The sequence below is a fragment of the Nocardia altamirensis NBRC 108246 genome (assembly GCF_001612685.1).
Taxonomy (GTDB): domain Bacteria; phylum Actinomycetota; class Actinomycetes; order Mycobacteriales; family Mycobacteriaceae; genus Nocardia; species Nocardia altamirensis.
In genome coordinates this window covers 57672-115342 of record NZ_BDAY01000036.1, presented here as the reverse complement: position 1 = coordinate 115342, position 57671 = coordinate 57672, and the positions used below count along the sequence as shown (strand labels likewise).

The 57671-nt window shown below is 67.9% G+C and carries 49 protein-coding genes and 1 pseudogene (1 of these 50 only partly in view); 17 read left to right on the top strand and 33 right to left on the bottom strand.

All coding sequences use genetic code 11. The features are described from left to right. Positions 1 to 593: the 5' portion of a nuclear transport factor 2 family protein gene (locus NA11_RS20180; RefSeq protein WP_069163486.1), read on the bottom strand. The gene continues 214 nt to the left of window position 1, outside the view; only the first 593 of its 807 coding nucleotides appear in the window; it begins with the start codon at positions 591 to 593; its stop codon lies beyond the left edge, outside the window. 80 nt (positions 594 to 673) lie between these two features. Further along, the gene (locus NA11_RS20175) at positions 674 to 1642 is read right to left on the bottom strand and encodes an SDR family NAD(P)-dependent oxidoreductase (RefSeq protein WP_069163513.1); all 969 of its coding nucleotides are present in this window, start codon (positions 1640 to 1642) and stop codon (positions 674 to 676) included. Between the two features lie 87 nt (positions 1643 to 1729). Here NA11_RS20175 and NA11_RS20170 point away from each other — a divergent pair, with 87 nt between their 5' ends. Beyond that, positions 1730 to 3112, top strand: a complete 1383-nt coding sequence (locus tag NA11_RS20170; protein WP_069163485.1) for a TIGR01777 family oxidoreductase — start codon at positions 1730 to 1732, stop codon at positions 3110 to 3112. A gap of 2 nt (positions 3113 to 3114) precedes the next feature. Here the strand turns inward: NA11_RS20170 and NA11_RS20165 are convergent, their stop codons facing one another. The 4 genes from NA11_RS20165 to NA11_RS20150 form a co-directional block, all read right to left on the bottom strand. Continuing rightward, positions 3115 to 4383 carry an SAM-dependent methyltransferase gene (locus NA11_RS20165; RefSeq protein ID WP_069163484.1) on the bottom strand — a complete coding sequence of 423 codons (1269 nt, stop codon included), beginning with the start codon at positions 4381 to 4383 and terminating at the stop codon, positions 3115 to 3117. Further along, a complete protein-coding gene (locus NA11_RS20160; protein WP_084654831.1) occupies positions 4380 to 5105 on the bottom strand; it encodes a DUF1365 domain-containing protein in 726 nt (241 codons plus the stop codon). Before NA11_RS20160 ends, NA11_RS20165 begins: the two co-directional genes overlap by 4 nt. Next, positions 5102 to 6424: an NAD(P)/FAD-dependent oxidoreductase gene (locus tag NA11_RS20155; RefSeq protein ID WP_084654838.1), complete on the bottom strand. Its 1323-nt coding sequence runs from the start codon at positions 6422 to 6424 to the stop codon at positions 5102 to 5104. The genes NA11_RS20160 and NA11_RS20155 overlap by 4 nt, the downstream gene beginning before the upstream one ends. Positions 6425 to 6685: 261 nt before the next feature. After that, positions 6686 to 7531, bottom strand: a complete 846-nt coding sequence (locus NA11_RS20150; RefSeq protein WP_069163482.1) for a MerR family transcriptional regulator — start codon at positions 7529 to 7531, stop codon at positions 6686 to 6688. Positions 7532 to 7749: 218 nt separating this feature from the next. On the opposite strand from NA11_RS20150, the gene NA11_RS20145 reads away from it, so the two are divergent. From NA11_RS20145 to NA11_RS20135, 3 genes are all read left to right on the top strand, one after another. Beyond that, positions 7750 to 8313 (top strand): lipocalin family protein, encoded by a 564-nt coding sequence (locus NA11_RS20145; protein WP_069163481.1) that lies wholly within the window; start codon positions 7750 to 7752, stop codon positions 8311 to 8313. Positions 8314 to 8454: 141 nt separating this feature from the next. Then, the gene (locus NA11_RS20140; protein ID WP_069163480.1) at positions 8455 to 9780 is read left to right on the top strand and encodes a cryptochrome/photolyase family protein; all 1326 of its coding nucleotides are present in this window, start codon (positions 8455 to 8457) and stop codon (positions 9778 to 9780) included. 445 nt (positions 9781 to 10225) lie between these two features. Continuing rightward, positions 10226 to 11050: an amidohydrolase family protein gene (locus NA11_RS20135; protein ID WP_069163479.1), complete on the top strand. Its 825-nt coding sequence runs from the start codon at positions 10226 to 10228 to the stop codon at positions 11048 to 11050. Positions 11051 to 11060: 10 nt separating this feature from the next. Here NA11_RS20135 and NA11_RS20130 read toward each other — a convergent pair whose 3' ends face one another. The 3 genes and pseudogenes from NA11_RS20130 to NA11_RS20120 form a co-directional block, all read right to left on the bottom strand. Beyond that, positions 11061 to 11726, bottom strand: coding sequence for a class I SAM-dependent methyltransferase (locus NA11_RS20130; RefSeq protein WP_069163511.1), 666 nt, complete (start codon positions 11724 to 11726; stop codon positions 11061 to 11063). Positions 11727 to 11990: 264 nt separating this feature from the next. Further along, a pseudogene (ctaD, locus tag NA11_RS20125) lies at positions 11991 to 13583 on the bottom strand (aa3-type cytochrome oxidase subunit I); the annotation flags it as partial. Positions 13584 to 13875: 292 nt separating this feature from the next. Next, on the bottom strand, positions 13876 to 14109 hold the full coding sequence (locus NA11_RS20120; protein ID WP_141717717.1) for a hypothetical protein: 234 nt from the start codon (positions 14107 to 14109) through the stop codon (positions 13876 to 13878). 237 nt (positions 14110 to 14346) lie between these two features. On the opposite strand from NA11_RS20120, the gene NA11_RS20115 reads away from it, so the two are divergent. Together NA11_RS20115 and NA11_RS20110 are read left to right on the top strand one after the other, a co-directional pair. Next, the gene (locus NA11_RS20115) at positions 14347 to 15177 is read left to right on the top strand and encodes a mycofactocin-coupled SDR family oxidoreductase (protein WP_069163477.1); all 831 of its coding nucleotides are present in this window, start codon (positions 14347 to 14349) and stop codon (positions 15175 to 15177) included. Between the two features lie 156 nt (positions 15178 to 15333). Further along, a complete protein-coding gene (locus NA11_RS20110) occupies positions 15334 to 17346 on the top strand; it encodes a cytochrome c oxidase assembly protein (protein WP_084654830.1) in 2013 nt (670 codons plus the stop codon). 27 nt (positions 17347 to 17373) lie between these two features. On the opposite strand, the gene NA11_RS20105 is transcribed toward NA11_RS20110, so the two are convergent. Together NA11_RS20105 and NA11_RS20100 are read right to left on the bottom strand one after the other, a co-directional pair. Then, on the bottom strand, positions 17374 to 19647 hold the full coding sequence (locus tag NA11_RS20105) for a heavy metal translocating P-type ATPase (RefSeq protein ID WP_069163476.1): 2274 nt from the start codon (positions 19645 to 19647) through the stop codon (positions 17374 to 17376). A gap of 13 nt (positions 19648 to 19660) precedes the next feature. Further along, positions 19661 to 20407: a zf-HC2 domain-containing protein gene (locus tag NA11_RS20100; RefSeq protein ID WP_069163509.1), complete on the bottom strand. Its 747-nt coding sequence runs from the start codon at positions 20405 to 20407 to the stop codon at positions 19661 to 19663. 66 nt (positions 20408 to 20473) lie between these two features. On the opposite strand from NA11_RS20100, the gene sigC reads away from it, so the two are divergent. After that, complete coding sequence (gene sigC, locus NA11_RS20095; protein ID WP_069163475.1) at positions 20474 to 21040, top strand: RNA polymerase sigma factor SigC; 567 nt, start codon at positions 20474 to 20476, stop codon at positions 21038 to 21040. Positions 21041 to 21045: 5 nt separating this feature from the next. On the opposite strand, the gene NA11_RS20090 is transcribed toward sigC, so the two are convergent. The 8 genes from NA11_RS20090 to scoE are packed head-to-tail and all read right to left on the bottom strand — an operon-like array spanning position 21046 to position 31567. Beyond that, a complete protein-coding gene (locus NA11_RS20090; RefSeq protein ID WP_069163508.1) occupies positions 21046 to 21837 on the bottom strand; it encodes an ABC transporter ATP-binding protein in 792 nt (263 codons plus the stop codon). Next, a complete protein-coding gene (locus tag NA11_RS20085) occupies positions 21834 to 22874 on the bottom strand; it encodes a FecCD family ABC transporter permease (RefSeq protein WP_084654829.1) in 1041 nt (346 codons plus the stop codon). Before NA11_RS20085 ends, NA11_RS20090 begins: the two co-directional genes overlap by 4 nt. After that, positions 22871 to 23917 carry an ABC transporter substrate-binding protein gene (locus NA11_RS20080; protein ID WP_069163474.1) on the bottom strand — a complete coding sequence of 349 codons (1047 nt, stop codon included), beginning with the start codon at positions 23915 to 23917 and terminating at the stop codon, positions 22871 to 22873. Before NA11_RS20080 ends, NA11_RS20085 begins: the two co-directional genes overlap by 4 nt. Beyond that, the gene (locus tag NA11_RS20075) at positions 23914 to 28416 is read right to left on the bottom strand and encodes a non-ribosomal peptide synthetase (RefSeq protein WP_069163473.1); all 4503 of its coding nucleotides are present in this window, start codon (positions 28414 to 28416) and stop codon (positions 23914 to 23916) included. The genes NA11_RS20080 and NA11_RS20075 overlap by 4 nt, the downstream gene beginning before the upstream one ends. Beyond that, positions 28380 to 28616 carry a phosphopantetheine-binding protein gene (locus NA11_RS20070; RefSeq protein WP_069163472.1) on the bottom strand — a complete coding sequence of 79 codons (237 nt, stop codon included), beginning with the start codon at positions 28614 to 28616 and terminating at the stop codon, positions 28380 to 28382. Before NA11_RS20070 ends, NA11_RS20075 begins: the two co-directional genes overlap by 37 nt. A gap of 4 nt (positions 28617 to 28620) precedes the next feature. Further along, on the bottom strand, positions 28621 to 30159 hold the full coding sequence (locus tag NA11_RS20065; protein ID WP_069163471.1) for a long-chain-fatty-acid--CoA ligase: 1539 nt from the start codon (positions 30157 to 30159) through the stop codon (positions 28621 to 28623). Beyond that, entirely contained in the window at positions 30156 to 30695 is a 540-nt protein-coding gene (locus tag NA11_RS20060; protein ID WP_069163470.1) for an FcoT family thioesterase, read from the bottom strand. Before NA11_RS20060 ends, NA11_RS20065 begins: the two co-directional genes overlap by 4 nt. After that, positions 30692 to 31567 (bottom strand): (3R)-3-[(carboxymethyl)amino]fatty acid oxygenase/decarboxylase, encoded by an 876-nt coding sequence (gene scoE / locus NA11_RS20055; protein ID WP_245746000.1) that lies wholly within the window; start codon positions 31565 to 31567, stop codon positions 30692 to 30694. Before scoE ends, NA11_RS20060 begins: the two co-directional genes overlap by 4 nt. Before the next feature lie 298 nt (positions 31568 to 31865). Between scoE and NA11_RS20050 the strand changes: the two genes are divergently transcribed. Continuing rightward, complete coding sequence (locus NA11_RS20050) at positions 31866 to 32540, top strand: DUF8020 domain-containing protein (protein ID WP_069163469.1); 675 nt, start codon at positions 31866 to 31868, stop codon at positions 32538 to 32540. 113 nt (positions 32541 to 32653) lie between these two features. Continuing rightward, complete coding sequence (locus tag NA11_RS20045; protein WP_084654826.1) at positions 32654 to 33103, top strand: STAS domain-containing protein; 450 nt, start codon at positions 32654 to 32656, stop codon at positions 33101 to 33103. 55 nt (positions 33104 to 33158) lie between these two features. Here the strand turns inward: NA11_RS20045 and NA11_RS20040 are convergent, their stop codons facing one another. Next, positions 33159 to 34223, bottom strand: a complete 1065-nt coding sequence (locus tag NA11_RS20040; RefSeq protein WP_069163467.1) for a DoxX family protein — start codon at positions 34221 to 34223, stop codon at positions 33159 to 33161. Between the two features lie 231 nt (positions 34224 to 34454). On the opposite strand from NA11_RS20040, the gene NA11_RS20035 reads away from it, so the two are divergent. Further along, positions 34455 to 34739, top strand: coding sequence for a hypothetical protein (locus NA11_RS20035; RefSeq protein ID WP_069163466.1), 285 nt, complete (start codon positions 34455 to 34457; stop codon positions 34737 to 34739). Positions 34740 to 34763: 24 nt separating this feature from the next. Here the strand turns inward: NA11_RS20035 and NA11_RS20030 are convergent, their stop codons facing one another. The 4 genes from NA11_RS20030 to NA11_RS20015 form a co-directional block, all read right to left on the bottom strand. Then, positions 34764 to 35636 carry an alpha/beta fold hydrolase gene (locus NA11_RS20030; protein ID WP_069163505.1) on the bottom strand — a complete coding sequence of 291 codons (873 nt, stop codon included), beginning with the start codon at positions 35634 to 35636 and terminating at the stop codon, positions 34764 to 34766. Positions 35637 to 35734: 98 nt separating this feature from the next. Next, positions 35735 to 37384: a steroid-24-oyl-CoA synthetase gene (casG, locus tag NA11_RS20025; protein ID WP_069163465.1), complete on the bottom strand. Its 1650-nt coding sequence runs from the start codon at positions 37382 to 37384 to the stop codon at positions 35735 to 35737. Further along, positions 37385 to 38584 (bottom strand): serine hydrolase domain-containing protein, encoded by a 1200-nt coding sequence (locus NA11_RS20020; RefSeq protein ID WP_069163464.1) that lies wholly within the window; start codon positions 38582 to 38584, stop codon positions 37385 to 37387. Further along, positions 38581 to 39951, bottom strand: a complete 1371-nt coding sequence (locus NA11_RS20015) for a flavin-containing monooxygenase (protein ID WP_069163463.1) — start codon at positions 39949 to 39951, stop codon at positions 38581 to 38583. The genes NA11_RS20020 and NA11_RS20015 overlap by 4 nt, the downstream gene beginning before the upstream one ends. A 236-nt stretch (positions 39952 to 40187) precedes the next feature. Here NA11_RS20015 and NA11_RS20010 point away from each other — a divergent pair, with 236 nt between their 5' ends. Together NA11_RS20010 and NA11_RS20005 are read left to right on the top strand one after the other, a co-directional pair. After that, positions 40188 to 40817, top strand: a complete 630-nt coding sequence (locus NA11_RS20010) for a TetR/AcrR family transcriptional regulator (RefSeq protein WP_069163462.1) — start codon at positions 40188 to 40190, stop codon at positions 40815 to 40817. 160 nt (positions 40818 to 40977) lie between these two features. After that, complete coding sequence (locus tag NA11_RS20005; RefSeq protein ID WP_069163504.1) at positions 40978 to 41754, top strand: DUF6319 family protein; 777 nt, start codon at positions 40978 to 40980, stop codon at positions 41752 to 41754. Position 41755: 1 nt separating this feature from the next. Here the strand turns inward: NA11_RS20005 and NA11_RS20000 are convergent, their stop codons facing one another. Beyond that, positions 41756 to 43696: a GGDEF domain-containing protein gene (locus NA11_RS20000; RefSeq protein WP_084654823.1), complete on the bottom strand. Its 1941-nt coding sequence runs from the start codon at positions 43694 to 43696 to the stop codon at positions 41756 to 41758. 445 nt (positions 43697 to 44141) lie between these two features. Here NA11_RS20000 and galK point away from each other — a divergent pair, with 445 nt between their 5' ends. The 3 genes from galK (at position 44142) to NA11_RS19985 (ending at position 47471) form a co-directional block, all read left to right on the top strand. Beyond that, a complete protein-coding gene (galK, locus tag NA11_RS19995; RefSeq protein ID WP_084654836.1) occupies positions 44142 to 45266 on the top strand; it encodes a galactokinase in 1125 nt (374 codons plus the stop codon). A gap of 222 nt (positions 45267 to 45488) precedes the next feature. After that, entirely contained in the window at positions 45489 to 47207 is a 1719-nt protein-coding gene (locus NA11_RS19990) for a sodium:solute symporter family protein (protein ID WP_069163461.1), read from the top strand. 9 nt (positions 47208 to 47216) lie between these two features. Further along, positions 47217 to 47471: a hypothetical protein gene (locus NA11_RS19985; protein WP_069163460.1), complete on the top strand. Its 255-nt coding sequence runs from the start codon at positions 47217 to 47219 to the stop codon at positions 47469 to 47471. A gap of 84 nt (positions 47472 to 47555) precedes the next feature. Here the strand turns inward: NA11_RS19985 and NA11_RS19980 are convergent, their stop codons facing one another. Next, positions 47556 to 48017 (bottom strand): SRPBCC family protein, encoded by a 462-nt coding sequence (locus NA11_RS19980; protein ID WP_069163459.1) that lies wholly within the window; start codon positions 48015 to 48017, stop codon positions 47556 to 47558. Positions 48018 to 48292: 275 nt separating this feature from the next. On the opposite strand from NA11_RS19980, the gene NA11_RS19975 reads away from it, so the two are divergent. Continuing rightward, a complete protein-coding gene (locus NA11_RS19975; RefSeq protein WP_069163502.1) occupies positions 48293 to 48781 on the top strand; it encodes an FBP domain-containing protein in 489 nt (162 codons plus the stop codon). A 234-nt stretch (positions 48782 to 49015) separates the two neighbouring features. On the opposite strand, the gene NA11_RS19970 is transcribed toward NA11_RS19975, so the two are convergent. From NA11_RS19970 to NA11_RS19955, 5 genes are all read right to left on the bottom strand, one after another. Further along, on the bottom strand, positions 49016 to 50491 hold the full coding sequence (locus tag NA11_RS19970) for a PepSY-associated TM helix domain-containing protein (protein WP_069163501.1): 1476 nt from the start codon (positions 50489 to 50491) through the stop codon (positions 49016 to 49018). A gap of 254 nt (positions 50492 to 50745) precedes the next feature. After that, on the bottom strand, positions 50746 to 51309 hold the full coding sequence (locus tag NA11_RS19965; RefSeq protein WP_084654820.1) for a hypothetical protein: 564 nt from the start codon (positions 51307 to 51309) through the stop codon (positions 50746 to 50748). Between the two features lie 173 nt (positions 51310 to 51482). Then, complete coding sequence (locus tag NA11_RS19960; protein WP_069163458.1) at positions 51483 to 53141, bottom strand: acyl-CoA synthetase; 1659 nt, start codon at positions 53139 to 53141, stop codon at positions 51483 to 51485. Between the two features lie 164 nt (positions 53142 to 53305). Beyond that, positions 53306 to 53473, bottom strand: coding sequence for a hypothetical protein (locus NA11_RS45720; RefSeq protein ID WP_167837685.1), 168 nt, complete (start codon positions 53471 to 53473; stop codon positions 53306 to 53308). Between the two features lie 138 nt (positions 53474 to 53611). Next, entirely contained in the window at positions 53612 to 55237 is a 1626-nt protein-coding gene (locus tag NA11_RS19955; RefSeq protein WP_069163499.1) for an acyl-CoA synthetase, read from the bottom strand. Between the two features lie 154 nt (positions 55238 to 55391). On the opposite strand from NA11_RS19955, the gene NA11_RS19950 reads away from it, so the two are divergent. Beyond that, positions 55392 to 55949 (top strand): carboxymuconolactone decarboxylase family protein, encoded by a 558-nt coding sequence (locus NA11_RS19950; protein ID WP_069163457.1) that lies wholly within the window; start codon positions 55392 to 55394, stop codon positions 55947 to 55949. A 246-nt stretch (positions 55950 to 56195) separates the two neighbouring features. Here the strand turns inward: NA11_RS19950 and NA11_RS19945 are convergent, their stop codons facing one another. Then, complete coding sequence (locus NA11_RS19945) at positions 56196 to 56705, bottom strand: ArsR/SmtB family transcription factor (protein WP_069163456.1); 510 nt, start codon at positions 56703 to 56705, stop codon at positions 56196 to 56198. Positions 56706 to 56806: 101 nt separating this feature from the next. Next, positions 56807 to 57439: a hypothetical protein gene (locus tag NA11_RS19940; protein ID WP_069163455.1), complete on the bottom strand. Its 633-nt coding sequence runs from the start codon at positions 57437 to 57439 to the stop codon at positions 56807 to 56809. Positions 57440 to 57671 lie beyond the last annotated feature (232 nt).

Below are 57671 nucleotides of genomic sequence, written 5' to 3'. Positions count from 1 at the left end.
TGGCCGAGCAGGCCGCGCACCCGCGTGATGTCGGTGCTGCCCGCCGCGGCGAAAAGCCGTCCGGTTACCCGCTTCCCGGTCCGGCCGACGCCACCGAGCGCGCGCAGCATGCCGAGCGCGCCGTCGACACCCTGATGCGTGATCAGTTGCGGACCGAGTTGCAGCGCCGCGCCGAATCCCCGTGGGCCGGTGCGCAACAGCTGCACGATCATCGGCGCCAGTTCCCAATGCGCGGCCAGATGGGTGATCTTCCAGTCGCCGTCTTCGTCGGCCAGCTGGTAGCGCAGGTGCATCGGCACGGAGACCCTGGCGCCGGTCGCCATCGTGGTCTCGATGGTCAGATCGCGCACGACGGTCGGCGGGTGCACGATGTCGCGATCGACCCGGAAGGCGATGGTGTTCGGGGCGATGAAGGTCTCGTAGAAGCGCTCGATGGCCGCACGGCCGATATGGGGACGGGACCCGACGGGGTCGTTGACTTCGGCATCGGCGGTGAACAGGTCGACCCATGCCGACTTGTCGTGTGCGGCGACCGCCCTGGGCGACGCCTGGACGGCGGTCAACAGGTCCGCGGCCGAGGGTTCCAACGGCATGGCACGTTCCTCCGATGTCGACGATGACTCGACACATGGTAGAACAAGTTCCAGTTGGGCGATCGTGTTCCGGCGCAGTCTCAGTCGACGTCGAGACCAGCGGCTTCCCGGCAGAACCGCCAGAGCCGGTCCCGGTCGTCGGCGCGAAAGTGGGTACGGCGCAGGTAGTGCTCGGGGCGCACCCGCCGGTCGTGCCAGAACTGGCCGGACGGCAGCGTTGCCGCGGTCGCGGCCAACCAGACAGCGGTGTCCGCACCCTCCTCTGGGCTGCGCAGCAGGGGACCGGTGATCCGGTGGAAGAGCGGCAGCGAGGTGACGACGCCGGGGGTGTCGGCCCAGCCGGGGTGCATGCTGTGGAACGCAATGCCCTGTGGCGCATAGTGTTCGGCGAGCAGCGGAGTCAGCGCCACCTGCATGCGCTTGGTGCGGGCGTAGGCGATCGCGCCCCGGTAGCGACCGTGCCGGTATTCCGGATCGTCGACGGCAAGCGGCTGGGAGTACATCCCGCCGGAGGACATCAGGATCACCCTGGCCGCGTCGGCCGCGCCGAGCAGCGGCACGAGCCGTTCGGTGAGCAGCAGCGGGCCGAGCACGTGGACGGCCAGCGTCAGCTCGTGTCCCTCGGCGGTCTCGGTGCGCTCGGGTGGCAGCATGCCCGCGTTGTGGATCAGCACGTCCAATCGCGCCAGCCGGTCGGCGAGTTCGTCCGCGCAGGCCGTCACCGACTGCGGATCGGACACATCACAGACGATCACGGCGACATCGGCGGCCGGGTGGGCGGCCCGAATCTCCGTGCACGCCTGCTCGCCACGCGCACGATCGCGGACCGCGAGCAGCACGGTGCCGCCGAGTCCGGCCAGTCCCGCCGCGATCGCCTTGCCGATGCCGGAGTTCGCACCGGTCACCAGCGCGGTGCGGCCGCGCATGGCATCGGGCCGCGGATCGTCGGCGGGCCAGTGGCGTCGCCGCCATCCAAAGCCGAGTCGGGTGTACCCCGGCGCGATCGTCCGGTCGAGCAGGGTGTCGAACACGGCGGCCGCAGCGGTCATGGGGCAATTCTCGTGCGCAGCGGCCGGATCCGCCAGTAAATGATGCATGAACGTTGCAATGGCGCGGTATCTCGCTAGAGTCGAGTGATGGGCATCGAGTGTTCGAGCGTTGTCGCGGCACCCAGGTCCGAGGTCTTCGCGTGGCATACCCGGCCCGGCGCGTTCGCCAGGCTCGCGCCGCCGTGGCAGCCGGTATCGATACTGGCCGAGGCCGATTCGCTGGCCGACGGTCAGGCCGTGCTCGGCTTGCCGGTCGGGCTGCGCTGGGTGGCCAGGCACGATCCCGACGAGTACGACCCACCGCGGCGGTTCGTCGACCGCATCGCCGTCGACGGCGTGGCCTCGCTGCCCGCAAACCTGGTGCGCTGGCGGCACACTCACGACTTCGAGGCCGTCGACGAGGCGCACACCAAGGTGCTCGATCGGGTCGAGTCGCCGGTGCCCGCGTTCGCACTGCGGCCGATGTTCGACTACCGATACCGGCAGCTCGCCGACGACCTCGCCGCGCACGCCGACGCGGCGCGCGCGGGCTGGACGGCCAAGACGATCGCGGTGACCGGCGCCTCCGGTCTGGTCGGCGCCGCATTGACCGCCTTCCTGACTACCGGCGGACACACCGTCGTCCGGCTGGTCCGGCACGCACCGGGACGGGGCGAAAGGCAATGGGACCCGGACGATCCCGTGCCGGACCTGTGCGACGGCGTCGATGCCGTCGTGCACCTGGCGGGTGCGTCGATCGCGGGCCGATTCACCGAGGACCACAAGCAGGCCGTCCTCGACAGCCGCATCGGGCCGACCGAGCGCCTCGCGGCCGTCGCCGCGCGCGCAGGGGTTCCTGTCTTCGTCAGCGCGTCCGCGATCGGCTACTACGGCTACGACCGCGGCGACGAGCGGTTGCCCGAGGCGGCCGCGCGCGGCGGCGGTTTCCTCGCCGACGTGGTCGACGCGTGGGAGACGGCCGCCAACGGCGCCGCCGCTGCCGGAGTTCGGGTGGTCACGGTGCGCACCGGAATCGTGCAGTCGCCGCGCGGCGGCACGTTGCGACTGTTGCGGCCGCTGTTCGCGACAGGTCTCGGCGGGCGGATCGGTGACGGCGAACAGTGGTTGTCCTGGATCGGGATCGACGATCTCGTCGACGTCTACTACCGTGCGCTGTGGGACAACACCCTGGCGGGCCCGGTGAATGCCGTTGCGCCACAGCCTGTTCGCAACAGCGAGTACACCCACATCCTCGCGAGTGTGCTGCGCAGGCCCGCGTTGCTTCCGGTGCCCGAGTTCGGGCCTGCGCTGTTGCTCGGTACGCAGGGCGCCCAGGAACTCGCCGCGGCCAGTCAGCGGGTGGTCCCCGCCGTGCTCGAGCAGGCCGGACATCGTTTCCGCGCACCGGATCTCGGCTCGGCGCTGAGTCATCTGCTCGGCCGAGACCGCAGGCTGGACCGAGGTCATCCCCTCGGCCCCGCCCGATTTTGACCTCAGGCGGGCGCCTCGCGGGTCAGCAGGATCTGGTGCACATCGAGGTAGCCGCACCGGAATCCGGCCTCGGCATACGCCAGGTACAGCCGCCACATGCGCCGGAAGATCGGATCGAAGCCGAGTTCGGCAACCCGGTCGGCACGGGCGTTGAATCGCTGTTGCCATAGTCGCAGCGTGTGCGCGTAGTGATCGCCCATCGACAGTTGTTCGCGGACAACGAGTCCGGTGGTGCGGGCGGCCACATCGGCGAGCAGCCGGGTGGACGGCAGGAAGCCGCCGGGGAAGATGTACTTCTGCACCCAGGTGTAGGTGCGGCGGGTGGCGAGCATGCGGTGGTGCGGCATGGTGATCGCCTGGATCACCGCGCGTCCGCCGGGGGCAAGGACCCGGTCGATGGTTTCGAAGAAGGTGTCCAGGTATTCGTATCCGACGGCCTCGATCATCTCCACCGAGACCACCGCGTCGAATTCCCCTGTCACCCTGCGATAGTCGAGGAGATCGATGGTGACCTGGTCGGACCGGCCCGCGGCGGCGATCCGGCCGAGCGCAAGCGCACGCTGCTCGGTCGACAGTGTCACCGAGCGCACCGTCGCGCCACGGGCGGCCGCGCGCAGCGCCAATTCTCCCCAGCCGGTGCCGATTTCGAGGAGCCTGGTGCCGGGACCGACGCCTGCGCAGTCGAGTATGCGGTCGATCTTCGCCCGCTGGGCGGTGGCGAGGTCGGCCCAGCGCGGCGGCGGCGCGGTGGCGGGGAACAACGCGCTGGAGTAGGTCAGCGTCTCGTCGAGAAACAGTTCGAAGAGATTGTTGGACAGGTCGTAGTGCCTGGCGATGTTGCCGCGGGTGTTGGTTTCGGCATTGCGTTCGGCGGCAGGCTGTTTCGCGACGTAGAGGCGGCGCAACGCGCGCAGTGGTGCGGGCACCAGCGTCTCGATGTTCGCGGCGAACACGGTCAGCGTGGCGGCCGGGTCCGGCGCGGACCAGTCGCCGGCCATGTAAGCCTCGCCGAAGCCGATCAGTCCGCCGACGCCGAGACGCGTGGCGAAATCGGCGGGGCGGTGCAGGATCAGCCGCGGCGAATCCGCCGCACCACCGCCGATCATCGTCCCGTCCGGGTATTCGACCACGATCGCCAGCCTGCGGACCGCCCGGCGGAACAGTCGGTCCGCCACCAGCGCGGCGAGGGCGGCCCCGGTGCCGCTCGGGACGTGCTCGACATCAGGCCACGAGGTCGAGGGGCGGATCGTGACGTGCGTGTGGCTGCTCACCGCGAAGACTCCTCGAAGTGTTCGACCGGTCGGGGGACAGGGCGCAGGCCGCGTGCCAGGAGATGCACGCCGTGCCTGCGGATCAGCGCCGAGACCACAAGCGGGGCAAGGGGTACTGCCACTGTCGCGCGCAGGATGGTACGGACGGTGGCCGGTTGGCAACGACCGGTCATCGAGGCGGCGAAGATCGGCTGGTTGTCGTGCAGCGCGACGGAAACCCGCAGGCGATCGGTGGGTTCGGGCACGCACATTCGATATTCGCCGCGCACCTCGTTGAACGGGGATACGTAGAACTGCTTGTCGGTGGTCGCCCTGCCGTTCCGGTCGGGGCGAACCAGGTAGCAGTGCCGCTCGCCGTAGGTGTTGTGCACCTCCGCGAGGACGCAGACCAGGGCGCCGGTGTGGTCGCGACACCAGAACACGCTGAGCGGGTTGAAGACATAACCGAGCACGCGCGCGTTGGCGAGCATGGTGACCCGGCCGCCCGCGAGGTCGATGCCCTGCCCGGCGAGGTAGTCGTCGACGTTCGCGCGCAGCGTACGGGCCGGATCGCCGAGATGGTCGGCGGCGTGGAACCCGGCCAGCGGTCGCAGCCACCGTGGCAGCCGCGGCAGGTCGTCGAGGTCGACCAGCCAGCTGTAGCTGCGGTAGCGGAACTCGTGATGCAGCGGGCTGTGCCGGACGTGGTGGATCCGGGTGCGGACGATCTGTGCGCTGTTCACGAGGTGTGCACAGCCGCGACAGGGGTGGTGTGCCAGCGGGCGCCGAGCCGGGTTGCGGCGCGCAGTCCGGCAAGCGCACCGTCCTCGTGGAAGCCCCAGCCGTGGTAGGCGCCTGCGAAACGCACGCGCGCACAGCCGATCTCGCCCAGCCTGCGTTGCGCGGCCAGCGAGGTGACGGTGTAGCGCGGATGCTGGTAGACCATCCGATCGATGACCTGGTCCTGATCGACGCGGTCGCCGTCGCCGAGCGTGACGAGGAACCGGCGGTCGCCGTCGAGCCGCTGCAGCCTGCTCAGGTCGTAGCTGACCAGCACCCGATCCGGCTGTGCTGCGCAGGACGGGAGTCGGTAGTTCCAGGACGCCCTGGCCCGCTCCGCGCGCGGCAGCACTGAGGTATCGGTATGCAGCACAGTGTGATTCACCGAATACGGCAGCGCGGACAGCACCGCGCGCTCGGCGTCGGTCGGCTCGGCGAGCAGCCGCAGCGCCTGATCGGGATGGGTGGCGACGACCGCGCCGTCGAACACCATGACCTCGTCCGAGTCGTCACGCACCGCGACGCCGTCGGCGAGCCGATGCACCGCCCGTACCGGCGTGCCGGTCAGCACGGTGTCCAGCCGGTCGGCGATCGCGCGGACGTAGGTGGCCGAGCCGCCGGTCACGGTGCGCCAGGTGGGGGAGTCGAACACCGTCAGCATGCCGTGGTGGTCGAGGAAGGTGAACAGGTACCTGGCCGGGTAGCGCAACGCGGTGGCCGGATCGCACGACCACACCGCGGCGACGAGCGGGACGAGGAAGTGCGTGACGAAGTAGTCGGTGAAGCCGGTGGCGAAGACGAATTCACCTAGTGTGCGGCCGGTTTCGGTGTCGTGCGCCAGTTCGGCGCTCGCGAGCCGGTGGAACCGGGGCACCTCGGCGAGCAGCCGCAAGTAGCGGGCGCGGGTGAGCGATCGTGGCGAGGCGAACAGTCCGCCGAGCCCGCGGGCGCCCGCGTATTCCAGCCCGCAGCCGTCGCAGCGTACCGACATGCTCATGTCGGAGTCCTGCGTGGCGATGCCCAGTTCGCGGAACAGGCGCAGCAGCGTCGGGTAGGTGCGGTCGTTGTGCACCAGAAATCCGGTGTCGACGCCGATCGTCGCACCATCGCTTGCGGTGACCACATGGGTATCGGCGTGACCGCCTAGCCGGTTGTCGGCTTCGTAGAGGGTCACTTCGGCGGATCCGGACAGCACCCAGGCTGCGGTCAGTCCGGCCACTCCGCTGCCGATGACCGCGATCCGTCGCACGCCACCGGACCGCGGCGCCGTGGGCTGGTCCATGAGGTCCTCCTCGCTGTCGGTCGAATCCGTGCGAAGTGCCGAATGCTTGCCATCGCGCTCGGTCACGCAGAGGGCGATGGGTGTTCTGGCTCTTCGCGCCGACAACCTGTTGCGTCGATTATGCATCGTTTCGGGGATCGGGCAACACCGGGTGCCCGGCAGAGGCGCCCAGCATGATCGATCGTGGGAAGGAGTTCGCCGCGCTGCTCGCCGCGGATTGCCCGGGGTCTGGAGAAAGGCAGTCCGCGACGTCCGGGCAGGTCAGAGCAGCTGATCCACCGCGTCGGTGAGGCTGGTGACGCGTCGGGCCGCGTCGGGCAGGAGCACCGCATCCCAGCCGGGACCACCGACGAACACCCGCGAGCCCGCATCGAGGCAGGCGATGACCGCCGAGGTCAGCGCGGTCGACTCCTGCTGTGACCACAGCACTACCGCGGCCGGTCGCGCGTGCCTGGCGAGGCTGTCGGTCAGCGCGCCGGTGGGCACGTCGGCGCCGAGCATGTGCGCGCCGACGCCACGCTCGGCCAGTGCCGCACGCAGCACTTCCAGTGGTAGCGCGTGCGTTTCGCCGCTGGTGCAGGCCAGCACCACCGAGGTGGGCGCCGCAGTGTCGGGTGGCGGATTGGTGCGATGCAGCACCGAGGTGATGCACCACGAGAGCAGATGTTCGACGTCGATGCAGCCTTCGCCCGCGCCCTGACGCGCCACGATGTCGGCAAAGGCGGGGCGGCACAACCGATCCCAGGTCTCGACGACGCCGAAGCTGCGAAAGTGGGCGTCCAGGTAGGCGGTTGCCGCCCTGGTCTCCAACGCGAACGCCGCGGCGAGCAGCGGAAACCGGTCGCCGAGCAGTGGTGCAGGCCCGCGCACGGCCGCCGCGGCGCCTGCCGGGCTCGCGCCCTCCTCGATGAGCGTGAGCATGCGTTCGAGCAGCGCGATATCGGCGGCGGTGTAGAGGCGATGCTTGCCCGGCCGGTCCTGGGGCGGGCCGATGTCGTAGCGGCGGTTCCAGCTCCGCAGCGTCGCCGTCGGGATGCCGAGGCGCTCGGCAACCGCGCGCACCGTGTATCCGGCCGCGGCGGAGGCGGGAGCGGAACCGGCGGGCATTGCCTTATTCTGCCTGGTCCCCATCGCCCGATTCAGCATGCCCGGGCTGTCGCGCGTCGGGTGGCGCGTCTGGTGCTCTGGCCATGGCGATCGGCTCCTTGTTCGTCATTTGAATCGATTGTGCATCGTTATCCGCTAGTATGGCGAATGCCGTCGATTTCCGAGGAGCTCGCGTGACATCTCGAACCCAGCGATTTCGCCTTAGCCTGTTCGTAGCCATGACCGGAGCGGTCGTTGCGGCCATGAGCGGCAGCGCCCAGGCGGCACCCGGCGCAGCACCCGCGCCGGTGTCGTCGCTCGACCTGAATCGGTACCTCGGCACCTGGCAGCAGTTGGCGGCGATACCGCAGTACTTCAATCTGGTCTGCGCCCGCGACACCCAGGCGAACTACGCGCTCGACTCGAACGGCAATGTCGCGGTGCGCAATACCTGCACCACGTGGTCGAACACGAACAACGAAATCACCGGCACCGCAACGGTCAACGACCGGATCACCGGTGCGCAGCTGCACGTCAGCTTTCCCGGTGTACCCACCCAAGACCGCATCGACGGGCCGACCAACTACATCGTCACCGCACTCGGACCGGACTACTCGTGGGCGGTCGTCACCGATCCGAGCAGGCGGTCCGGGTTCGTGCTCGCTCGGGCGCCACGGCTCGATCCGGTCGAGTGGGCCACGGTGCGGACGGAAATAGTTGCGGCTGGGCAGGATCCGTGTCTCTACCTGACCTCGCCGACCACCGGTGGCCTGGCGGACATCGTTCCGCTGTGCACGGTGTAGGTCTTGCGTCACTGAGCTCACCGGCGCCCGCGAGGGTTGCGTCGACGGTGCGGGCTTGAGCCGCCCACGACGCCGTGGCGCCACCCTCGTGGGTGCCGGAATCGCTGTGTACCAGTTGCTTTCGCGATCGAAGAGGAGCAGATGACCGTCACCATCGCGCTGTTCACCCGGGATCTGCGGGTGCACGACAACCCGGTGCTCACCGCGGCACACCGCGAAGGCGCCGCCGTCGTACCGCTTTTCGTCCTCGACGAGACGATCCTGGCCGGCCGCTTCGCGGCGCCGAACCGGGCCCGCTTCCTCGCCGCCGCGCTCGGTGAGCTCGACGCCGAACTGCGTTCCGTCGGCGGCAGGCTGGTGGTGCGGCGCGGCGATGTCGTCGAGGCGGTCGCCGAGGTGGCGGCTCAGGTGCATGCCGACAGCGTGCACATCGCCGCCGACGTCAGCGGATACAGTCGCAGGCGCGAGCAGGCACTGCGGGAACGGTTGGCGCAGCGGAGCTGTCTGCTGCACACTCATGCCGCGTCGATCACGGCCGCCGACCCCGAGGTGCTCGTGCCGTCCACCGGGCGTGACCATTTCGCGGTGTTCACCCCGTATTTCCGGCGGTGGACGGAGGCGCACCAGCGAAAGCCGCTCGGCAAGCCGCGTGCGCTCACCATGCCTCCGGTGTCGAGTGATCCGCTGCCGGAGGCCGAGGAGCTCTGCGCGGGGCCGACGTCGCCGGAGCTGGCTGTCGGCGGCGAGACGACGGGGCGAAAGATGCTGCGGGACTGGCTGTCCGGCCCGGTCGTCGACTACGCGGAGCGCAACGACGACCTCGCCGCCGATGCCACCTCGCGGCTGTCGCCGTACCTGCACTTCGGTTGCGTGTCCCCGGTGGAGTTGGTGCACCGAGTCGACATGTCGACGGCGGGCGGCCACGCGTTCGCCCGCCAATTGGCATGGCGGGACTTCCATCATCAGCTGCTCGGCGCCCGGCCGGCCGCGGCATGGTCGGATTACCGTGCCAGGCAGCATGATTGGCGCGACGATCCGGAAGCGGCCGAGGCCTGGCGCGCGGGACGCACCGGATTCCCGATCGTCGACGCGGGCATGCGGCAACTGCGGGCGGAAGGGTGGATGCCGGGCCGGGCCCGGCTGATCGCCGCCAGCTTCCTGGCGAAATCGCTGCGGGTGGACTGGCGCATCGGCGCAGCGCATTTCCTGCACTGGCTGGTCGACGCGGATCTTGCCAACAACCAGCTCAATTGGCAGTGGGTGGCCGGTACCGGCACCGACACCAGGCCGAACCGGGTGCTCAATCCGCTGCGCCAGGCCAAACGCTACGACGTGGACGGCGCGTATGTGCGCCGCTGGATTCCCGAACTCGCGCATCTCGACGGCGCCGTGGTGCACATGCCGTGGCGCGCAGGCGTCGATCCCGCCGCGTACCCTGGGCCGATCATCGAGTGCGTCGGGATGTAGCGCACCGATTTCGCCGCGGATCGTCGCGCGCTCTTCCTAATCGGCGGTGCCGGGTCTTGAATCGATAGATATCGAGGCATTGTCGTGCTCGAAGAAAGGGGCCTGTGATGATGGGCACCGTCGAGATCGTGATCACCATCGGCCGGGTACTGGATACCCTCCAGAGAGCGCTGTTCCTGCTGGCCCTCGGCTGGTGACCGGCACTACGCCAGGGGCGCCCGCATCGCGCCGTTGCGATGCGGACACCCGGGCCGGTTGGCTCGGTCGCCACCCAGTGATTACGGCGTAAAGAGCTAGTACCCATTCGATGCCGCGGTCACGCCTGTATTTCGGCGCGGCCACGAATGCGCCAGTTCGATCGCGCGCGCGGATTCGCCGAATCACGCAGGCGGACAGCGCGCACCTGGATACCGTTGATCGCCGGATCTTTTCGTGAGGAGGGGTGATGACGATCATCGATGCCTGGGCACAGCATCCGACGCTGCGGCTGGTCGAGCACGACATGTTCGACTCGCTGCGGCGTTGGGGTGCGCCGATGCCGACCGAACAGCCGCCGGTGTCGGCAACGATGGCGGCCATGGACGCCGGCGGCGTCGACATTGCGTTGATCAGCGCCTGGTACGGGCCGGAGGGCGTGCTGATCGCCAACGACGAGGTCGCGTCGTTCGTCGCGGAATCCGCGGGCAGGCTGGTCGGCGTCGCGTCCGTCGATCTGCGCAAGCCGATGGCCGCAGTGCGTGAATTACGCCGTGCGGTCCGGGAATTGGGCATGAAGGCGCTGCGGGTGGTGCCGTGGCTGTGGGGGTGGCCGCCGAACGATCGCCGGTACTACCCGCTCTATGCCGAGTGCATCGAACTGGGCATACCTTTCTGCACCCAGGTCGGGCACACCGGACCGCTGCGCACCTCGGAAACCGGTCGCCCGATCCCGTACCTCGACGACGTCGCCCTCGACTTCCCCGAGCTGACCATCGTCGGCGGGCACATCGGCTACCCGTGGACCACCGAGATGATCGCGGTCGCCACGAAGCACGAGAACGTCTACATCGATACCTCGGCCTACACCGTTCGTCGCTACCCGCCGGAGCTGGTGACCTACTTGAAAGCGCACGGACGCCGAAAAGTCTTGTTCGGCACCAACTTTCCGATGATCATGCCGGATCGGGCGCTCGCAGGCCTCGGTGAATTGGGCCTCGACGACGAAACCCGCGACCTGTTCCTCGCTGGCAACGCCCGCCGCATCTTCCAGCTGGACAAGGGCGCCGACTGACGGCCGTGTGTCAGCGGCGGCGGATGAGCAGGATGTTGTCCTTGCGGGTGCCCGGCTGTCCTTCGGGGCCGGCGTGCTCGCGTTCGCCGAGGCCGTCGACCTCGACCTGCCATTGGGCGGCGTCGAGCTGCAGGCTTGCCAAAACCTCTGCGGTGTCAGGGAAGTGGATGTCGGCAGGTGGTGTCTCGACCCAGGTCGGCCATTCGGCGTGGCCCACGATCAGGAGCAGGCCGCCGGGTGCGACGGCCGCCGCCGCGCGGCGCAGGATCTGCTCGCGTTCGTAGGCCTTGGCGACGGGGGAGTGCAGGTACTGCGCGGAGATGAGGTCGAATCGCCCAGCGGGGAACGAGTGTGCGAGGTCGTGCTGCTGCCAGCTGATGTCGGTGATGCCCCGCTCGGCGGCGCGGGCCCTGGCCCGGCTGAGCGCGGTCTCCGAGACATCGACCGCGGTGACCTGCCAGCCCTGCTCGGCAAGCCAGATCGCGTCCGCGCCTTCCGCGCAGCCGAGGTCGAGCGCGGAGCCAGCAGGGACTGTTTGTATTTCGCGGACCAGCAGGAAGTTGGGGGCACCCGACCAGACTTGCTCCCGCTCCTGGTAGAACGCCTCCCAATACTCCACCGTGGTGCCGCCGTTGTGGCTGTGTGTGTCGGCAGTGTGGCTGTGTGTCTCGGTCATGACCACACCATCCATCAGGTGTGGCCGTTCCGGCAAAGATTATTGCCGGTTCGGCAACAATTATTCGGGCTTGGCCTCGGGGCCGGGCTTTGTCTCGGCGTCGGCATTCGCTTCGGGAGCGGACTCGGCCGTGGCAGCGGACTCGGCTGTGGCAGCGGACTCGGCTGTGGAGGTCTTGGGCTCGGCCGTCGCGGTCTCGGGCTCGGCCTTCTCCGCGAGCGCGCGATCCTCGACGATCATCACGGCCTGCTTGCTCGCGCCCCAGCCCCCGTAGGCCTCGGTGCGCATCCGCTCGACCATGTGCGGGTAGTGCAGTTCGAACGCGGGACGCTCGGACCGGATCCGCGGCAGTTCGTAGAAGTTGTGCCGCGGCGGCGGGCAGGTGGTCGCCCATTCCAGCGAATTGCCGTAGCCCCACGGATCATCCACGGTCACGACCTCGCCGTAGCGGAAGCTCTTGAAGACGTTCCAGATGAACGGCAGCATCGACCCGCCGAGGATGAACGCACCGATGGTGGAAATGGTGTTCAGCGCGGTGAATCCGTCCATGGGCAGGTAATCGGCATAGCGGCGCGGCATGCCCTCGGCGCCCACCCAGTGCTGCACCAGGAACGTGATGTGAAACCCGAAGAAGGTGGTCCAGAAGTGCCACTTGCCGAGGCGTTCGTCCATCATCCGGCCGGTCATCTTGGGGAACCAGAAGTAGATGCCGGCGAAGGTGGCGAACACGATGGTCCCGAACAACACGTAATGGAAGTGCGCGACAACGAAATACGAATCCGTCACGTGGAAGTCCAGCGGCGGGCTGGCCAGGATGACACCGGAGAGGCCACCGAACAGGAACGTCGTCAGGAAGCCGAGGGAGAACAGCATCGGCGTCTCGAACGTCAGCTGCCCGCGCCACATCGTGAAGATCCAGTTGAAGAACTTCACCCCGGTCGGCACCGCGATCAGGAACGTCATCAGCGAAAAGAACGGCAGCAGTACCGATCCCGTCGCGTACATGTGATGCGCCCAGACCGCCACCGACAGCGCGCCGATCGAGATGGTCGCGTACACCAGCGCGCTGTAGCCGAACAGCGGCTTGCGGCTGAACACCGGGAAGATCTCGGTGACGATGCCGAAGAACGGTAGCGCGACGATATACACCTCGGGATGCCCGAAGAACCAGAACAGGTGTTGCCACAGCAGCACTCCGCCGGTGGCGGGGTCGTAGATGTGCGCGCCGAGATGCCGGTCGATGAACAACGCGAACAGCGCCGCGGTCAGGATCGGAAAGGCAAGCAGCACAAGGATGCTGGTGATCAGGATGTTCCAGGTGAAGATCGGCATCCGGAACATGATCATGCCTGGTGCGCGCAGGCAGATGATCGTGGTGATCATGTTGACGCCGCCGAGGATGGTCCCGAGGCCGGACAGGATCAGTCCCATGATCCACAGGTCCGCGCCCGCGCCGGGCGCGTGCTCGAAGTTGCTCAGCGGCGTGTAACCGGTCCAGCCGAAATCGGCGGCGCCGCCAGGCGTGATGAAGCCGGCGGTCGCGAGGGTGGCGCCGAACAGATACAGCCAGTAACTGAAGGCGTTGAGGCGCGGGAAGGCGACGTCGGGCGCGCCGATCTGCAAGGGCAGCACGGCATTTGCGAAACCGAACACGATCGGCGTCGCATAGAACAGCAGCATGATGGTGCCGTGCATGGTGAACAGCTGATTGAACTGCTCGGTCGAGAGGAACTGCATGCCTGGCCGCGCCAGTTCGCCGCGCATCAGCAACGCCATCAGGCCGCCGATGAAGAAGAACGACATCGCCGTGACGAGGTACATGATGCCGAGCACCTTGGGATCGGTGGTCGTGATCATCTTCCAGATATAGGAACCCTTCGGCCCCAGCCGTCGCGGATACGGCCGAACCGCCTGAAGTTGTCCGGTTTGCGTCACGGCCGCCACCTTCCGAACCACCGTCGACCCTGCGACCGGCACGACCGGCCTCCCGTCAACCAAACCATGTGATCGCGGTCTCACGCCAGCACTTGATCGACTTTGCCGAAGGTTTGCCGTGACATGACGAATCAGCCTGTGCTGCCAGCCATTTGCTGGCAGCCGAGGTGCTGTTCGTGGTCGGCCGATCGATAGGCCGTTGGTATCGCCGGACTCAGAAGTCCAGCGGATCGCGGATGAGCATGCCCTCCACCGCGCGCAGGCGATCGCTCATGGTGGACAGCAGATCGATGGAGTCGTCCGAGAGGCCGACCACGGTATGGAGCAGCTTGCGCAGCCGAGGCAGCGCCATCGCGCTGGCGACCGCCGCATCATGGTCGATCGGCGGGAGTGGGAACGGGCGGACGAGCTGGTCGAGATCCACGGCGTAGTACTCACAATCGGTCATCTGGCCCCCTGGGACCATTGTGGGCGCGCTGGGCCGCGCGCCGATGCGATGTGGAGCAGCGAGTTCGACGAAATATCTTGTGCTGAACTCCCACATGCATCCACTTCGTCGCTGTGCGGGCCCGGAACGTTTCGCCGGCGTCGGCGGACAATACGAACGAAAACCCCAACCGGGGGCCGATTCCGCGTGGAACGATGGGAGTCGGCCGATATGTACCGATCTGGTGAGGGGCCCGGCATGGGGAATCTCGACGACAAGGTAGCGGTGATCACCGGCGGCGCCCGAGGTCAGGGTCGTGCGCACGCGGTGGCGTTGGCGGCGGCGGGCGCCGACATCGTGGTGTGTGACCTCGCCGAGCAGATCGCGAGTGTGCCGTATCCGCTCGGCACCGAATCCGATCTGGCCGAAACGGCCAAGCTGGTCGAGGAGACCGGCCGCCGCTGTGTGCCGGTCAAGGCCGACGTGCGGAGTCAGGCCGAGATGAACGCCGTCGCGCAGCGTGCCATCGACGACTTCGGCCGCATCGACATTCTGGTCGCCAACGCGGGCATCGCCTCCAACGCGCAGATCGCGGAGATGAGCGACGACCTGTGGCAGGACATGATCGACGTCAACCTCAGCGGTGTCTTCCACAGCTTCCGTGCGGTGCTGCCGCACATGATCGAACGGCGCTGGGGCCGCATCGTGGCCACCTCGTCCATCGTGGCCAGGATGGGCGTGCGCAGCGCCGGACATTACGCGGCGGCCAAGTGGGGCGTGCTCGGGCTGGTCAAGTCGCTGTCGCTGGAAGTGGCGGAGTACGGGATCACGGTCAACGCGGTGCTGCCCGGCGGGGTGGACACCGACATGATCCACAACCCGGCAATGTATCGAATGATGGTGCCGGACAAGGAGAATCCCACCAGGGAGGACGCGATGGCGATGTTCGCGTCCGGGCCGCCGAACGCCGACCTGATGGCGCCTGCCGAGGTGGCCGACGCGGTGCTGCTGCTGGTGTCCGAACAGGGGCGGCATTTCAACGGTGAGGCGCTGACCATCTCCGGTGGCCTGAGCGCCAACACCGTCTGACCGCTCGGACGTTCCGCGTCCGATGTCGAACGTGCGGGGCTCGGTCTCGCCGCGAATGTGACCTGCATCCCTGTCGGGATACTCGCGGGAACTTTCCCGGCACCGCATCCGACTGGTGAACGTGACCTGTCAGAGACAAGGACCCTCGTTACGGGGATGGTGGACGGCGACAGAGGGAAAGCAGTCGGCGGGGTCGGTGAGCACGTGCAGGTGAAACGCTCGACCGTGCACCTTGTCTGGCTGGTCGCGGGGGCCGTTCTGCTCGCTCTGGTCATCGGTGCGGTGGTCGAGGCGGGTGCCCGCCCGTACGCGGCCGCCGGTACCGCCTATCCCGGCCTCCCGGATGTGCTCGCCTATGTGCTGCTGCGCGTGCTCGCCGCACTGGCAGGCGCGACCGCGCTCGGCGCCCTGGTCTACGCGGTGTGCTGCACCGCGGTCACCAGCAAAGGCCGCCTCGATGTCGACGGGTATGCCGGGGTGCGGCTCGCCGAACGCGCAGGCCTGGTGTGGCTGGCCGCCGCGCTCGCGCTGATTCCGGTGACCGCGGCGAACATCGGCGGGCTCACCGTGTCCGGGCTGTTCCGGATCGGTGCGCTCGGTGCGCTCATCGATGCCAGCGAGAAACCGAAGGCGTGGATCGTGGTCGCCGTCATGGCGGCCGTTGTGACGCTCGGCGCGCGGATCATGCTGTCCTGGAACGGGATAGCGGTGCTGCTGCTGCCCGCCGCGATCGGGGTGCTTCCGCCCGCGCTGGTCGGCAACGCGGGCGAGGGCCCGAATCACGACTACGGCACCGGCGCGATGATCATCTTCCAGCTCGCGGTGTCGGTGCTGCCCGGATTGCTGTGGTGCGTCGCCGATCACGTGCGCCGCGGCGGCGACCACGTCGGCACCGCGCTGCGCCGCGGCGCGACCATCGCACTGGTCTGTCTTGCCGCGGCGGCACTGAGCGGTGTGGTGCTCGTGGCGATCCTGCTGCCGTGGTCGGCGGTGCTCAGCACCGGGTACGGGCGGCTCGCGCTGGTCGTCGTCGCCGTCGGCGTCGACCTGGCGCTCACCATGCGCGTGCTGCTTGCCCGCCGTGATCCGGCGCCGAGCGCCCGCGCGGCCTTCCTGATCGCCTGCAGCGCAGCGCTTTCCGCGGTGGCACTCGGCGCGACGGTGGCCATGGCGGTGCAGCCTGCCCCTGCCTTCGCCGACCGCTCGTTCACCGCGCAGGAGGTGTTCCTCGGGTTCAATATCCTCGACCCGCCGAACGTGCTGCGGCTGATCACGTTCTGGCGCTTCGACATCGTGCTCGGCACCGCGGCACTGGCCGCGATCGTGCTGTACGTGCTCGGCGTGCTGCGGCTGTGGCGGCGCGGGGACCAGTGGTCGCCGTGGCGCACCACGTCGTGGATCGGCGGCTGTGTCACCCTGTTGATCGCGACATCGTCCGGCATCGGCACCTACGGGTTCGCCATGTTCAGCATGCACATGATCACCCACATGGCCCTGAACATGTTCGTTCCGGTGTTGCTCGTGCTCGGCGCGCCGGTGACGCTGCTGCTGCGTGCCGTCCCCGCGGCCAAGCGCGGCCAGGTGCACGGCCTGCGCGAGTGGGTGCTGACCATCCTGCACTCGCGGCCGACCGCGGTGATCGCCCATCCGGCCACGGCGCTCACCCTGTTCGTGATCTCGCTGTACGGACTGTATTTCACGCCGCTGTTCGAGAGCCTCATCCGCTATCACTGGGGGCACGTGCTGATGAACGTGCATTTCCTGATCGTCGGTTATCTGTACTACTGGGGCATCATCGGCATCGACCCGGGCCCGCGGCGGTTGCCGCACCTCGGTCGACTGGGGATGTTGTTCGCGGTCATGCCTTTTCACGCGTTCTTCGGTGTCGCGGTGATGTCGATGAACACCGTCATCGGCTCGCGCTTCTACACCAACCTGCAGCTGCCGTGGCGCATCGATCTGCTGTCCGATCAGAAGGTCGGCGGCGGCATCGCCTGGGTCTCCGGTGAAATCCCGATCCTGCTCGTGGTCGGTGCGCTGCTGACCCAGTGGGTGGCGCAGGACCGGCGCACCGCGGTGCGCACCGACCGCAAGGACGACGAGTACGGCGACTCCGAACTCGACGCCTACAACGCGATGTTGGAGAAGCTTGCGCAGACCCGGCGCTGAACCTTCCCCGGTTCAGCGCCGTAATCCTCAGCGCGCGAAGCGAACCCGCCGCAGCCGCAGGCTGTTCGAGACCACGAAGAACGACGAGAACGCCATGGCGGCACCGGCGATCAGCGGGTTGAGCCAGCCGAGCGCCGCGATCGGGATGGCGATCACGTTGTAGCCGAATGCCCACACCAGGTTGCCCTTGATGGTGCGCAGCGTGGCGTGCGCCAGTTCGATGGCGTCGGCGACCGCGCCGAGATCCTCGCGCACCAGGATGATGTCGGCCGCCGCGATCGCGACATCGGTGCCTGCACCGATGGCCATGCCGAGATCGGCGGTGGCCAGTGCCGCGCCGTCGTTGATGCCGTCGCCGACCATCACCACCCGGTGCCCCTGCTCCTGGATGCGGGCGATCAGCTCGACCTTGCCCTCCGGAAGCAGTTCGGCGACAACCTCATCGATGCCGATCTCGTCGGCCACCGACTGCGCGGCGTAGGCGTTGTCGCCGGTGAACATCATGACCCGCAACCCGAGCCGGTGCAGTCGCTCGATCGCGGCGGCCGCGGTCTCCTTGACGGTGTCGGCGACGGCGACGACCGCGACGACGGCGCCGTCCACGGCGACAAGCACGACGGTGCGCCCTGCGCGTTCCTGCTTACTCACCGCGCGAGCCGACTCCGGCGGGATGCCGATGCCGTGATCGTCGAACAGCCGCGCGCGGCCGACCATGACCTTCCTGCCGTCCACCACACCCCGCGCGCCCAATCCCGGTAGCGCTTCGAAGGATTCGACCTCCGGCAGTGCCTCGACGGTGTCGCGGGCCTGCCGGGCGATCGCGGCCGCGACCGCGTGCTCGGAGGCCGCTTCCACCGCGCCTGCCAGCCGCAGCACCTCTTCGGTGCCGAACGATTCGCGGGCGAGCACCGCGACAACGCTCATCGCGCCGTTGGTGACGGTCCCGGTCTTGTCGAGCACCACGGTGTCCACGTCCCTGGTGGCCTCCAGCGCCTGATGGCCCTTGATGAAAATGCCGAGTTGCGCACCGCGTCCCGAGGCCACCACCAGCGCAGTGGGAATCGCCAGCCCGAGTGCGCACGGACACGCGACGACTAGCACGGCCAGCGCGGCGGCCGCGGCACGGTCGGCACCCGCTCCGGTGAGCAGCCAGGTCACGAAAGTCAGTGCGGTGATGAGGAATACGAACGGAACGAACACCGACGACACCCGGTCGGCGATGCGCTGCATGCGCGCCTTGCCGGTCTGCGCCTCTTCGACGAGTCGAATCATCCCGGACAGTTTGGTGTCCGCGCCGACCGCGGCGGCCTCCACGATCAGCCTGCCGGTGAGCGCGGTGGTGCCGCCGATCACCGCCATGCCCGTGCTGACGTCGACCGGGATCGACTCGCCGGTCATGGCGCTGGCGTCGACGCTCGATTCGCCGGCAACGACGAGGCCGTCGGTGGCGATGGTCTCGCCGGGGCGCACCACGAAGCGCTGGCCCTCGACGAGTTCGCCGATGGGGACCCGCATTTCGCGGTCGTCCCTGGTCAGCACCGTGACTTCGCGGGCGCCGAGCGCGGCGAGGGCGCGCAGCGCGCTGCCCGCCGACCGCTTGGCCTTGGCCTCGAAGTACCGGCCCGCCAATACGAACGCGGTGACGCCTGCGGCCACCTCGAGGTAGATCGCGTCACTGGACCAGATCGCCGCCCAGACGCCGTCTGGTGCGGGCCTGGAGCGGTCGGGGTGCAGGTACATCGTGTCCAGTGACCACAGCGTCGCGGTGATCACCCCGACCGAGACCAGGGTGTCCATGCTTGCCGCGCCGACCTTCGCATTGGCAAAAGCCTTGCGGTGGAACGGCGCCGCCGACCAGACCACCACGGGCAATGCCAGCACGGTGAGGATCACCTGCCAGCCGGTGATCCTGGTGCTCGGGATGGTGGCGAACATCACCGAAAGATCGGCGAGCGGGAAGAACGCCATCAGCGCGACGACCAGGCGGCGCAGCAGATCCCGCACCTCGGCGTCCTCGGGTGCCGAGCTGATCGCCTCGGCATGGTCGGTGACCGGCGTCGCACCGAAGCCGGTGGCGTCGACCTCGGCGCAGAGCCGCTCGGCGCTGATGTCGGGGTCGGCGTCGATGGTGGCGATGCCGGTGGCGTAGTTCACCGATGCGGTGACGCCGTCGATCTTGTTGAGCTTGCGCTCGATCCGCGTCGCGCAGGCGCCACAGCTCATGCCGGTGACAGCGAGGGAGATGCGGGCGGGATCGGTGCTCGGCGTTGGCCGGGTGAGCTGGTCGAGCTCGATGGTCATGAAATTCCGTTCGTCATGCGGCGGGATCGTGGGTGGAGCGCAGGTGGCCGAGGCGCCTGCCGAACTGCGCGCCCGGCGGCAGCACCAGATCGGTGGGGACGCGGTCGCTGGTCGGCGGCGAGGTGTCCGGGCGGCGGGTGCGGTGCACGACAACGACCAGCGCAAGGGCGACGACCAGCACGGCGTGCGAGAGCACCCGGGAGATCGGCACCACACCGGAATACAGATCCGCGACCACGAACGCGCTCAACGCGGCGACCAGGACGCCGAGTACCGGCAGCACGCCCGCGGCGGCGATCGGGCGCACTGCGCAGTAGATGAACCCGACGCCGATGGCCAGGCTCCACGCGGTGCTCTCGTTGATCAGATGCCTGGTCATCTCGGCGCCGTGCTGGTGGTGGCTCATGCCGAAGTCGACCCCGACCAGCTGGGCGAGGGCCAGCGCGCATTGCAGCAGTCCGAGCAGCCCGAGCACGACGCGGATCCCGGTGGTCCTGGTCGCGGGCACGGCAGCGACCAGCCTGGCAGGCAGCGACGGCCGTGGTCGTTCCAGCTCGGCGGCGGCGAAGATCGCATCGGTCAGATCGGGTGCGTACGACGACGTGGCGCGCAGCCGCTTCGAGGTCTCCACGGCGGCGACATACCAGGAGCAGCACTCGCCGCACTGCTCGAGATGCTCGTCCACCCGCGCCGCGGGAACGGTTTCGCGTTCGCCGTCGATCCGGGCCGACAGCGCCGTCCGGCACACTTTGCACTCCACGTCCAGATTGTCGTCCACGGGGACGCCGAAGTTCCCGGCGGTTGCCGCCCGGTTATTCTCGACGCCATGCCAACGCCCGCCGAGGATGCCGAGACGACCCGCCTGGCCTTGGCGGCGGCCCGTGGCGACCGGCGGGCACTCGAGGGGTTCATCAGGGCGACGCAAAAGGACGTGTGGCGGTTGCTCGCCCATTTGACCGAGGTCAGCCGGGCCGATGACCTGACCCAGGAGACGTATCTGCGGGCGCTCGGCAGCATCAAACGGTTCGAGGGCCGCGCCAGCGCGCGTACCTGGTTGCTGTCCATCGCCCGGCGCGTTGTGGTCGATCAGGTGCGGATGGCGGTGGCACGGCCGAAGATCGCGCACGGCGTCGACTGGGTGGCGGCGTCGGACCGGCAGGTGCCGAGGCAGGACGGGCTGACCGAGATCGTCGAACTCAATCTGCTGCTCGACGACCTCGCGCCGGAGCGGCGCGAGGCGCTGGTGCTCACCCAGATGCTCGGCCTGTCCTACGCGGAGGCGGCCGCGGTGTGCGGCTGCCCGGTCGGGACGGTGCGCTCGCGGGTGGCGCGGGCGCGCGAGGACATGGTCGCCGCGACCCGGTTCGGCGTGCGGCGCATCGCCAACGGGTAATCGCGTCACGGCTCCGCCAACGGGTTTGCGGCGTAACGCAATCGGATGACACCGTCCGCGTGCGGTGCGGCCGTGGCGACCACGCCGAACACGTCGCGCAGTAGCTCGGGCGTCATCACGTCGAGCACGGCGCCCGCCGCGACGACCCTGCCGTGATCGAGGACGACCAGCCGGTCGCAGCAGCGCACCGCGAGGTCGAGTTCGTGCAGTACCGCCAGCGTGGTGATGCCCGTCGAGCGGATCAGCGCGAGCAGTTCGAAGCGAGCACGGACGTCGAGGTGATTGGTCAGTTCGTCGAGCACGAGCAGGCGCGGTTCTTGCGCCAATGCCCGTGCCAGCAGGACTCGTTGGCGTTCACCGCCGGACAGCGACCCGATCGTCCGGTCGGCGAAAGCGGTGACGCCGGTGCGTGCCAGCGCGTCCGCGACGGCGCGGTGGTCGGCCTCGGTGTCCCTGCTGAACAGCGCGTGATGCGGATTGCGGCCGAGGCCGACCGCCTCGGCGACGGTGAGTTCCGGTGCGCCGGAACCATTTTGCAGGACGGCCGCGGTCGTGCGGGCGGCTGCGCGCACCGGCATCGCGGTGAGGTCGGTGCCGTCGATCGTGACGATGCCGCCGGTAGGCCGGACCGAGCGATAGATCGTGCGCAGCAGCGTGGTCTTGCCGCTGCCGTTCGGTCCGACGATGCCGACGACCGCACCGGGCGGCGCGTGCAGCGTCACCGCGTCGAGGACCGTGGCCTCGCCGAAGGTGACCCGGACTCCGGCGACCGACAATTCGGCGGCGACCTGCGTCATGCCTGCCCGCCGTTCCGGCGGAGCAGCCACAGGAAGAACGGGGCGCCGAACGCGGCGGTGAAGATGCCGAGCGGCACCTCGTTCGGCGCGTCGATGGTGCGGGAGATCAGGTCGACCACCACCAGATACGCGGCGCCGAGAAGCGCGGCCAGCGGCAGCACCCTGCGATGATCCAGCCCGAACGCCAGCCGCACCAGGTGCGGAATCATCAAGCCGACGAAGCCGATGCCGCCTGCCGCGGCGATCAGCACGCCGGTCAGCAGCGAGGCGAGGACGAGCAGGAAGATGCGGAGGGTGCGCACGTCGACGCCGAGCGCGGTGGCTTGTTCGTCGCCGGTGCCGAGCACATTGAGCCGTCTGCCGAAGGCGAGCGCGACGGCGACGGCCACCAGCACCACGACGGTGACCGGGCCGAGCCTGCCCCAGCTCGCGCCTGCGACGCTGCCCATCGTCCAGAACAGCACGGACCGTAGCTCATTCGGGGTGGCGCGCAGCTGCAGATAGTTGGTGGCGGCCAGCAGCAGATAGCCGACCGCGACCCCGGCGAGCACCAAGCGCGTCGGCGCCAGGGTGCCGCGCTGCTGCCCGAGCAGGAACACCACTGCGATGGTCGCGATGGCGCCGCAGAAGGCGGCGGTGGACACGCTGACGCCGCCGAGTGTGCCACCGGCGGTGACGATCACGAGCACCGCGCCGAGCGACGCACCGGAGGACAGCCCGAGCACGTACGGGTCGGCGAGCGGATTGTTCACCAGCGCTTGCAGAATCACGCCTGCGACGGCCAGACCGCAGCCGCACAGCGCGGCCAGGATCACCCGGGGCAGCCGGTAGTTCCAGACGATCTGATCGACGGTGAAGCCGACATCCGGTGTCTTGCCCGACAAGTGGGCGAGGATCACCCGGCCGGTGTCGGCGACGGAGACGGTCACCGAGCCTGCGGCGATGGACAGCAGCATCGCGGCGAACAGGACCGCCGCCGAGACGGCGAGCACTACAGGCAGGGGCGTCGCCGCCAGCGGGGCGCGGGTGCGGCTCACCGGAACTGTTCGGGGTGCACCAGTTTCGCGATCCGCTGCACCGCGACGTCGTTGCTTGGCCCCAGGTAGATCGAATCCGCCAGCACTGCATAGTTATTGGTCTGTGCGGCGGGCCACTGCGGGAACTGCGCGAGGATTCGCTTGGCGGCGCCGTCGATATCGGGATTGCGATAGTTCACCACGATCAGACCGTCGATCGGGGTGACCGCGAGCTGCTCCTTGCTGATCGTCACGAACGTGGTGCCGTCGTCACGCTTGAACGGGTTCACACCGCCCGCCTTGTCGATGACGTCGTTCCAGATGCCGCCCGCCGCGATCGCGGAGAAGTCCGAATCGTCGCCGCCCATGCCCATGCCGGTGAACACGAGCAGCACGTTCTTCTTCGGTTGCCCGCTCACCTCGGCCGCCGTCTCGGCGATGGCGCGCTGTGCGTCGGCGATCAGGCGATCGGCCCGGCCGGGAACGTCGAAGATGCGGCCGAGATCGCGCAGCAGCGCGAAGCTGTCGTCGATGGTCGGTGTGCCGGTGACCGCGCCGGTCACCCCGCAGTTCGCCCGCGGCACATAGGTGTTGGCGCCTGCGGCGGCGAGCTCGTCGCGGGTGGCGAAACCCTGGTCGGCGGCGAAACCGCCACCGCCGGTGGAGATCACCAGGTCCGGGTGTTGGTTCAGCATGGCCTCGCGCGGGATGTCCTGCAGGCTGTTGGGGGTGATGTTGCCGGTGGGCAATGCGTCGATCGCGGCGGACCGGCCCGGCACGTCCGAGGCGCCGTAGGACTGTGCGTTGGCCACCACCCGGTCGCCGAGGCCGAGCGCGAGCAGCGCGGACACCTCACCGACGGAGCCACCGTTCATCACGACGACGCGCTTGGGCGCCTCGGTGAATGTGTAGGTCTTGCCGCAGTTTTCCAAGGTGATCGGGTAGCTGGTGACGCCCTCGGTCGCCGCCGCCGGTCTGGTGTTGTCGGTGGCGGTCACCGACGTGGTGCAGCCGGTGACCGCGAGAGCGCTCGCGGTGAGTGCCAGTAATAGCGCGCGTTTCATGGGTGCCTCTTCGAGGGTTGCGCCGCGCCGACCGGGATGGCGGAGGGCGGTGGGAGAAAACGGGTTTCGATCAGATAGTCGATCCCGGCGGTGAGCGTGGTTGTCGAATCCGGCTGCGGGACAGCCGAATCGATGGGGGCGGTGCGGGCATCCGCGGCGCCCGGTGACCCGAGGTGCGCAGCGTGTGCGCGGGCGACGGTGAGGGTGTGATCGCCCTGTGCGGAAGCGCGGTCCGCGCGGGCGGTCAACCTGGCGTGCCAGGTCGATGCGGGAACGGTCGCGATCGGGTAGCCGCGGTCGCGCAGCAGGTCGACGATCGTGGCGACGGCGATCGGGTGGCGGCTGGTCAGCTGGCAGGTGTCGGTGGTCGGACGCTCGGCGACGTAGTGAGCGATGGTGGCCGCGACCCAGTCAACGGGGACGAGGTCGACGGTGCCCGCGTCGTAGAGCTCAGTAGGTACCGCCTCGAGGACGACCATGGCGCGAATCAGACTCCAGAAGGCGTCATCCGGGCCGGACGTGCCGGTTCGCGAGTGTCCGCCGATGCGTCCCGGCCGGTAGACGGCGACCGGGATGCCGCGCGCGGTCGCGGCGTAGACCAGACCTTCCGCGACCCATTTGCTCGCGACATACCCATTGAGGGGGAGCGAACCCGCGTCCCGGCGGCCGAGTTCGGTCGGTGCGGCGGTGTCGATGGAGGACACGAAATGCACCGGCTTCGTCGTTCCGGTGGCGGCGAGCCGCAGCATGCGTTCGGTGCCTTCGACATTCGCCGGGCGCAACCGGGCGTACGGCTCGAAATGGTGGACTCGGGCGCCGTTGTGCACGATGACGTCGACGGTGGCGGCCAGCGCTTGATAGCTCGCGGGGGACAGCCCGAGCTCGGGGAGGGCGAGATCGCCTGCAAGAGCGGTGATCCTGGATCCGGATGTGCCGATGGGCCGGGCTGCGCGGTCGAGGAGGCCGTTGTCGAGTCCGTAGCGGGCGAACGCCGCGTGGATGCGTCGTAGCGCTGCGGCATCGTCGTCGGCGCGCACCAAGCAACAGACCTCGAGATCGGTCAGCTCGAGTAGTGCGGCGAGCAGGAAGGTACCGAGGAAGCCGGTGGCACCGGTCAGCAGCACCGTGCGCGGGTGCTCCGGTGTGGCCGCGATGGCAAGGATGGTGGGGTCGAGGTGCGTATCAGCCTCGAGATCTGCTGCTGTCCAAGGCAATTGCTCGCTGTCGTTGCCGGCGTCGAGGCGTTCGGCGAGCCCGGCGACGGTGGGGGTGTCGAACATGGCGCGGAGGTCCCAGCGCACGCCGAAGGCCGCCCTGATGCCGTTGAGGACGCGGGCGGCGCGCAGCGAATGTCCACCGTGCGTGAAGAAGTCGTCATCGATGCCGATCGAGTCGACCTCGAGGGCAGCGGCGAACAGCTGAGCCAGTGCGTGTTCGGTGGGGGTCCGTGCGGGGCGCCGCGTGCTTTCGGCGGCCGGTGGCGCGGGCAATGCGGCGCGGTCCAGCTTTCCGTTCGTGGTGTGCGGCAAGCGATCCAGGAGGACGTACACGGTCGGCACCATGTAGTCGGGCAGTCGTCCGGCGAGGTGACTGCGCAGCTCCCCGGTCTCCGGTACGGGCGTGGACGGCACCACATAGGCGACGAGAGCCTCGTCATGAATGCGCACCGCGGCGGCGTCGACCTGTGGATGTCCGGCGAGCGCGGCTTCCACCTCGCCGACCTCGATCCGATAGCCGCGCAACGACATCTGGCTGTCACCGCGGCCCAGGTACTCGAGGCGGCCGTCGCGATGCCTGCGCACCAGGTCGCCGGTGCGATAGAGGCGGTGGCCGTTCGTGTCGAACGGGTCGGCGACGAACCGAGCCGCAGTTGCCGCAGGCGCACCGAGATACCGCTGCCCGACCGGCGTTCCGCCGAGGTACAACTCGCCGACCACGCCGGGTGGGACCGGACGCAAGATGCGGTCCAGCACGTGGCAGTGGCCATTGGCGACCGGCTCGCCGATCGACGGAGCCCGGTGCGCGGCGAGGGTGGTCCATGTGGCGTCGACCGTGCATTCGGTGGGCCCGTACAGGTTGTAGACCGAGACGCCGGGCACGGCACGCAGCGTCGCCCACAGTTCCGGGTCGGTCGCCTCGCCGCCGAGTGCGATCACGCTGGGGCGATGTGGCCCGGTGAGCAACCCTGCGGACAGCAGTTCCCTGGCGAAAGTCGGTGTGACATCGAGGAAGTCGATGCGCTCGGTGTGGATGTACCGGACCAGCCGATCGGGATCGCGGCGCAGCGCGTCGTCGATGAAATGCAATTCGTGCCCGGCCAGCAGCCAGAGCAGCCCTTCCCACGCGGTGTCGAAGGTCATCGACGCGGTGAGCGCGGCGCGCATTCGCCGTCCGCCCCGCGCCGCCACCTCGGGCTCGATCAGGTGCTCGCGATGGTGGTGGTACAGGTTGACCACCGACCGGTGCGAAATCGCCACGGCCTTGGGGGTTCCAGTGGTGCCCGAGGTGTGGATCACCCAGGCCGGATGCTCCGGGTGCTGGCGGGTGAGCGTGATCGATGTGTCGGCGTCGACCCCACGGGCGGAGTTGTCGCGCACTTCGTCTCGGTGAGCCGGCGCGTGCGGAGGCAAGCCCAGTGTCGTTTCGGCAGTGCCGAATTCGGGGACCTCGACGCAGCGATCGCGTTGTGCCATGGGAACCAATTCCACGAGTGCGGTAGTGGTGACCACTGCGCGCAGACCCGATGCGTCGGCGTGCCGATCGAGGCCGTCGAGCAGCACTGCCAACCGTGGCGCAGGCTGGCCGGGGTCGAGCGGGGCGTAAGTGGCACCGCAGGCGAGCACCGCGAACAGCGCAACGATCGCGTCACTGGTCCGAGGGAGAAGTACCGCGACGGTGTCACCGCGGCAAACGCCCGCACTGGTCAGGGCGGTGCTCAATACCTTTGTCCGCCTGGCGAGTTCCGCGTAGGTGAGTGACATCGCGGTGCCGTCCGCTTCGGTGGTGACGAGGGCGGGAGTCGTCGGTGTGCGTGCGATCCATGGGGTGAGCAGATCGCTCACGGAGGTGTCCGGCCTCGGGCGTTCGGGACCACGGCTGTTGGCGTGCAACCACTCTCGCTCACCGGGCAGCAGCAGGTCCACCGTGCCGAGCGACTGGTTCGGCGCGTCGAGGATGCGGCGCAGGAAGGTGGTGAAGCGCCGCAGATGGGTCCGCAGCTCGTCGGCCGTGTACGCGCTCGGGTGGCCGTCGAGGTACAGCGTCGGCCCGGTGCCGTCGAGCCGGTCGTAGAGGTTGAAGACCAGGTCGTCGATCATGCCTGCGGTGACATTGCGGACGGTGCTGGTGCAGTCAGCAAAGCGCAGGTCGTAGTCGAACAGCATGATGTTGACCGAGGGTCCGTACATCGCGCGATCGCTGCCGACCATGCCGAGGTCGCGGCGCACCTGCTCGCTGCGGTAGCGCTGATGGCGTCTGCTGCGGACCAGGTGGCGGGCGATGCGTCCGGTGAGTTCGGTCAGCGTCTGGTCCGCGGTGAAGTCGGCCCACAGGGCGACACCGTTGAGCGTCATGCACGGCACTCGCAGCGCGGGTGTGCCGGTGCGCAGCATGATCGGCAGCGCGAGGCATACCTCGGTGGCCCCGGTCATGCGATGCACATAGGCCGCGACCGCGGCCGTGAGCACATCGGTCCAATTCGCGCGGGCGCCTTCCGCGACACCGCGCAGCAGCGTGACCGATTCCGGGTCCAGTGCGGTGAATTCCCGAAGTGCCCTGGCCGCAACGGTTGTCGTTTGTGGAGCAGCGCCGGACACCGGGACGGCAGGACGTGAAGCAGTCGGGGTGGGTAGGGACAGCGTGACGGGGGCCGGGCGGTCGCGCAGATACTCGAGCCAGAACACGCGGTCGCGTTCGAGGTCCGGTGAGTCGGCGTATTCGACGTCGGCCGCCACCACGGCATCCCACGAGCCGAAGGCACACGGCGGTGGCTCGGTGCCGGTCGCACCCGCCGTGTACAGCTCCGCCACGCGACGCGCGATCAGTGCCATGCCGTACCCGTCGAGCAGGATGTGGTGCACCCGGTGGTACCAGAGCGTGCGCTGCGGACCGAGCCGGAACACGATGTGCGCGAACAGGATGTCGCCGGTCAGCTCGACCGGCGTTGCCACGTCCTCATCCATCAGCGCCAGCGCGGCGCCGAGCGGGTCCGGCTCGGTGGACACATCGACTACCCGAACGGCCTGATCCGGCGTGTGCGCGAGCTGACCGGGGCCGTCCTCGACGAACCGAATGTGCAGTGCCGCAGCCTCATCGATGGCCATGTGGATAGCACGCACCAGGACATCCACCGCCACCCGACCCGAAATATCCACGTACTCGGCGATATTGAAGACCGCCGATGCCGGGTCGAGCTGCTGGCCGAGCCAGACGCCCAGTTGCGCGGCGGTCAACGGGCGCTCGCTCACGGTGCGGCCCGCGGCGCGAGCAGCGGCCACCATGCGGTGAGGGTGGGCTGCTCGGCCAGGTCGGCGAAGGCCGGGGCTGCGCCACGTGACTTCCAGCGTTCGATCAGGCCGATCAGCCGCACCGAGTCCAGCCCGGCGGCGAACAGGTCCTCGGTGTCGTTCAGTTCGTGCGGCTCCAGATAGAGCGCCTCGGCGATGTCCGCGCGGACGGCGGCGTAGGTGAGTGGCTCCATCGCGCTAATTGACCTGTCTCTCGCGGTCGGCCCAGAACCGGTCGCGCAGCTGCCAGCGCAGGATCTTGCCGCTGGGATTGCGGGGAATGCGGTCGAGGAACTCGAAACGCACCGGAATCTTGAACTGCGCCAGGTTCTCCCGGCAGAACGTCATCAACTCGCGCGCCCTGACCTCCGCACCGGGGCGACAGGCGACGAACGCGTGCACCGCCTCGCCGAGCGTGTCGTCCGGCACGCCGATCACCGCCGAATCCGCCACGGCCGGATGTTTGGCGAGGACGTTCTCGATCTCGGCGGGGTAGATGTTCTCGCCGCCCACGATGATCATGTCTTTCAACCGGTCTCGGATGTACAGGTATCCGTCACCGTCGACGTAGCCCGCGTCCCCGGTGTGGATCCAGCCGTCGATCAAGGTGTCGGCGGTGGCCGCGGGCAGCTGCCAGTAGCCGAGCATGGCCGCCGGGGTGCGCAGGCAGATCTCGCCCACCTCGCCGGTCTTCCGCTCGATGCCCGCCGCATCGATGATCCGCACGGACACACCGGGATACGGGCGGCCCGCCGCGGCCAGCCGATGATTGCCGACGACATGCTGTTTCGGCGGAAGACAGATCGCGGTGTTCCCGGTCTCGGTGAGCCCGTAGATCTGCGCGAAGTCGGCGTCGAAGAGCGCCAGCGCCTCTTGCAGCAGCGTCTCCGAAATGGGCGACCCACCATAGACGACCTTGCGTACCGAGCTGACCGTCGCCGGGGCGACGCCTGGCTCGCCGATGATCAGCCGCAGCATCGACGGGACCACGCACAGGGTGGTGATCCTGGCTTCCTCGATGAGCGACACGGCCGTGCTGCTGTCGAACCGTGGCATCGCCACATTGGTGATGCCCGCCGCGAAACCCTGCATGGCCCACCAGATTCCGCCGACATGAAAGCCGGGGATGCCGATCAGGCTGCGGTCGCCGTCCCGGAAGTCGATCCAGTCGAGCCCGGCCGCCGCGAGCGCGTCCGCGATGGCGAAGAAGCTGCGTTGGGCCAGCACAACACCTTTGGGCAGCCCGGTGGTTCCGCTGGTGTACAGCTGGATCACCGCATCGTCGCGGCCGGACGGCGGTGTTTCCGGCTCCGGGTCGGCGGCTTCGGCCAGCCACCCGGCGAAGTCGTCGCCGTCGAGCCGGACGATCCGAGCATGCGGTGCGGCGGCGTGCGCGATCTGGGCGGTGTCGGCGTCGACCAGCACCAGCGTGCTGCCCGAGTCCGCGATGATGTGTTCGACTTCCGGCGCTGTCAGCCGGAAGTTGATCGGCACGAGCACCGCGCCGGTGCGGGCGCAGGCGAAGAACAGCGCGTAGTAGTAGACGGATTCCTGGCCGAGGTAGGCCACCCGACTGCCCGCGGCGATCCCGGCCGCGGCGAGCGCGCGGGCGAGCCGGATGCTGTCGCCCCGCAGCTGTGCGTAGTCGAGTTCGAGGCCTGCGCAGGCGATGGCCACGGTGGCCGGACGGTCGCGCGCATGCGCGGCCAGCGTCGAGGTCACCGTGCGCGCGGTCATCGGGCGGCGCCCAGCGGTTGGGCCGTGGTCACGATGGCTAACCGGACCCGGCCCGCGCAGTGCCCACCGTTGGTGTCCCAGAACCGGAACGAGGTGTCCAGCGAGGTGTACGGAGCTCCGTCGACGGTGCTGGTCCGTGCCACGCCGCTGTGCAGGGTGAATTCTCCGGTGAATCGTTGTGGGGTGATCGGCCGCCGGAACGTGCTGTCGAAGCGCGTGATGAGGATGTCGGGCAGTTGGCGACGCCAGTATTCGTCCATGGTCCAGCCGCTGAACAGCGTGCCGACGTTGTGCCGCACCAGCACCGCGACGGTCTGGTAGAGCAACTGGTTGTAGCAGATGTTCGCCTCGACCGAGTTGAGGTGCCCGGTCGCGTCGATATAGCAGGACGCCGGAATCTCGAATTCGCCGGTGGCGGTGGCTTGTTCGCCGTGCACCCGGACGCTCGCCGAGCGCAGGTAGCGGCAGTGCGGCTGATAACAGCGCAACACCTCCGACAGCAGCGCCGGGTCATTCGCGAACAGTTGCTCGGTCATGCGCGGCCGTCCGCGTCGTCGTACACGGTGACCCGGTGCGAGACCGAGGGTTCGGCGGTGGCGGTGTGCAGCGCCCGATGCACCATGGTGCGGTTGTCCCAAATCAGCAGGTCGCCTCGCTCGAATGTTTGCAGCCGGATCGCCGGATGCGCCATGGTGTCGTCGAGTTGCCCAGTGGCCGTGAGCAATTCGCGCAGCAGGTCGGGCCGGTCGGTGCCGTCGGGCGCGGTGATGTTCGTGGTGAAGCCCTCGCTGATGTACACCACCGGTTCGCCGGTGTGTGGGTGCGTATGTACGGTCGGCGCGGTCACCGGGGGCGTCTTGCGCTCGATTTCTGCGAGCAGCTCCGAGATGGGCCGGTAGACATCGCTCGGGCGGATCTTGAAATAGCGGTGGACGCTGTGCGTCGCCACCGTGCCCGCGATGGAGTGCCGCAGCTCAGGGCTGAGCATCCGGTAGGCGGCGGCGAGGTCGATGAAGTAGGTGCCCCTGTTGTGCGTGGGCACCACCTGCGGGTGGATGAAGGTGAGGTCGAACGCCCTCGGCATGAACTGATAGTCCGAATGCCAGAACTTTCCGGTCTTCGGCACGCCGACCCGCTGCTCGCCGGTGTCGACATTGGACGAAACGAACACATCGGGCACCTCGGGGTGCGCGTAGATCGGCTCGTAGTACCGCACCGGATCCCCGAAACGACTTGCCAGCGCGACGAATTGGTGCGGATCGAGCTCGATGCCCTTGAGCACGGCGATCCGGTCGCGGTAGACGGCGCGCTTGACCGCGCGGATGTCGTCGTGCGATGTGGCGTCGAAATCCTCGACCACCACACCGAAGTCTCCCTGCGGGCTGATCCGCATGGCTGTTCGCTGCATGACCACTTAGTCGGACCACTACGCCCGGTAGTTCCCGGCAATTTCGACCGAATTGTCCGAGGTGGCGGCCCTGGTGTGAGCTGGCCGACATTCGCTGAGCACTGGTTGCGTGATCGGCAACGCTGAGGCTAGCGTCCTTCCGCGGTACCACGTACCGCTCTGCACGGCGACCCGACCAGTCTCGGCTGACTCGCCAATATTGCTTCTCTGCAACACCTTTCGTATTCAGCGTGCGTCGTCGAGCGCACCGCGGAGCGCGCGCGGCGGATGCCGCGGTGCGAGAAGATGAGGGAATCCCATGGGTAGAACAACTTTCGTGACGGTGCTGGTCACGGTGGCCGCCATGATCGGTGCGGCGGGCATGTCGCACGCCGAGGCCGCGACCTCCGAAATCCACTACACCGCAGGCGTGGTCGACAAATCGGTCGTGCTGACCACCGACGCGGGATCGCTGACCACCGACAACGGGCGCTTCCTGGTGAACGACAGCACCGGCCGGCTCCTCGTGTCGATGCCGCTGACCTATCAGCGCGACGACAAAGTGTGGCCCATCACAGCGACGATCGACGGCAACACCGCGACGCTGACGCCGAACACCGACCCCGCCGCCGCAAAACCGGCACCGCCGGAGCTGCGCGACATCGCGATCGATCCGCAGTCCACCGACTTCAACACCGCCGTGATGAACTTCGCCACCGTCGCAGGCCTCGGCGTGGCGCTCGGCACGCTGATCGGCACGACCATCGGCGCAGGCATCGGCTGTGTGGCAGGCGGCGCCTTGGTCGGCGCCGCGGCGGCGGTGCCGACGATCGGAGTCCTTGCCGTGCCGGGGTTCCTCGGCGGTTGCCTGGTGACCGGTGCGGCCGCCGCCCCGATCGGCGCCGTCATCGGCACCATCGCCCTCGGTGTCCCCGCGGCGATCATCGGCGGGCTGCTGTTCGCAGGCGCGCTCGGCAAGCAAGCCGCGAGCTGACCTCATGCTTGCGTACGCACTCTTGCGATAACGCTGCTGTACAGCGCCGACCGGCCGTGCTTCACTTGGTAGACAGGTCTGTCCCGTGGGGCGGCAGACCGAGGAGTCGGCATATGGCCAGCAGTAACGACGAGCGGAGCGCCGCCGCGGCTCCGGGCCGGTCGGTGACGAGAGTCCCTGGCATGCTTCGTTTTTCGGTGTGTCGACCGCGTCAGCACATCGCCATGATGCGGGTGGACGGCGAGATCGATCTGTGGACCGCGCCGAGCTTCCGTGATCAGGTGTCGCGGGTGCTCGGTGCGCGGTCGTCCGTGGTGGTGCTCGATCTCTCGCCGGTCACCTTCCTGGCGGCCGCAGGCCTCCAGGTCCTGGTCGACGCGCAGGCACAGGCCGAAACGACCCGGCGCAGAATGGTATTGATCACCAAGGACCGGTGCGTCGACCGTGCCATCGAGGTCACCGGCCTGGCGCCGAGCTTCCATCGGGTGCGGTCGCTGGATGCCGTGCTGGCCGAGAGTGTGCCGGGGTTCGTCGAGAGCGTGGGATACGGAGAGACCGCGTAGATCTCGGACGCGGGTGGCCTCCGGCCGGTGGAATGCCCCCGCGTCCGAACGAGTCTCAGTGCAGTTTCGACTCGACGCGATGCCGTGCGGACTCAGCGAACCGACCGCCACGCTTACGCGCGGTGTCGGCGAGCTCGGGACCACGGTCGCGGGCGGCCTCGGCCAGCGCGGCGCCGCGTTCCTTCGCCAGCTCGCCGGCCACCTCGGCACGCTCCCGCGCCAACTCCGCGGCCAACTCCGCTCGTTCCCTGGCGATCTCGGCCCATTCGGCGCCGCGGTGCTTGGCCACATCGGCCAGTTCCGCGCCGCGCTCCTTGGCGAGTTCGGCGAATTCGGCGCCGCGGTGCTTGGCGACGTCCGCCCACTTCGGGCCCCGCTCCTTGGCGAGTTCCGCGAGTTCGGCGCCGCGGTGCTTGGCCACGTCCGCCAGTTCCGCCCCGCGTTCCTTAGCCGTCTCGGCCAGGGGAGCCGCGTGTTCCTTTGCGGCAGCGGCCCATTCCGGCCCGTGCTGCTGCACGGTCTCGGCGAGCTCGGCACCCTTCGTCGCGGCGACGCTGCCGAAAGAGCTCGCTGCCGATGCGACTTCGTGTGCCCGGCGGCGCAATGCCTCCGCCGTCGCGCTGTCCGACGACCCGGTGAACGGGAGCGCCGCGCTCACGGTGGCGGCCGCGTCACGGGCGGCCCGCCTGCCACGCCAGCCGAGCGAGGGCTTGCCCTCGGTATCGGCCGCGGCGATCATCAGCCCGCCGAGCAGGCCGAGATCCTTGAGGAAAGCGTTGCGCTTGCTTGCTTTCAGCGCCGGATCCGGTTCGTTCCAGAAGTCCTGTTCGGTGATCGTGGCAGGCACGACCGTCGCCGCCAACACGAGCGCGGCCAGGCGCGGCGCCTTACCGATCGCAAGCAGCACACCACCGACGACCTGGGCGCCCGCGTTGACCTTGACCACGGTGCCCGGATCGCTGGGCAACTTTGCGGCGTACTGCTCGGGCAACTGTCGTTGACCGCGCTGCACCAATTCGGTCGCTGCCTTGACGCGGGATTCCGGGCGACGCAACGTATCGACACCCTCCACGACGAAGACAGTGGCCAGTAGTGGGCGGGCAAGTCGGCGTAACAACATGACGGATCCCTTTCCTCGACGGCTCTCTTCGACCGGGTTCCCGGAAGGTCTCGCATCAAACCCGGCTGACGGGCGGTAACGGACGTATCGGACTCTGAAACTACACCGAGTAACGGCAAATATCAGGCTAACGATCTGAAGGGTGTTCGAGGTGTTAAACGATCTTCGAACGGTCTACCCGAAGGGAGACCGAAGTCGGTTCCCGCTCTGCTCCGCCGGAGGTACCCCCTGATGAATTCCGATACGGCCCCAACGACTTTCGAGGAGATCGTCGCCCCGCTGCCGTCCGCGCCCTCCTGTACCTTCCGCTTCGACACCGTCCCGTGCCGACATCGGGCGAATTGGTTCATTCGCAAGCGCGCCTGCTGTCACGCGTCGGGCATCGACTTCATGTGCGATACGTGCCACACGCGGATGCGCTGGTTGCTCACGCTCGGTGTCGAATTCGAGTGCATGGGTTGTGGCGCGCGCTCGGACAGCTTCGCCACGATGTACCCGGCTTCCGGGGAGCTGTGAGCGGGTCGGCCAGGGCGGGTGAGCTCAGGAACCGGCCGCAGCCTCCGGCATCGCCACCCGGCTGGTCGCCGCGAGGAAATCGGTGATGACCGAGGTGACCCGATCCGGGTCCTCCATCATCGGCAGGTGACCGCAGTCCGCCAGCTCGACCGCGGTGTGCGGGCGCAGCGTCCGATTGAGCCTGGCGCCTGCGCGCGCCGAGAGGATGCGGTTCTGCTTGCCCCAGAGCGTGCAGATCGGCGGGAACCCCGGCGGCGGCGTGAACGTGTCGAGCGCTGCGAAGGCAGGGAAGTCCTGGACCAGGCCGTCCAGCGCGCGCAGCCTGCCGCGATCGGACCAATGCGCGCGCAGCCGCGGCGAGTTGTACAGCCGCTGGCGGCGACCGCGCGCACCGAGCTGGCTGGCGATGATCAGCGAGACCGCAGGGCCTGGCAGCGCGAGCCTGCGCGCCAGTGGCGCCAGCGGAAGCCGCGCGTCCGCCCAGGCCAGTCCCGCCGACTGCCCGGAGCTGACGGTCTTCGCGGTCAGCGGATTGATGAGCACGAGTGCCCGCACCCGATCCGAGCGCCCCATCGCATAGCTCAGTGAGGTGGCGCTGCCGAGGCAGTTGCCGACAAGTGCGACATCAGTAAGGCGGTGCGTCTCCAGGAACGCGTCGAGCATGGCGACGTAATCGGCGAGACGGTAGCCGTCGGCGGGCTGCTCGGAGTCCCCGTAGCCGGGCAGGTCGAGCGCGAAGACCTCGTGCGCGCGCCGCAGTGCCGCGATCTGGTCGTCCCAGATATGGCGTTGGGTGCCCGCGTTGTGCAGGAACACCACCGGCGCGCCGCTGCCTGCGCGCTCGAAGGCCACGGCCCTGCCCCGGTACTCGAAAACCTGATGCTCGGAAACGTCCACGTTGACTCCTTGCGAGCGGCCGGGCGACACAGGTCGCCCGATCGTCCGCAATTTTACGCTGTTGTCATCCGCTGAGCTCGGCCTTCGGCGCGACCGGGTCAGACCTCGATGGCGGTGCGCACCACCTTGCCGGTCGCGTTGCGCGGCAAGTCCGTCGTGGTGAGTCGCCAGCGGGCAGGCACCTTGTAGTAGGCGAGACGCTCCGCGGTGAACGCGCGCAGCTCGGCTTCGGTGACCGGCGCGCGGTCGTCGACCACGACGAGCGCGGCGACCTGCTGGCCGAGATCGGCGTCGGGAACGCCGATCACCGCGCACTCGCGCACCGCGGGATGCTCCTCCAGGCACTGCTCGATCTCGACGGGATAGACGTTCTCCCCGCCGCGCAGGATGAGATCCGAGCGCCGGCCGGACAGGCGCAGCCTGCCGTCGGTGCGCACGCCGATATCGCCGGTGCGCAGCCACCGATCCGCGGTGACGGCCGCTGCGGTGGCCGCCTCGTCGTCCCAATAGCCGAGCATCACATACGAACTGCGCACGCAGATCTCGCCTTCGGTGCCGTCGGGTACCGCGTTGCCCGCGCTGTCGCGGATTTCCACGCTGACACCGAGGACGGGGCGACCCACCGTATCCGGGAACGCCGCGAGTTCGGCGGGACTGGCCATGGTGGCCGCGGTACTGCATTCGGTGAGCCCGTAGCTGGTGACCAACGCGGTTCTGGCGATCGGAAGTCGTTCGCGCAGTTGCTGTTGCAGTGCGGCCGAGGACGGCGCCGAGTTCAGCGAGAACGAGGTGAGCGAGGACAGGTCGTAGCTGGACAGGTCCCGCTCCAGCAGGCGGGTGGCCATGGTCGGCATGGCGCCCCAGTTGGTGACGCGCTCACGGGCGATCAGGCGCAGCACCTGATCGGCATCGAACGAGCCACGATAGAGCACCGCGGCGTCGCCGGTCACCAGCCTCGGCACCACCAGGTTGTGCAGGCTGGCGATGTGGAACAGCGGCGAGGTGAGCAGATAACTACGGCCGCTCGGCAATTCGGCCGCGCCGGTGAACTCGGCGGCGAGCGCGTCGTTGAACACGTGGTAGCCGATCACCGCGATCAGGTTTCGATGCGAGTGCACCGCGCCCTTCGGTCGTCCGCTCGTCCCGCTCGTGTACAGCACCACCGCCGGATCGTCCTCGTCGACCTCCGCGAGTGGGAGTGTGTCGCAGGCGAACTCGTCGATCAGCGCGGGCACGTCGTGCTCCATGGTCAGCACCGGAACGCGAATGTCCAACTCCGCGAGCAGCGCCGCGCGTTTCGCGTCGACGACGAGTACGGCGGGCCTGGTGTGCGCGACGCCGTAGGCGATCTCGCGCGGCGCCCACCAAGCGTTGTACCCCACCGCGATCGCGCCGAGACACTGTGCGGCCCAGAACGTCAGCACCCATTCGGCGGTGTTGGCGGCCAGAATGCCGACCCGGTCACCCTTCTCGACGCCGTATCGGTCCCGCAACGCCGTGGCCAGCGCGCCGACCGCGGCCGCGTGCTCGGTGAACGACATCCGGCGGTCCTCGGTGACCAGGTAGTCGCGCGCGCCGTGCACGGTCGACGCGGCGAGCACCGCACCGAGCGATGTCTCCCGGTGCCGCAGCACCGGCAGCGGCACGCCGAGCACGTCCTCGACCACCATCTCGCACCGTCCGCCAGGCCCGGTCAACCGGGCGGCCGCCGCGGCGGCGAACGCCTGCGGGTCGAAAGGCTCTGTCATCTATCGCACTTTCTCTTCGGCGCGTACGGCCCCGAACACCGCACGCAGATAGCCGTCGGCCCGCTCCGAACCGATCAGTCCCGGCGCCATCTTGTTCATGGTGTACGCGAAGGTGATTCGGTGGTCGAGATCGTTCACCACCATCGCACCGCCGTAGCCTGCCCACCAGCAGACGCGGCCGTCGGGCACTTCCGGTGCGGTCTGCGGCTGCGGCAGGCCGTAGCCGATGCCGAACCGCAGCGGCACCAGCAGCGCGAGATCGACGCCGTCGGACTGCTGTTCGAAGATGAGCTCGATGGTCTGCTCGGACAGGAAGTGTCGCCCGTCGAGCACGCCGCCGCAGGAGACGAGCGACTGCACCCGCGCCACCGAGCGGGCGTTGCCGTGGCCGTTCACCGCGCCGATTTCGGCCTCGCGCCAGGCGCGGCTCGAGGTCTCGGCGATGTCGAGCAGCGGGCTGGTAAGAGTCTTGACCAGGATGCTCTCCTGGTCGAGTGCGGCCATGTCGAATTCGAGCATGGGCGGCGGGACGAGGGGCGCGATCCGGTGATGGTGCTGTGACGGGGTGCCGATATGGAAGTCGGCGCCGAGCGGCCCGGCCAGTTCGGCGGCGAAGAACTCGCCGAGCGTCTGCCCGGTGATGCGGCGGATCACCTCGCCGATCAGATGCCCGTAGTTCAGCACGTGGTAGCCGGAGGCGGTGCCTGGCGCCCACCACGACGGCTGGGCCGCGAGGCGGGCCGCCGCGGACTCGGCGTCGTAGATATCGTTCAGCTCGATCGGCGGCTGCCAGCCGGAGACGCCGGAGGTGTGGCCGAGCAGCTGCCGAATCTCGATGTCGCCCTTGCTGTTCGCGGCGAACTCCGGCCAGTAGTGCGCCACCCGCTGCCGCACATCCAGCGCGCCGCGGTCGACGAGTAGCAACGCGCTGAGCGCGGTCATGGTCTTGCTGATCGAGAAGACGTCGACCAAGGTGTCCTCGGTCCACGGCATCGTGCGCTCGGGGTCGCGGTGCCCACCCCAGAGGTCGACGACGGGCACGCCGTCCACGGTGACGCAGATCGACGCGCCGAGTTCCGCGCCGGAGTCGATCTGGGCCGCCAATTCCGTGCGCACGTCCGCGAATTGCTCGGCGCAGAATCCCGAAGTCGGCCCGCCCGTCGCACTGCCCGTCGCGTCGCTGCGCGATCCTGAACTCATCGGATGTCCGCCAGGACGCGAGCGGGCACCGGCAGCGGATTTCCTGCGGCGGCAGCACGTTTCGCGCCGTTGGCCATCTCCCGCTGCATGTTTCGCACGTAGGGTTCGAACTCGATCTGGATGGTGTGTCGCGGCGAATCGTAGTAGCGGTCGGATCTGGCGGCTTCGGCCGCGCGGATGGCCGCGTCCATCTCCGCCACCGGCGGCGGCAGGTACTTGCCGGTCAGGTAGGCGGCGACGAACTTGCTCTGCTGCTCGGCGAAGTTCACCAGGGTCGGCAGCGGTTGCGCGAGGCCGAGGAAGAACAGGCTCGGCACCCCCGGTTTCATCATGTGCTGGAACAGCGGGAACCGATTCCTGTTGTCCGGCAACAGCTCCGGCTCGCGCAGGAACGGAAAATTGATGTGATAGCCGGTGGCACAGACGATCACGTCCACCTCCTCGGTGCTGCCGTCGGCAAAGCGAACCCGCGGCCCCTCCAGTGCGGTGATGGCCGGTTTGAACGCGATATCGCCACAGCCTGCGCGATGCAGGAACTCCTCGCTGGCGGAGGGATGGGCTTCGAACGGTCGATGATCCGGCTTGGGGAGACCGTAGAACTCCATGTCGCCGCGGAACTTCCGCACGAATCGCTGCTTGAGCTTGAGCGCCACCTTGCGCGGAATCCACGGTGGCACCGATTGTTTGTCACCGACCTTGCCGTGCACGTATTTCGGCAGCACCCAGACGCCGCGCCGCGCCGAAACGGTCAGTTTCGCGGCGAGGAAGCGCTGCGACAGCTCCGAGGCGATATCGAGACCGGAATTGCCCATGCCGACGACCACGACTCGCTTGCCGCGCATGTCCACCGGGTCGAACGGATCGTTGTAGGCATGGCTGTGCAGCAGCACGCCGTCGAATTCGCCTGGGTAATCCGGCAGATTCGGGTCCCAGTGATGACCGTTGCACACGATCAGCGCGTCGTAGGCGCGGGTCATGCCGTCGCTGCTGGTGACGAGCCAGCTGCCGTCGTGCTGTCGCTCGGCCGCGGTCACCTTGGTGTTGAACAGGATCTTGTCGCGCAACCCGAAGTGGTCGACGTAGTCCTTGAAGTACTGGAACAGCTGCGAGTGGTGTGGGAAGTCCGGCCAGTCGGCGGGTACCGGATAGTCCTCGAAGGCCAAGCGCCACTTGGACGTATCTATATGCAAACTTTGGTAGCAGGCCGACATGCCGTTGGGATTGCGGAAGTACCAGTTGCCGCCGACCTCGTCGGAGGCTTCGAAGCAGTCGAACGGAATGCCGTGGTCCTGTAGGCGTTTGGCGGCGGTGATCCCGGACGGGCCCGCGCCGATCACGCCGACGCGGGGGAGTTCGGTTGGAGTCATGCACGTGTCCTCGTACTCGGCGGGCCGTCACCTGCCTGCGGTGGCGCCGCGGCGCCGACACCGTCCGTAGCCGCGTGCGGCCCGGAGTGACGTAGGCAACAAACTAACACTCGGTAGACACAGTGTCTAGTGAATGACATTCTGTCTAGTGAGCGCGGAAGAGCGTGCGCACCCGACTAGACTTGCTCGGCGAAACTCGCACGTCAGCAGAACTTTCGACCGACACGAGGTGGCCGTTGCCGATCAACCCGAACCCGTCGGGCAGCAACCTGCGCGACGAACAGAAGCTGCAGACCAGGGCCCGGCTGCTGGCCGGAGCCAAGGAGCTGTTCAGCACCCGCGGCTACGCGGCGGTGCGGGTCGACGACATCGCCGCGGCCGTCGGCTGCAGCCGCGCCACCTTCTATCTGCACTTCACCGGCAAGCTCGAGGTGCTGCGTGCGGTCGCGGAACAAAGCACCGCGCCGAGCGCACTGCGCTTCTACGAAGATTTGGATCGGGTGCTCGACACCAGATCGCGCGCCGAGTTCGTGGCCTGGGTGACCCGCGCCATCGCGTGGTTCCACGAATATCGGGATCTGCTGCCCGCCTGGGACGAGGCCACCGCGCTGGAACCGGAATTCCGCGAGATCGCCCGCAACGGCATCCTCGCGCTGCCCAATGCGATGCCGTCCTACCTCGCCCGCTGGCCCGCCGAGCGCACCGACGAGGCGCGGCTGCGAGTGGAACTGCTTGTCGCTCAGCTCGAGCGCTTCTTCACCCGCTGGGCCGTGCAGGGCACCATCCACGTCTCGGCCGAGCGGGCCGCCGAGGTGCTCGCCGATATCTGGTTCCCCGCGTTGCAGGCGCCGGTCGACGAGGGCTGAGTGGCCGGTGGTTGTGCCGGAGCACAGCTGTAGCTCGCGGTTCGCTGACGCGGCGAGCACGGTGTTCTGCGACTCGATTTCGTAGCAGCCTGCAAATCTGTCGGTGCGGTGCGGCATCATCTGTGCACGCAGCCATCCACGAATATTGCTCGGAGTCACCATGCCGTCGCCCAAAACCAAGCCCAAGCCTTTGTCGGACAGTGAGATTGAGCGGATCGCCACCGATATCGCCGGCGGCCGCCCGCCCATGGTGTGGTTCACCGCCGCCGCGGTGGGCGTGCCGGAAGGACGGTCGGGAAAGGTGATCTCGCTCGGCGACCCGGCCGACGGAGATTTCCTGCAGGTCCGGCCTACCGGATCCAAGGATGTACTGTCCTTTTCTCCGACAGAAGTGACGTTGACCAAGCCGCCACGAGGGGCGGCCGTTTCCACTGCCCAGCCGAAGTCGACAACCAGGAAGGAATCACCCGTGACCCAGCCGTCGACCTTGACGAGCACTGCGACATCAACCCCCAGTTCCGTCACGCCGCCACCGGTCGTCCCGAAACCCGTTGCGAGCACGCCGGAATCCGACGAACAGGACAGCGGCGCCACCAAGGCGCCCGCCGCGAAGCCTGCGCAAAGCGGTGCCGCTGCCAAGCCTGCCAAGGCGGCAGCGCGGCCGAAGGCGAAGACCCCCGAGGTCACGGTGACCCTGACCGGCACCGCCGACGGCGAATGGTCCGTCGACGTGGTCAGCGGCAAGAAGCGCGCCGTGCGCGGCCTGGCCGTGCCGAGTTCCGCTGTGGCACAGGCGGCGAAGATCCTGCATCCCGAGGTGGCCGATGTGGTGGCCGGCATCCTCGACGCGGCACGGGAAGCGCAGGAGGCCAAGGTGCAGCAGCTGCAGGCCGAGCTCGAGGCGGCCAGGAAGCTGCTCGAAGAGCTGGTCGACTAGGTCAGACCGCGGTGCTGGTGGATCTGGTGCCCGCGCGCCAGGTCCGCCGCCGCGCCTCGCTCGGGGTGCGGCGTGCGGCTTCGTTCGGGAGGTGCCGGGCGGTCTCGATCGCGGCGGGCCTGGCACTCTCGCCCTGCGCGGTTGGCGCGTCGTCGACCGGCATAGGTCGGGCGCTCTCGCCCTGCGCGGTGCGCGGGCCGGCGACCGGCACGGGGCGGGCCCCCATCCCCTGCGGGTATCGGACACTGTCGGCCTGCGCATGTCCGGTGCCCGCATCCTGCGCGACCCGGAGACCGTCGCGCTGTGCGTATCCGACAGCACTCCCTCGCGGGTATCCGACAGGATCGCCCTGCGCATATTCGACACTGTCGACCGGCGCGTATTCGGCAGGGTGGCGGTGCGTGAATCCGGCATTGTCGCCCTGCGCGTTTCGGGCATTGTCGCCCGGCATGTTTCGCGTGGAATCACTCTCGGAGTTGTGCGCGTCGTCGTGGAACGCGTATCCGAGGGTGTATTCCTTCGCGTAATACATCGCCGAATCCGCCTCGCGGATCAGGTCATAGACGGTGAACTCGGTGCCGCGCGGGCAACCGCAGGCAATCCCGATGCTTGCCGTGATCGGAATTTCGCCCGCGCTCAACTCGAATGGCCGCACGAATGCGCCGAGTAGCCGCTCGGCCAATGCCGCGGCCGCGTTCCGGTCCAGCGGGGAGAGCACGACGAATTCGTCGCCGCCGTACCGGGCAACCACATCGTCGCGACGCACCACCCGCCGAATTCGCGAGGCGGCGTTGGCGATCAGCTCGTCGCCGACCGCGTGCCCGTAACTGTCGTTCACCATCTTGAAGCCGTCGAGATCGATGAACAGCAGGCCGAGCGGTTGTTCGCCCCAGCGCTCGGTGTTCTGGTTCAGCGCACGCAGCAGCGCCGTGCGGTTCAACAACCCGGTGAGCATGTCGTGGTCGGCCTGATACTGCGCGCGCCGCTCGCTGCGCGAACTGCGCACGATGGCGCGCTCGCTGCGCACCAGGACGCCGATGAGCAGCAGCGCGAACAGTGACGACACCACAACACGATCGAGCATGCCGAGCGAGGAACCGACCACGGGAACCAGCGACGCCACGATCAACGCGACCGCGATCAGGCTGGCGCGCTGGCGCGAGCGATGCGGGTGGATCCGCCGCGGTGTGCCGAGGCCTGCCATGGTCGGGTGCAGCGCCGCGACGCCGACGGTCGCGTAGGCGGCGAGCATCGGGGCGATCAGAATCTGACGGCCGATCATCGCGGTGCCCGTCGCCGCCTCCAAGCTGTAGGCGAGATCGACGACCAGCACGGCGGTCAGCCCGAAATGCAGCAGCCGCAGCGAGGTCTCCGCGCGGGTCGAGGTGGCCATCGAATGCGCGACCAGCGTCAACAGCAGCGTGTCGAGCACCGGATAGGCGGCCGCGACCAGCGTGTCCAGCGCGCTGGCAGGCAGTCGCAGGATCGGTGAGATCAGGAAGGTCCAGCAGGCCAGTAGCGCGCTGAGCCCGATCAGGCCGGAGTCGAGCAGCAGGTCGTAGTTGCCGCGAACCTGACGCGGCCGCAACCAGTTCAGCGCGGCCAGGCCGACGCCGAAGTAGCCGAGCAGGATGAGCGCGTCGTCGATCCGCACCGTGGGATCGACGATGCTGTGCAGCCCGGTCCCGGTCGCGCAGAGCACGGCCGACACCGAAAGCAGATACCAGGGCACCGGATGTGGCGGCCGATGGACGCGCAGGCCGATGCCGATCATGACGAGCGTGCCCGCGAGCACCGCCGCCATCATCGACAGCGACAGCACCGGGGAATCGGCGGTGGTGTGCACCGCGATCGCGACCGCGCTTCCCCCCAGAAGCAGTGCGTACCAGCGTGTCTTGAAGCTATGTCGCTGGAATGCCGACGGTACTTCGCTGACTGTCATCAGCCCCCCTTGGTCGCTCCATCCCCTGTGAACCTGAACCGGGCCGCGCAGTAGGTTTATGTCTTTCCGTCACTGCGCCGTTAACGATCGGACTTCTACGATCGTTGTGCCTCGGACACCGGCTCTAATGCTGTCGGTGACCGAGAACCGAGTGGTGCATGAGCCGACGTCCCGACTGACCGCAGCGCGCTCGACAACCAAACCTGGACAACTGATTTGATCATGGCACGTCATACGGTCCCTTGTCGTGCACTTGGCACAACGAGGGGGAAATAATGCCCGCCCAGAAAAGCCCGGCCCATTCGCGGACCGGCACTGCATCATCGAAATCCATGGTGCCTCGCAAACCCGAATCGCGCACCCTCGGCACCGGAAAGCAGTGCTCCTGCGGCGTGTCTCGTAACGTGTGGCGAGCCAGGAGGAGACGACGGACAGCGAGGTGCCAGTGCAGACGTGGGTAGCGCCGGGGCGGGTCAACATCATCGGCGAGCACACCGACTACAACGACGGCTTCGTGCTGCCGATCGCGTTGCCGCTGGTGGTCGCGTGCGCGGCGACCCCACGCGCGGACGGCACGGTGCGCGTGGTCTCGCGGCAGCGCCAGGACGAGACCGTGCTCGTCCCGGTGGCCGGGCTTGCCGCCGAGCGTGCTCGGGTGCCCGGCTGGTCGCGGTACCCACTCGGTGTTGTTGCCGAGTTCGTCCGGCGTGGCCATCCGATCGCCGGCGTCGATCTCGCGCTCGACGGCGCCGTGCCGATCGGTGCCGGGCTGTCGTCCTCGGCTGCCCTGTCCTGTTCGGTGGCGATCGCACTGCGTGACCTGTTCGCGCCGGACGTCACCGATCGCGAGCTGATCGACCTGGCCAGGGCGGCGGAAAACGACTATGTCGGCGCTCCGACCGGATTGCTGGACCAGTCGGCCTCGATCCTCTGCACGGCGGGGCACGCCCTGTTCCTCGACGTACGCCGGTTCGCCGCCGCAGCCGCGACGGATGCTGTTGCACACGAACAGATTCCGTTCGATCTGGAGCGATTCGGGTTGGCACTGTTGGTGATCGACACCGGCCAACCGCACCAACTGGTCGACGGCGGGTACGCCGAGCGCCGCGCCCAATGTGAAGCTGCCGCCGTCGAACTCGGCGTGCCCGCGCTGCGCGATGTCGACGCGGTGGCGGTGGTCGAGCGAATCACCGACGCGGTGCTGCGTCGCCGGGCTCGACACGTCGTCACCGAGAACGTCCGCGTGCTCGAGGTTGCCGCAAAATTGCGAGCAGGGGAGGATCCGCGCTCGATCGGTCCGATCCTCACCGAGGGGCACGCCTCGCTTCGCGACGATTTCGAGGTCTCCACCGCCGCGCTCGACACCGCCGTGGTCGCCGCGAACGAAGCAGGTGCCTACGGCGCGCGGATGGTCGGCGGCGGATTCGGCGGCAGTGCCATCGCACTCGTCGAACGCGCACAGACCGATGCCGTGGTGGACGCGGTGCGGAAGCGGTTCGCCCGCTCGGGTTTTGCCGAGCCGCGCACCTTCGTCGTCGCCCCGGCCGCGGGCGCGCACCGCGCCGACTGAGCGAGGCGTCCGGTTTTTGTGCCCGATTGTGGCCCGCCGGTGCGGCACAATCACGCAGAGTAGGTGTCGGCCGACACCATTCGGCCGGCGACGGGTGAGTCGCTTGCGCCATGCAGTACCCGTAGACGCACGATCTCGTACCACGAACGATCTCGCTCGACGCCCGGTTTCACCGCCAGGAGGGACACTGTGCCGCCAGCCGATTCATCTGTTCTGACGTCCGTGCTCGCCGAGCCGCCATCGACCTATCTCGAGGCGTCCGAGACGCTGCGACTCGACGCGGCTCCGGTCGACTTCGCTCTGGTCGCCTTGTATTTCGTCTTCGTCATCGGCATCGGCCTGCTGGCCAGACAGCGCGTCTCGTCCAGCATCGACTTCTTCCTCTCCGGGCGATCGCTGCCCGCCTGGGTGACCGGCCTCGCCTTCATCTCCGCGAATCTCGGCGCCGTCGAGATCATGGGCATGTCGGCCAACGGCGCCCAGTACGGCTTCCCCACCTTCCACTACTTCTGGATCGGCGCGGTCCCGGCCATGCTGTTCCTCGGTGTGGTGATGATGCCGTTCTACTACGGCTCGAAGGTGCGCAGCGTGCCCGAGTTCATGCGCAGGCGCTTCGGCACCGGCGCCCATCTGGTGAACGCGCTGAGCTTCGCGATCGCCCAGGTGCTGATCGCGGGCGTCAACCTGTATCTGCTCGGCACCATCCTGAATGTGCTGCTCGGCTGGCCGCTGTGGCTGTCGGTGGTGATCGCCGCGGTGATCGTGCTCTCCTACATCACCCTCGGCGGTCTGTCCGCCGCGATCTACAACGAGGTGCTGCAGTTCTTCGTCATCGTCGCCGCGCTGCTGCCGCTCACGCTGGTCGGCCTGCACAAGGTCGGCGGCTGGGATGGGCTGCGGGACAAGGTGACCGCCTCGCCGGGCGGTGCGGCACAGCTGGAGTCGTGGCCTGGCAACGCGCTCAGCGGATTCAGCAGCAACTTCCTCTCGGTGATCGGCATCGTCTTCGGTCTCGGGTTCGTGCTGTCGTTCGGCTACTGGACGACCAACTTCGTCGAGGTGCAGCGTGCCCTGGCGACGCACTCGATTTCGGCCGCGCGGCGGACGCCGATCATCGGCGCCTACCCGAAGATGTTCATCCCCTTGATCGTGGTGATTCCCGGCATGATCAGCGCGGTGCTCGTCCCGCAGATGAGCGAGTACAAGGCGGCGAAGACGGCGAATCCGGACTTCAGCGGCGACACCACCTATAACCAGGCGTTGCTGTATCTGATGAAGGACGTGCTGCCGAACGGCCTGCTCGGCGTCGGTCTGGCCGGCCTGCTCGCGGCGTTCATGGCGGGCATGGCGGCCAACATCTCCGCGTTCAACACCGTGTTCAGCTACGACCTGTGGCAGCAGTACGTGCGCAAGGATCGCCCGGACGGCTACTACCTGAACATCGGCAGGCTGGCCACCATCGGCGCGACGGTGGCGGCGATCTTCACCTCGTTCATCGCGTCGAGCTTCAGCAACATGATGGACTACCTGCAGACGCTGTTCAGCTTCTTCAACGCGCCGCTGTTCGCCACCTTCATCCTCGGCATGTTCTGGAAACGGATGACGCCTGCCGCGGGCTGGATGGGTCTGGTCTGCGGAACCGGTTCGGCCATCGTGGTTTTCATCCTGCACGAGACCAACGTGTTCGAATTGTCCGGCCAGGGAGCGAGTTTCGTGGCCGCCGGTGTCGCCTTCGTGGTCGACATCGTGGTCAGCGTGCTGGTCACCCAGGTGACCCAGCCGAAACCCGTCGCCGAACTCGTCGGCCTCGTCTACTCGGAAACCCCGAAGGACGTGCGCACCGACCCCGAACAGGACTCGCTGCCCTGGTATCAGCGGCCGGTGCTGCTCGCAGGCATCGCCCTCGTCCTCGTCATTGCCCTCAATATTTTTGTCGGATAAGGAGCCGCAATGCTTTTCGACATCCGCACCATCGTCGGCGCCCTCCTCGGCAGCTACGGCATCATCCTGATCGTCACCGGACTGGTAAACGACACCGCCGCCGAGGAGGCCAAGACCGGCGGCATCAACGTCAACCTGTGGGCAGGCATCGGCATGGGGGTGGTCGCGCTGCTCTTCATCGCCTGGGTGGTGCTGCGCCCCGTCGCTGTCCCCGAGAAGTCGCAGGCGGCGGAGATCCCGGGCGAACCGTCCGACACACCCTGACCGCGCGAAACCCCACCCGGGCGGCCGGGTGGGGTTTCCATTGATTCGGTTGTGTCAACAGTGGCTATCTGTGCGCGAAGACGCTCAGGCGTCTGGACGCGAGATGTCGCCGCGCCAGGCGCCGGTCTCGTGACCTTGGCTTTCGATGAACTCCTTGAAGCGCTGCAGGTCGCCGTTGACGCGATGCTTCAGCACGCCGAGCTTGTCGGCGACGTTTTCCACGAAGCCCTCCGGATCGACCTCCATCTGGGCGGTGACCCGGGTGGTGGAGTCGTTCAGGCGGTGGAAGGTGATGACACCCGCGTGCTGGGGGCCGCTGTCGGACTTCCATGCGACGCGCTCGTCCGGATGCTGCTCGGTGATGGTCGCGTCGAATTCACGGGTCGACGGACCGACGTGGATGCGCCAGTGCGTGTGCTTGTCATCGAGTTGACGCACTTCCTCGACGCCCTCCATGAAGTGGGGGAAGGTCTCGAACTGCGTCCATTGGTTGTAGGCGGTGCGGACTGGGACGTCGACGTCCACCGTGGCGGCCAAGGTACTCACGTTTTACCCCTTTCGTCGCCCGACCCAACAGCCTCGCCGGGGCGGGCGCTCTATCGGTCGCTCTGCCGTGGGCGACTCAGGACACCGGCGACATACCCGCAGGGGACGGTGACAAACCGGGGCCTGCTGCGTGCTGCTCGACGCTGTAACCCTCTTCACAAGGCTTGATCTGCGGGTATTGCGGCGGGAAATGCGGTTGTTGGAACAGGGTCACACGCCGTAGTGTCACTGCGGTTTTGACCCCTACAAGATCAGAAATGGAGTACCGACACACCATGAAACCAGTGACTGAACGCGACATCAGGTCGTCGTTCATCAACTGTTCCAAGACCGAAGCCAAGAAGCTGCCGATGCCACGGGAGCTCGACGAGCGGCCATGGGACGATCTCGACTTTCTCGGGTGGAGCGATCCGTCGTTGCCAGGTCGGTGCTACCTGGTGGTCCCGAACGGTGACGACGAGCTCATCGGAGTCGCGCTGCGCTACGAAACCGGTGGCTCGGGCCGAGCGCAGATGTGCTCGATCTGCCTGACCACGCACACCGGTCACGGTGTATCGCTGCTGACCGCAGCCAAGGCGGGTCCGTCCGGGCGCAAGGGCAACACGATCGGCACCTACATGTGCACCGATCTGCTCTGCTCGCTCTACGCACGCGGAAAGAAGACTCCGGCGCTGGGCAACCGGTACCGGGAGAATCTGAATCCCGAGCAGAAGGTCGAGCGAATGCTTGCCAATATGCAGGCGTTCATCGCCAGGCTGTACTGAGCCCGCTCAGCACTGAGCGAGGGCAGCCGTAGCTAGACAATAGGTCCGCCTGGACCGCGACAGCGAAATGGAGGTAGATGCTATGCGCCGACACTTGACACTCGGCTCGCCGGACCCACACCCCGAGTTCTGCGACAGCGCAACAACACTCGGGGTGTACGGGGTTCCTCTCCGGTCGAGACGGCCCGGCCGCCACCAGCCGGACCGCCTCATCCGGAGAGGAACTCCCGCCCACTAAGCCGCGCGCAGCCTTGCTGTGACGCCGATCAGCACATCGATGACCACGAAGGCGAGCAGGCTCAGCCCGACCAGCGGGACGAACCAGCCGATCAGCGCGGCACCGAGCACCGCGGGCACCGCCAACCACAGCGGGGCCCTGCGCAACGCGCCGCGTCGAGGTGCCCGGCCCAACGCGAAGCCGCGGGCGCTGCGCGTCGGACGCCTGCGCCACCACATGAGGTAGCCACGCACCAGCACGGTGATCAGCCCGACCATGACCGCGAGCAGCAGGAGCTGGTTGAGCAACCCGAACAGCAGACCCATGTGGAACTGGATGCCCCAGTTGGTGAACTTGGCCATCAGCGGCCAGTCGGCGTAGGCAAGCCGGTCGGTGACCGCGCCGGTGGTCCCGTCGACCGCGACCGCGTCGACGGTAAAGGTGCCAGGCATCCGCCGTTCCTTCACCGCGAACGCCTGGTTCGGCTTGGTCGGGAAGGTGATCTCGGCGGCCTGGGCAACACCGTTGGCGCGGGCGACCTCGAAGACCTGGTCGACCTCGGCGATCCGGTCGGCCGGGTTCGCGGCCGGTGCCTGCGCATGCCCGCCGTGGTGGTCACCGCCCGAATCATGAACGGGCGCAGCGGCTCCCGGCAATGCCGTGGTGACCGCGGGGGTGGTCCAGCTGAGCCGGGTGCGCAGTTCGGTGATGTTCTCGCCCGCATAGGTGGACCAGGTCATGCCGGTTGCCGAAATCAACAGGATGATCGGCAGCACCCACATGCCGACCGATCCGTGCCAGTTCACCGCGCGGCCCCTGCCGTTCTGCGAACGATCCGGGGCGAACAGCCAGCGTGCCGAATTCCGGTTCCGGCGAGTGCGGACCCGGCGCCACCACAGGACGAGACCGGCCAGTGCGACGACCCACAGCCACGACGCGGCAAGCTCGCTGTACAGGCGGCCCGGCTCGCCGAGATGCAGATCGCGATGCAGGCGATCGATCCAGGTGCGCAACGGCAGCGCACCCGAGCTGCCGTACACCACCGAATCACCCACCGGCTGCGCCGTATACGGGTTGACGAACACCGCGCGACGTTCGGATTCACCGAGGGAAGGGTCGGCGAACAGCACCCGAGTGGTGTCCTCGGCGCCCGGCGCCGGCGCGACCGCGTTCAACGTCAGGCCGGGCTGTGTCGCGACCGCGGCATTGACCTGCTCGGACAACGGCTTTACCGGTCCGCTCGGCTCGACATGGAGCAGGTCGCGGGACACGAGGGATTCGAGGGTCGGGGAGATCGCGTAGAGGGCGCCGGTCACCGCGGCGACAAGAATGAACGGCGCGACGAAAATGCCTGCATAGAAATGCAAACGCATCGCCAAGGCGTACAGACCGTTTCGGGCCGCTGGTTTGGGTGTGTCCGCCAGGGTTTCCGATGCGGTCGGCTCGTCTTCGGGTAATTCGGCGTCGGGAGAAATAGCTGCTGTTGTACTCACGGTCATTCATTTCTGCGGGTCGGGAACCCGGTGCAGGGTGGCCGGGCGTCCTCGAGATGCGGGGCTGGATCGCGGTATCCGCTGGGCGGCAGCGCTTGCCGAGTGCGCGGCGACGTGTGCGTCGGCGATTCGACGGGGGAGCACGCCATTCGGGTGCGGTCTACTGGGACCGGTCCGATGACGTGCTCGGCGTTGCTCGCCGCGCAGACGATGCGCGCACCGGTGCGCGTTCGGCTACCGGGTGAAGGGTGAAATCAACTACCGACGGCGACGGGTGGCGCGCGGGTGCGCAGCGATTCGGTCGCGAAGAGCCGCAGGATGACGCGGTCGCGGTGGGTGGTGCGCAGCGGAGCGGGGTCCGCGAAGAGCGGCGGGGCGTTGCGAGCGGGCAGCACGCGCGCCAGCACTGCGGTGCCTGCGCGATATGCGACTTCGACGCCGCGGATCAGCACGGCCGCGGCGAGCGCGGCGATCACGTGCGCGAGGATCATGGCCGGACTCAGCTGAGCGTCGCCGTGATGCAGATGCCCCGAGCTGAATCCCATGGTGAGGTGGCCGAGCAACTGCCCGGCGACGAGCGCGGTGACCAGTCCGACCGTGGTGTCGCGCAGCGGCGCGAGCCCGGCCACCAAGGCGCCGATCACCGCCGAAGCGCCTGCCAGCAGGACGAGCGTCGTCCCGTCGGGTGTCACACCGCCGGACGCCCAGCCGTGTGCCGCAACGGAAATGGTCCCTGAGATCGCGCCTGCCGAACCACCGCGCACCCGCGCGACGGCGCCGCGATATCCCGCGACAGACCGGCCGAACTCGATACTCACGCGCTGATAGTAGCCGACGGATTTCCGGCCACCGCCCGGTCGGCCAATAGCAGACCAACAGCAAGGGAACCGTTTTTCGCGCCGATCACATGCCGATCACGGCCGGTGGTCCCGCTGATTTCCGCACGCCGATAATCGAATCGCCGGTGCGGGAAATCAGCGGGCGTCGTGCCTCAGTTCGCGTCGATCTCCATCTCGATCAGCGGCTTGCGCAGCAGCTTGCCGGTCGCGTTGCGCGGCAGCTCGTCGAGGAACACCACCTCGCGCGGCACCTTGTAGCGGGCCAGGTTCGCCTTGACGAAGTCCTTGATCTCCTGCGGGTCCCGCTTGGATTCCGGGCCTGGTACGACGAACGCCCGCAACCGCTTTCCGAACTCGCGGTCGTCGACGCCGATCACCGCGGCCTCGAAGATGTCGTCGCGGCCGGCGATCAGGTTCTCCACCTCGAGCGGGAAGACGTTCTCGCCACCGGAGACGATCATGTCGTCGTCGCGGCCGTCGATGTACAGCAGGCCATCGGCGTCGAAGTGCCCGACGTCACCGCTGGACATCATGCCGTCGACGACCTCCTTGGTGCGGCCGTCGGTGTAGCCGGTGAACGCGAAGCCGTTGTCGACGAAAATGGTTCCGGTGACGTTCGGTTCGGTGATCGGCTTGCGGTTCTCGTCGAGCAGCACGATCCGGATTCCGACCGGCGCCTTGCCCGCGGTGGTCGGCGACTTGCGCAGGTCCTCCGGAGTGGCGACGGTCATCACGGCGCACTCGGTGGAGCCGTACAGGTTGTAGAGGCTGTCGCCGAAGTAGTCGAGGGTGCGGGTGACGACGTCCGGCGCGATCGCCGAACCCGCCGCGAAGATCACCTTGATGCTGCGCGGGTCGTACTTGGCGAGCACAGCGTCGTCCAGGTCGAGGATGCGCTGCAGCATGGTCGGCACCACGACCAGTGAATCGGCCTGGTACTTCACGATATTCGCCAGCGTCAGCTCCGGATCGAAGCGGCGCTGCTGGAAGATCACTCGGTTGCCGAGGGCAAGGCCGATGGTGAACTGCGAAAGCCCGGTGCCGTGGAAGATCGGCGCCGCCATGATCATGGTGCCGTTGTGCGGCAGCGGCACCCGGTCGACGAACTGGGCCGAGGCGAACGGGCTCACCCGGTCGCGCGGCGCGCCCTTCGGCGTTCCGGTGGTGCCGCTGGTCAGGATGACCATGCCGCCCGGCTTCGCGGGCGCCGGCAGTGCGGCGGTGGACTGGCCTGCGCTCAGCGACTCGATGGTCGGGATGGACGGGTCGGCGTTGTCCTTGGCGTCCACCCACGTCAGCACCCGGGGGATCGCCGCAGGAATGGCGCTCATCAGGTCGAGGAACTCGCTGTCGTGCAGCACCGCCTTCACCTGCTCGCGCGTGGCGACGTCGGCGAACTGCGGCTTCGCGAACCCGGTGTTCATCAGCACCGTGCGGATGCCGAGCTTGCCGGCGGCGAGCAGGCTCAGCACCATGCCACGGTGATCGCGCGCCAGCACCGCGACCACGTCACCGGGCTGCAGGCCCTGCGCCGCCAGGCCGCGGGCCAGGGCGTTCGACTGCTCGTTGAGCTGGCCGAAGGTCAACTCCCCCTGCTCGTCGACGATCGCGCCCGCGTCGGGCCTGGTCTGCGCCGCGTGCATGACAACCCCGGCGAACGGCCCGAACTTGAGCACGTTGAACGCCGATCGCGCGGCGTGGTCGAGGCGGAGTGGATTGAACAGGTGCCGCTTGACCATGACGTTCACGCCCAGGGCGAGAACGCCTGCCTTGCGGGCTGTGCCACTCAACGCGGGGAAGGAGACAGACATTCGACAACAACCTTCCGGCGGTCGCACCCGGCGAGCTCGGTGGTGCGGACCGCTACTTCGGGATCCAGTGCTGCCGGTAACAATAGCAAGCATCTGTAACCCGATGTGTCATGTATCTCAACGCCTGCTACCGATGGGTAACCAGCGGGTGCCAACCGCCCATTTCAGGCGGTGATCCCCATCTCGGCGAGCCCGCGCAGCGACCGCAGATCTCGCACCAGACTACGACGCAGCAGCCAGCCGAGCAGCAGGACGACAACGCGATCGCTACCGCGCGGATGCAGCCGCGTCTCCAACCGAACGTGCAGCGACCGGGACTGCGTCTCGGTCATCGGTTCGCCTCGAGCGCGGCGAGCATCGCGGGGGTGTCGATGTAGGCGTCGATGCCGATGACCCGGCCCGACGAACAACTTCAGGCCACGCTGGACGGTGTGCTGCTGAACAGCAGGATCCGCAGGGTGTCCTGACGGTCAGGCCGGGACGTCGTATTCGATCAGCACGCGGCGCAGCAGCTTGCCGGTCGGGTTGCGCGGCAGGTCGTCGAGGAAGATCACCTCGCGCGGCACCTTGTAGCGGGCCAGGTTGTTCTTGACATAGGCCTTGATCTCTTCGCCGTCGGGCTGATGGCCCGGCTCGGGCACCACGAACGCGCGCAGGCGCTTACCGAACTCGGCATCGTCGACCCCGACCACCGCCGCGTCGTAGATGTCCTCGCGCTCCAGCAGCAGGTTCTCCACCTCCTGCGGGAAGACGTTCTCGCCGCCGGAGACGATCATGTCGTCGTCGCGGCCGTCCACCATCAGCAGACCGTGCTCGTCGAAGTGGCCGACATCGCCGCTGGACATGAAACCGTCGATGATCTGCTTGTGCCGTCCGTCGGTGTAGCCCTCGAACGGGGTGCCGCTGCGGATGAAGATGCGCGCGGTGGTGCCGATCGCGGTCACCTGCTTGTCGTTGTCGTCGTACAGGCGCACCTCACAGGTGATCGGCGCGCGCCCGACGGTGCCGGGGGCCACCGCAAGATCCTTCGGTCCGGCGACGGTGGCGACGGAACATTCGGTCGAGCCGTAGAGGTTGTGCAGGACCGGTCCGAACACCTGGGTGGCCTTGACGCAGAGCTCAGGGGACAGCGCGGAGCCCGCGAGCAGGATGCATTTCAGCGAGGAGGTGTCGTACTTGGCGCGGATCTCCGGATCCAGCTCGGTCATCCGGTGCAGCATGGTCGGGACCGCCACCAGCATCTCCGCCTTGTGCTCCGCGATCATCTGCAGCGTCGCCTCGGCGTCGAACCGCCTGCGCATCACCACCTTGTTGCCCATGGCCATGCCGACGAGCCAGGTGCCGAAGCCGGTGCTGTGGAAGATCGGCGAGACGATCACCTGAGCACTCTTGCTCGGGAACGGGATCCGGTCCAGGAACTGCGCGGTTGCCAGCGGCGACACCTTGACCCTGGTAGCGCCCTTCGGCAGGCCGGTGGTGCCGCTGGTGAGGATGATGAAGCCGCCGGGCTTGCTCGGGGGTGCCAGCTCGTCGGTGCTGTTCGCGGCGACAAGATCGTCGAGCGTCGTTGCTCCCGAGGGCAATTCGACATCGTCGTCGACCCAGGTGAGATACCGGGGCAAGTCGTCGGGCAGTGCGTCGAGCAGGCCGAGGAACTCGCTGTCGTGCAGCATTGCTTTGACGTTCTCGCGCTGGCAGACCTCGGCGAACTGCGGCTTGGCGAACCCGGTGTTCATCAGTGCGACCCGGACTCCGAGTTTGCTCGCGGCGACCATCGCGAGGATCAAGCCACGGTGATCGCGGGCGAGCACACCGACGACGGTGCCCTCGGTGATTCCGGCCGCCTGCAACCCGCGCGCGATGGCGGTCGACTGCTTGTCCAGCTCGCCGTAGGTCAGCTCGCCGCGCTCATCGGCCAACCCGGGGGAGTTGGGCGCGATGCGGGCGGAATGCCGGATCAGCGTGGCCTGTGGGCCGTAGATCTGCGATTCCTTCATCGTGCGAAGGGTTTCCAGTGGCTTGCGCGGGTCGGATACCCCGCGAGATCGGAGCACTCCGAGCGCTTTGACAGCCTCTAGCGCGTGCGCCACCTTCATGTCGAACACCTCCACCAGGAACTCGCTTCGGCACTGCGACCAAGCGATATCGAACGGCACTTCTGGGAGCCCAACGGTAGCAGCGCAGTGTCCAGGATCACACAACGGCGATATTCTCTTCGCATCTCGATCCTCCGCGAAGGGAGACGGCCGCATGCCCGAGCCGACAGTCCGCGAACCGTTCATCGATGTCCCCCCGGATGTGCCAGGCATCCGGGGTTTGTTTGCCTTCAAGCCGGAAACCGGTGCGGCACTGAGTGGATTCGCGCAGCAGTTGTTGCGCGGGCCTTCGCCGCTGACGCCTGGTGAGCGGGAAACGATCGCCACCTTCGTTTCCTCGCGCAACAACACCTACTTCTGCACCCAGTCGCATGCCGCGACCGCCGCACTGCTCGTCGACGGCGGGCGCGCGACGATCGATGCCGTCATCGACGATGTCGAGACCGCCGCCGTCGATCCGAAGCTGCGCGCCCTGCTGCGGATCGCCGACAAGGTCAGGGAGTCAGGGCTCGATGTCACCGGCGAGGACGTGGCCGCCGCGCGGGCAGCAGGCGCCAAGGACGAGGACATCCACGACGCGGTGCTGGTCGCGGCCGCGTTCTGCATGTTCAACCGCTACGTCGACGGGCTCGCGGCGATCACACCGCGCGACCCGGCGGCCTATGAACAGATGGGGCAGCGGCTCGCGGGCAGTGGTTATCTGCCCGACTGAGCGACGATTCGTACGCGCCGGACCGATCGGCATTTGACACGGCCGCGCCGACGGCGTTCGATACCGGTAGGGGGTAGTCGAACACCAGAATGGAGGCTGAATCAATGGAGATCTTCAGGCTTGTTCGCTCGACTTCGGTACCGGCCGACTGCGACTGCGGTCCGAGCTGTCAGTGCGGTTGCCAGTCCGGTGAGCCGTGCACCTGCTGCGGCGGGCACAGCTAGCCGCAGTTCGTTGCCGATCGGGTCAGCGTCGAGCGCTGGCCAACGCGATCAGTAGCGGCACCACCCGGCCCGCGGGCACTTCGAAACGCCCGCGGCCGGCAGTGTGTAGCCAGCCGACGGCGGCCAGCTGCCGTAGATGGTGATAGACCTGGCCCGAGGTGCCGACGCCCTCGAGGCCGACGAGTTCGGCCGCGGTCCTGCGGCCGCCCATGATCTCGCGTAGCAGCCGCAACCGCACCGGATTGCCTAATGCGGCAAGGCATTCCGCCGTCTCGAACCAGTCGTCCTCGATGAGGTCGCCGGTCGTGAAGCTCGCCTGCCAGCCGTAGTGTTCGTCGGTGGGCAGCCGCACCGAGCCGGCGAACAGCACGCCGCCGTTCGGTTCGTCGTCCGCGACGAACTCATCCTGCAGGCGGGTCACCGCCCACCGGTCGCCGGTCTGCGCCGTCGACTCTTTCCCGTTTCCGTTCGCGTCGGCCGCGATATCGCTGAGCCGCCGTTCGAGTTCCGCAACCCGCTCTTCCAGACTCACGCCCCAAAAGCTACGGAACTACGTAATTCCGGACAAGAGGGCAATCGGCTGCCTGCCGATGTCACAACGGCCCCCGACGCGGGGGCCGTTGTGGCGGTTGATCAGTTGTAGACGGCGCCGAACGAGGGTTGCGAGATCGTGCCGCGCTGGTACTGGAAGCCGTCCGGGTTCGCGTCGCTCACCGGAACCGACCAGCGGTGCCACAGGCTGCCGTAGACGGCGGCGACGATCAGGCCACCGCCGGTGTCGAGCGGGCGGGTGCGAATGGTGGTGTCCACCGGAATGTCTTGATGCTCGAAGAGCACTTCGGTTCCGCTGCGGCCATTGGACAGATTGATCCACAGCACTTCGAGTTTGGCGCCTGCTTGATTGGGGGCAATGGTGCCGGGTCCGCCGAAGAATCCGAAACGGAATCCATCGACGCCGAGGGCGATGCCGGAGCCGTAGACGCCCGGTCCGTCGCCGCGTCCGATATCCGACTGGGCCGGAATCTGGAACGGTTGCGCGGGCAGGGCCACCTGTGCGGCCTGGTTCAGCTGGCCGGAGGCTACCAGTCGGTCAACCGCCTGCTCAGCCTGCGGGTTTCCGGCGGCTGCCGTGCGTAGCTGCTGCGCGGCGGCGGCCCAATCAACGGCGACGGGCTCGGCCCCTGCATTTCCGGCGAATACGCCCGCTACGACCGCCGAAGCGGCGAAAACAGTGGCGAAGCGACGTGTCAAACTCGGTCGTTCCATAACCTGATCTCCTTGCGGTTAGGTCTCTGGTACAGCTCGAGAGAATACGATCCTAAATTTGTCGGTGGGGAAACGTGGGGTGTTACGAGAGCCCGCGATGACCGACGCGCTCCACTATCCCGGTTGGTTGCGTCTGCGCTTCGCTGCACACGCCATCGAGCGGCCAGTTGGGTCGGATTGGAGCGCGCCAAGAACTGGAATGTTCCTATTGGAACGTTCGTATTGGAACGTT

Coding starts and splice junctions, on each gene's coding strand:
- NA11_RS20070 (WP_069163472.1), bottom strand. CDS start 28,616: ATGGAGCCACTCACCTACGCCGCCGTCCGCGCGGACATCGCCGAGGCG.
- NA11_RS20090 (WP_069163508.1), bottom strand. CDS start 21,837: ATGACGCAGGTCGCCGCCGAATTGTCGGTCGCCGGAGTCCGGGTCACC.
- NA11_RS20145 (WP_069163481.1), top strand. CDS start 7,750: ATGACCGGAGCGGTCGTTGCGGCCATGAGCGGCAGCGCCCAGGCGGCA.
- NA11_RS20135 (WP_069163479.1), top strand. CDS start 10,226: ATGACGATCATCGATGCCTGGGCACAGCATCCGACGCTGCGGCTGGTC.
- NA11_RS20035 (WP_069163466.1), top strand. CDS start 34,455: ATGAATTCCGATACGGCCCCAACGACTTTCGAGGAGATCGTCGCCCCG.
- NA11_RS19950 (WP_069163457.1), top strand. CDS start 55,392: ATGCCCGAGCCGACAGTCCGCGAACCGTTCATCGATGTCCCCCCGGAT.
- NA11_RS20075 (WP_069163473.1), bottom strand. CDS start 28,416: ATGGTGGCCGCTGCTCGCGCCGCGGGCCGCACCGTGAGCGAGCGCCCG.
- NA11_RS20140 (WP_069163480.1), top strand. CDS start 8,455: ATGACCGTCACCATCGCGCTGTTCACCCGGGATCTGCGGGTGCACGAC.
- NA11_RS20110 (WP_084654830.1), top strand. CDS start 15,334: ATGGTGGACGGCGACAGAGGGAAAGCAGTCGGCGGGGTCGGTGAGCAC.
- NA11_RS20115 (WP_069163477.1), top strand. CDS start 14,347: ATGGGGAATCTCGACGACAAGGTAGCGGTGATCACCGGCGGCGCCCGA.
- NA11_RS20065 (WP_069163471.1), bottom strand. CDS start 30,159: ATGACCGCGCGCACGGTGACCTCGACGCTGGCCGCGCATGCGCGCGAC.
- NA11_RS20005 (WP_069163504.1), top strand. CDS start 40,978: ATGCCGTCGCCCAAAACCAAGCCCAAGCCTTTGTCGGACAGTGAGATT.
- NA11_RS20105 (WP_069163476.1), bottom strand. CDS start 19,647: ATGACCATCGAGCTCGACCAGCTCACCCGGCCAACGCCGAGCACCGAT.
- NA11_RS20050 (WP_069163469.1), top strand. CDS start 31,866: ATGGGTAGAACAACTTTCGTGACGGTGCTGGTCACGGTGGCCGCCATG.
- NA11_RS20175 (WP_069163513.1), bottom strand. CDS start 1,642: ATGACCGCTGCGGCCGCCGTGTTCGACACCCTGCTCGACCGGACGATC.
- NA11_RS20020 (WP_069163464.1), bottom strand. CDS start 38,584: ATGAGTTCAGGATCGCGCAGCGACGCGACGGGCAGTGCGACGGGCGGG.
- NA11_RS19975 (WP_069163502.1), top strand. CDS start 48,293: ATGAAACCAGTGACTGAACGCGACATCAGGTCGTCGTTCATCAACTGT.
- NA11_RS20060 (WP_069163470.1), bottom strand. CDS start 30,695: ATGACCGAGCAACTGTTCGCGAATGACCCGGCGCTGCTGTCGGAGGTG.
- NA11_RS20155 (WP_084654838.1), bottom strand. CDS start 6,424: ATGGACCAGCCCACGGCGCCGCGGTCCGGTGGCGTGCGACGGATCGCG.
- NA11_RS20120 (WP_141717717.1), bottom strand. CDS start 14,109: ATGACCGATTGTGAGTACTACGCCGTGGATCTCGACCAGCTCGTCCGC.
- NA11_RS20040 (WP_069163467.1), bottom strand. CDS start 34,223: ATGTTGTTACGCCGACTTGCCCGCCCACTACTGGCCACTGTCTTCGTC.
- NA11_RS20080 (WP_069163474.1), bottom strand. CDS start 23,917: ATGAAACGCGCGCTATTACTGGCACTCACCGCGAGCGCTCTCGCGGTC.
- NA11_RS20000 (WP_084654823.1), bottom strand. CDS start 43,696: ATGACAGTCAGCGAAGTACCGTCGGCATTCCAGCGACATAGCTTCAAG.
- NA11_RS19985 (WP_069163460.1), top strand. CDS start 47,217: ATGCTTTTCGACATCCGCACCATCGTCGGCGCCCTCCTCGGCAGCTAC.
- NA11_RS20045 (WP_084654826.1), top strand. CDS start 32,654: ATGGCCAGCAGTAACGACGAGCGGAGCGCCGCCGCGGCTCCGGGCCGG.
- scoE (WP_245746000.1), bottom strand. CDS start 31,567: ATGCAGCGAACAGCCATGCGGATCAGCCCGCAGGGAGACTTCGGTGTG.
- NA11_RS19960 (WP_069163458.1), bottom strand. CDS start 53,141: ATGTCTGTCTCCTTCCCCGCGTTGAGTGGCACAGCCCGCAAGGCAGGC.
- NA11_RS20170 (WP_069163485.1), top strand. CDS start 1,730: ATGGGCATCGAGTGTTCGAGCGTTGTCGCGGCACCCAGGTCCGAGGTC.
- NA11_RS19940 (WP_069163455.1), bottom strand. CDS start 57,439: ATGGAACGACCGAGTTTGACACGTCGCTTCGCCACTGTTTTCGCCGCT.
- NA11_RS19955 (WP_069163499.1), bottom strand. CDS start 55,237: ATGAAGGTGGCGCACGCGCTAGAGGCTGTCAAAGCGCTCGGAGTGCTC.
- NA11_RS20015 (WP_069163463.1), bottom strand. CDS start 39,951: ATGACTCCAACCGAACTCCCCCGCGTCGGCGTGATCGGCGCGGGCCCG.
- NA11_RS45720 (WP_167837685.1), bottom strand. CDS start 53,473: ATGACCGAGACGCAGTCCCGGTCGCTGCACGTTCGGTTGGAGACGCGG.
- sigC (WP_069163475.1), top strand. CDS start 20,474: ATGCCAACGCCCGCCGAGGATGCCGAGACGACCCGCCTGGCCTTGGCG.
- NA11_RS20150 (WP_069163482.1), bottom strand. CDS start 7,531: ATGCCCGCCGGTTCCGCTCCCGCCTCCGCCGCGGCCGGATACACGGTG.
- NA11_RS20130 (WP_069163511.1), bottom strand. CDS start 11,726: ATGACCGAGACACACAGCCACACTGCCGACACACACAGCCACAACGGC.
- casG (WP_069163465.1), bottom strand. CDS start 37,384: ATGACAGAGCCTTTCGACCCGCAGGCGTTCGCCGCCGCGGCGGCCGCC.